Origin of the sequence: Erwinia sp. MYb375 (assembly GCF_037479175.1) — a bacterium.
Lineage (GTDB): Bacteria > Pseudomonadota > Gammaproteobacteria > Enterobacterales > Enterobacteriaceae > Erwinia > Erwinia rhapontici.
The window spans coordinates 635,814-693,484 of the sequence record NZ_JBBGZS010000023.1 but is presented as its reverse complement, the minus strand read 5'-3'; the positions used below and the strand labels follow the sequence as shown (position 1 = coordinate 693,484).

At 53.8% G+C, this 57,671-nt stretch carries 49 protein-coding genes and 1 pseudogene (2 of these 50 cut by a window edge); 29 read left to right on the top strand and 21 right to left on the bottom strand.

Translation table 11 applies throughout. The annotated features are described in order from the left end of the window. The 4 genes from WH279_RS16180 to WH279_RS16165 form a co-directional block, all read left to right on the top strand. Positions 1–25, top strand: the 3' end of a protein-coding gene (locus WH279_RS16180; protein WP_339457705.1) for an ABC transporter permease. It extends 965 nt beyond the left edge of the window; the window shows 25 of its 990 coding nt (coding positions 966–990); its start codon lies beyond the left edge, outside the window; it ends in the stop codon at positions 23–25. Continuing rightward, positions 22–1,371 carry an LLM class flavin-dependent oxidoreductase gene (locus WH279_RS16175; RefSeq protein ID WP_339457704.1) on the top strand — a complete coding sequence of 450 codons (1,350 nt, stop codon included), beginning with the start codon at positions 22–24 and terminating at the stop codon, positions 1,369–1,371. The genes WH279_RS16180 and WH279_RS16175 overlap by 4 nt, the downstream gene beginning before the upstream one ends. A gap of 113 nt (positions 1,372–1,484) precedes the next feature. Then, positions 1,485–3,350: a phospholipase effector Tle1 domain-containing protein gene (locus WH279_RS16170; RefSeq protein ID WP_339457703.1), complete on the top strand. Its 1,866-nt coding sequence runs from the start codon at positions 1,485–1,487 to the stop codon at positions 3,348–3,350. Next, positions 3,341–4,000: a DUF2931 family protein gene (locus tag WH279_RS16165; protein WP_200642001.1), complete on the top strand. Its 660-nt coding sequence runs from the start codon at positions 3,341–3,343 to the stop codon at positions 3,998–4,000. Before WH279_RS16170 ends, WH279_RS16165 begins: the two co-directional genes overlap by 10 nt. A 171-nt stretch (positions 4,001–4,171) precedes the next feature. On the opposite strand, the gene WH279_RS16160 is transcribed toward WH279_RS16165, so the two are convergent. Both WH279_RS16160 and WH279_RS16155 read right to left on the bottom strand, forming a co-directional pair. Next, entirely contained in the window at positions 4,172–5,224 is a 1,053-nt protein-coding gene (locus tag WH279_RS16160) for an ATP-binding protein (RefSeq protein ID WP_339457702.1), read from the bottom strand. A gap of 1 nt (position 5,225) precedes the next feature. After that, positions 5,226–5,921, bottom strand: a complete 696-nt coding sequence (locus WH279_RS16155) for a response regulator (RefSeq protein WP_200642003.1) — start codon at positions 5,919–5,921, stop codon at positions 5,226–5,228. Between the two features lie 136 nt (positions 5,922–6,057). On the opposite strand from WH279_RS16155, the gene WH279_RS16150 reads away from it, so the two are divergent. From WH279_RS16150 to WH279_RS16140, 3 genes are read left to right on the top strand one after another with little or no spacing between them, the layout of a single operon-like run. Further along, positions 6,058–7,161: an efflux RND transporter periplasmic adaptor subunit gene (locus WH279_RS16150; RefSeq protein ID WP_339457701.1), complete on the top strand. Its 1,104-nt coding sequence runs from the start codon at positions 6,058–6,060 to the stop codon at positions 7,159–7,161. Between the two features lie 30 nt (positions 7,162–7,191). After that, positions 7,192–10,308, top strand: a complete 3,117-nt coding sequence (locus tag WH279_RS16145; RefSeq protein ID WP_339457700.1) for an efflux RND transporter permease subunit — start codon at positions 7,192–7,194, stop codon at positions 10,306–10,308. A 1-nt stretch (position 10,309) separates the two neighbouring features. Beyond that, positions 10,310–11,782, top strand: coding sequence for an MFS transporter (locus WH279_RS16140; protein ID WP_339457699.1), 1,473 nt, complete (start codon positions 10,310–10,312; stop codon positions 11,780–11,782). 839 nt (positions 11,783–12,621) lie between these two features. On the opposite strand, the gene WH279_RS16135 is transcribed toward WH279_RS16140, so the two are convergent. Next, a complete protein-coding gene (locus WH279_RS16135; protein ID WP_445235256.1) occupies positions 12,622–13,878 on the bottom strand; it encodes an SfnB family sulfur acquisition oxidoreductase in 1,257 nt (418 codons plus the stop codon). A gap of 916 nt (positions 13,879–14,794) precedes the next feature. Between WH279_RS16135 and WH279_RS16130 the strand changes: the two genes are divergently transcribed. Next, positions 14,795–15,040: a hypothetical protein gene (locus WH279_RS16130; protein WP_339457698.1), complete on the top strand. Its 246-nt coding sequence runs from the start codon at positions 14,795–14,797 to the stop codon at positions 15,038–15,040. Between the two features lie 286 nt (positions 15,041–15,326). Here the strand turns inward: WH279_RS16130 and fhuE are convergent, their stop codons facing one another. After that, positions 15,327–17,477, bottom strand: coding sequence for a ferric-rhodotorulic acid/ferric-coprogen receptor FhuE (gene fhuE / locus WH279_RS16125; protein ID WP_339458749.1), 2,151 nt, complete (start codon positions 17,475–17,477; stop codon positions 15,327–15,329). A 379-nt stretch (positions 17,478–17,856) separates the two neighbouring features. Between fhuE and WH279_RS16120 the strand changes: the two genes are divergently transcribed. After that, positions 17,857–18,633, top strand: coding sequence for an MBL fold metallo-hydrolase (locus tag WH279_RS16120; protein WP_133846582.1), 777 nt, complete (start codon positions 17,857–17,859; stop codon positions 18,631–18,633). A 28-nt stretch (positions 18,634–18,661) separates the two neighbouring features. Continuing rightward, on the top strand, positions 18,662–19,615 hold the full coding sequence (locus WH279_RS16115; protein ID WP_339457697.1) for a GlxA family transcriptional regulator: 954 nt from the start codon (positions 18,662–18,664) through the stop codon (positions 19,613–19,615). Between the two features lie 116 nt (positions 19,616–19,731). Here the strand turns inward: WH279_RS16115 and WH279_RS16110 are convergent, their stop codons facing one another. Next, positions 19,732–20,250, bottom strand: coding sequence for an Lrp/AsnC family transcriptional regulator (locus WH279_RS16110; RefSeq protein WP_133846580.1), 519 nt, complete (start codon positions 20,248–20,250; stop codon positions 19,732–19,734). 128 nt (positions 20,251–20,378) lie between these two features. Here WH279_RS16110 and WH279_RS16105 point away from each other — a divergent pair, with 128 nt between their 5' ends. From WH279_RS16105 to WH279_RS16085, 5 genes are all read left to right on the top strand, one after another. Continuing rightward, entirely contained in the window at positions 20,379–21,314 is a 936-nt protein-coding gene (locus WH279_RS16105) for a DMT family transporter (protein ID WP_339457696.1), read from the top strand. A 168-nt stretch (positions 21,315–21,482) separates the two neighbouring features. Then, entirely contained in the window at positions 21,483–21,965 is a 483-nt protein-coding gene (locus tag WH279_RS16100) for an Hcp family type VI secretion system effector (RefSeq protein ID WP_339457695.1), read from the top strand. 22 nt (positions 21,966–21,987) lie between these two features. After that, positions 21,988–22,602 (top strand): peptidoglycan recognition protein family protein, encoded by a 615-nt coding sequence (locus tag WH279_RS16095; RefSeq protein ID WP_133846577.1) that lies wholly within the window; start codon positions 21,988–21,990, stop codon positions 22,600–22,602. Then, positions 22,599–22,988: a hypothetical protein gene (locus tag WH279_RS16090; RefSeq protein WP_159338130.1), complete on the top strand. Its 390-nt coding sequence runs from the start codon at positions 22,599–22,601 to the stop codon at positions 22,986–22,988. Before WH279_RS16095 ends, WH279_RS16090 begins: the two co-directional genes overlap by 4 nt. A 25-nt stretch (positions 22,989–23,013) precedes the next feature. Further along, on the top strand, positions 23,014–23,397 hold the full coding sequence (locus WH279_RS16085) for a hypothetical protein (protein WP_339457694.1): 384 nt from the start codon (positions 23,014–23,016) through the stop codon (positions 23,395–23,397). Between the two features lie 230 nt (positions 23,398–23,627). On the opposite strand, the gene WH279_RS16080 is transcribed toward WH279_RS16085, so the two are convergent. Continuing rightward, a complete protein-coding gene (locus tag WH279_RS16080; protein WP_212812663.1) occupies positions 23,628–23,888 on the bottom strand; it encodes a hypothetical protein in 261 nt (86 codons plus the stop codon). A gap of 95 nt (positions 23,889–23,983) precedes the next feature. Further along, positions 23,984–25,885: a beta-glucoside-specific PTS transporter subunit IIABC gene (locus tag WH279_RS16075; RefSeq protein WP_339457693.1), complete on the bottom strand. Its 1,902-nt coding sequence runs from the start codon at positions 25,883–25,885 to the stop codon at positions 23,984–23,986. A 426-nt stretch (positions 25,886–26,311) separates the two neighbouring features. On the opposite strand from WH279_RS16075, the gene WH279_RS16070 reads away from it, so the two are divergent. Further along, positions 26,312–26,521, top strand: a complete 210-nt coding sequence (locus WH279_RS16070; protein WP_133846571.1) for a glycine zipper 2TM domain-containing protein — start codon at positions 26,312–26,314, stop codon at positions 26,519–26,521. Between the two features lie 35 nt (positions 26,522–26,556). Here WH279_RS16070 and glgX read toward each other — a convergent pair whose 3' ends face one another. The 3 genes from glgX to treZ form a co-directional block, all read right to left on the bottom strand. Then, complete coding sequence (gene glgX, locus WH279_RS16065; protein WP_339457692.1) at positions 26,557–28,632, bottom strand: glycogen debranching protein GlgX; 2,076 nt, start codon at positions 28,630–28,632, stop codon at positions 26,557–26,559. Positions 28,633–28,695: 63 nt separating this feature from the next. After that, on the bottom strand, positions 28,696–31,230 hold the full coding sequence (gene treY, locus WH279_RS16060; protein WP_339457691.1) for a malto-oligosyltrehalose synthase: 2,535 nt from the start codon (positions 31,228–31,230) through the stop codon (positions 28,696–28,698). Then, the gene (gene treZ / locus WH279_RS16055; RefSeq protein WP_339457690.1) at positions 31,227–33,014 is read right to left on the bottom strand and encodes a malto-oligosyltrehalose trehalohydrolase; all 1,788 of its coding nucleotides are present in this window, start codon (positions 33,012–33,014) and stop codon (positions 31,227–31,229) included. Before treZ ends, treY begins: the two co-directional genes overlap by 4 nt. 173 nt (positions 33,015–33,187) lie before the next feature. Between treZ and WH279_RS16050 the strand changes: the two genes are divergently transcribed. Further along, complete coding sequence (locus WH279_RS16050) at positions 33,188–33,652, top strand: GNAT family N-acetyltransferase (RefSeq protein WP_133846567.1); 465 nt, start codon at positions 33,188–33,190, stop codon at positions 33,650–33,652. 69 nt (positions 33,653–33,721) lie between these two features. On the opposite strand, the gene WH279_RS16045 is transcribed toward WH279_RS16050, so the two are convergent. From WH279_RS16045 to WH279_RS16030, 4 genes are all read right to left on the bottom strand, one after another. After that, positions 33,722–34,081, bottom strand: coding sequence for a cupin domain-containing protein (locus WH279_RS16045; protein ID WP_339457689.1), 360 nt, complete (start codon positions 34,079–34,081; stop codon positions 33,722–33,724). A gap of 237 nt (positions 34,082–34,318) precedes the next feature. After that, positions 34,319–35,644 carry a glycoside hydrolase family 10 protein gene (locus WH279_RS16040; protein WP_339458746.1) on the bottom strand — a complete coding sequence of 442 codons (1,326 nt, stop codon included), beginning with the start codon at positions 35,642–35,644 and terminating at the stop codon, positions 34,319–34,321. 157 nt (positions 35,645–35,801) lie between these two features. After that, positions 35,802–36,803, bottom strand: a complete 1,002-nt coding sequence (locus tag WH279_RS16035; RefSeq protein WP_227536311.1) for a zinc-dependent alcohol dehydrogenase family protein — start codon at positions 36,801–36,803, stop codon at positions 35,802–35,804. 140 nt (positions 36,804–36,943) lie between these two features. Continuing rightward, positions 36,944–37,834, bottom strand: coding sequence for a LysR family transcriptional regulator (locus WH279_RS16030; protein ID WP_234472292.1), 891 nt, complete (start codon positions 37,832–37,834; stop codon positions 36,944–36,946). 179 nt (positions 37,835–38,013) lie between these two features. On the opposite strand from WH279_RS16030, the gene WH279_RS16025 reads away from it, so the two are divergent. The 3 genes from WH279_RS16025 (at position 38,014) to WH279_RS16015 (ending at position 40,861) form a co-directional block, all read left to right on the top strand. Continuing rightward, entirely contained in the window at positions 38,014–38,949 is a 936-nt protein-coding gene (locus WH279_RS16025; RefSeq protein ID WP_167863959.1) for a nucleoside recognition domain-containing protein, read from the top strand. A 23-nt stretch (positions 38,950–38,972) separates the two neighbouring features. Beyond that, positions 38,973–40,367: a M24 family metallopeptidase gene (locus tag WH279_RS16020; RefSeq protein ID WP_339457688.1), complete on the top strand. Its 1,395-nt coding sequence runs from the start codon at positions 38,973–38,975 to the stop codon at positions 40,365–40,367. A gap of 65 nt (positions 40,368–40,432) precedes the next feature. Next, positions 40,433–40,861 carry a hypothetical protein gene (locus WH279_RS16015; RefSeq protein WP_339457687.1) on the top strand — a complete coding sequence of 143 codons (429 nt, stop codon included), beginning with the start codon at positions 40,433–40,435 and terminating at the stop codon, positions 40,859–40,861. 168 nt (positions 40,862–41,029) lie between these two features. Here WH279_RS16015 and WH279_RS16010 read toward each other — a convergent pair whose 3' ends face one another. Then, positions 41,030–42,316, bottom strand: coding sequence for a methyl-accepting chemotaxis protein (locus tag WH279_RS16010; protein WP_339458744.1), 1,287 nt, complete (start codon positions 42,314–42,316; stop codon positions 41,030–41,032). Between the two features lie 619 nt (positions 42,317–42,935). Continuing rightward, positions 42,936–43,469 carry a GrpB family protein gene (locus WH279_RS16005; protein WP_339457686.1) on the bottom strand — a complete coding sequence of 178 codons (534 nt, stop codon included), beginning with the start codon at positions 43,467–43,469 and terminating at the stop codon, positions 42,936–42,938. 148 nt (positions 43,470–43,617) lie between these two features. Between WH279_RS16005 and WH279_RS16000 the strand changes: the two genes are divergently transcribed. Both WH279_RS16000 and WH279_RS15995 read left to right on the top strand, forming a co-directional pair. Continuing rightward, positions 43,618–44,733, top strand: coding sequence for a metallophosphoesterase (locus tag WH279_RS16000; RefSeq protein ID WP_133846559.1), 1,116 nt, complete (start codon positions 43,618–43,620; stop codon positions 44,731–44,733). A 205-nt stretch (positions 44,734–44,938) separates the two neighbouring features. Beyond that, positions 44,939–46,144 carry an MFS transporter gene (locus WH279_RS15995; RefSeq protein WP_339457685.1) on the top strand — a complete coding sequence of 402 codons (1,206 nt, stop codon included), beginning with the start codon at positions 44,939–44,941 and terminating at the stop codon, positions 46,142–46,144. Positions 46,145–46,227: 83 nt separating this feature from the next. Here WH279_RS15995 and WH279_RS15990 read toward each other — a convergent pair whose 3' ends face one another. Both WH279_RS15990 and WH279_RS22775 read right to left on the bottom strand, forming a co-directional pair. Further along, positions 46,228–46,560 (bottom strand): DUF1493 family protein, encoded by a 333-nt coding sequence (locus WH279_RS15990; RefSeq protein WP_339457684.1) that lies wholly within the window; start codon positions 46,558–46,560, stop codon positions 46,228–46,230. Beyond that, positions 46,554–46,667, bottom strand: a pseudogene (locus WH279_RS22775) (STM2901 family protein); the annotation flags it as partial. The pseudogene WH279_RS22775 and the gene WH279_RS15990, both read right to left, overlap by 7 nt. Positions 46,668–46,922: 255 nt before the next feature. On the opposite strand from WH279_RS22775, the gene satP reads away from it, so the two are divergent. Then, the gene (gene satP, locus WH279_RS15985; RefSeq protein ID WP_339457683.1) at positions 46,923–47,489 is read left to right on the top strand and encodes an acetate uptake transporter; all 567 of its coding nucleotides are present in this window, start codon (positions 46,923–46,925) and stop codon (positions 47,487–47,489) included. Between the two features lie 150 nt (positions 47,490–47,639). Next, on the top strand, positions 47,640–49,817 hold the full coding sequence (gene katG, locus WH279_RS15980) for a catalase/peroxidase HPI (protein WP_339457682.1): 2,178 nt from the start codon (positions 47,640–47,642) through the stop codon (positions 49,815–49,817). Positions 49,818–49,869: 52 nt separating this feature from the next. Here katG and WH279_RS15975 read toward each other — a convergent pair whose 3' ends face one another. From WH279_RS15975 to WH279_RS15965, 3 genes are all read right to left on the bottom strand, one after another. Then, complete coding sequence (locus WH279_RS15975) at positions 49,870–50,283, bottom strand: GFA family protein (protein ID WP_339457681.1); 414 nt, start codon at positions 50,281–50,283, stop codon at positions 49,870–49,872. 75 nt (positions 50,284–50,358) lie between these two features. Further along, complete coding sequence (locus WH279_RS15970) at positions 50,359–51,081, bottom strand: GntR family transcriptional regulator (RefSeq protein WP_159338145.1); 723 nt, start codon at positions 51,079–51,081, stop codon at positions 50,359–50,361. A gap of 108 nt (positions 51,082–51,189) precedes the next feature. Next, the gene (locus WH279_RS15965; RefSeq protein ID WP_339458741.1) at positions 51,190–52,227 is read right to left on the bottom strand and encodes a sugar phosphate isomerase/epimerase family protein; all 1,038 of its coding nucleotides are present in this window, start codon (positions 52,225–52,227) and stop codon (positions 51,190–51,192) included. 606 nt (positions 52,228–52,833) lie between these two features. On the opposite strand from WH279_RS15965, the gene WH279_RS15960 reads away from it, so the two are divergent. The 5 genes in view from WH279_RS15960 to WH279_RS15940 are tightly spaced (at most 23 nt apart) and all read left to right on the top strand, a layout consistent with a single transcriptional unit that may run on beyond the window. Then, positions 52,834–53,949 (top strand): ABC transporter ATP-binding protein, encoded by a 1,116-nt coding sequence (locus WH279_RS15960; protein ID WP_339457680.1) that lies wholly within the window; start codon positions 52,834–52,836, stop codon positions 53,947–53,949. Positions 53,950–53,963: 14 nt separating this feature from the next. Further along, the gene (locus WH279_RS15955; RefSeq protein WP_339457679.1) at positions 53,964–55,016 is read left to right on the top strand and encodes an ABC transporter substrate-binding protein; all 1,053 of its coding nucleotides are present in this window, start codon (positions 53,964–53,966) and stop codon (positions 55,014–55,016) included. Positions 55,017–55,025: 9 nt separating this feature from the next. Beyond that, positions 55,026–55,853 (top strand): ABC transporter permease, encoded by an 828-nt coding sequence (locus WH279_RS15950; RefSeq protein WP_339457678.1) that lies wholly within the window; start codon positions 55,026–55,028, stop codon positions 55,851–55,853. Then, positions 55,846–56,670: an ABC transporter permease gene (locus WH279_RS15945; RefSeq protein WP_133846549.1), complete on the top strand. Its 825-nt coding sequence runs from the start codon at positions 55,846–55,848 to the stop codon at positions 56,668–56,670. The genes WH279_RS15950 and WH279_RS15945 overlap by 8 nt, the downstream gene beginning before the upstream one ends. 23 nt (positions 56,671–56,693) lie before the next feature. Next, positions 56,694–57,671, top strand: partial view of a M24 family metallopeptidase gene (locus WH279_RS15940; protein WP_339457677.1) — the 5' portion only. It continues 447 nt past the right edge of the window; only the first 978 of its 1,425 coding nucleotides appear in the window; its start codon is at positions 56,694–56,696; its stop codon lies beyond the right edge, outside the window.

Genomic DNA, 57,671 nt, shown 5'->3' with positions numbered 1-57,671 from the left:
CCGTCGCCAGCGCGGAGGGGCATGATGAGTGCACCGAAGCCGCCGCTGATCCTGTTTGGTTTTATGATGAATGTGGTCGGGCATATCTCTGCCGGGCTGTGGCGTCATCCAGAGGATCAGGCCTCACGCTACACCGATATCCGCTACTGGGTGGAGATCGCGCAGCTGCTGGACGAGGCGGGGTTCGATGCGCTGTTCCTGGCGGATGCGCTGGGGCAGCTGGATGTATATCAACAGCAGCCCGATGCGGCGCTGCGCGGTGCCGCCCAGATGCCGGTCAACGATCCGCTGCTGCTGGTCTCCGCACTGGCGGCCGCCACCCGGCATCTGGGTTTTGGCGTGACCGTTTCCACCACTTACGAACATCCTTATCTGCTGGCGCGGAAATTCACCACCCTGGACCATCTCAGCAACGGGCGGGTGGCGTGGAATATCGTCACCTCAATGCTGGACTCCGCCGCGCGCAATCTCGGCCTGACGCAGCAGATCCCTCATGACGAGCGCTACGATCGTGCGCAGGAGTTTGTCGATGTTGCCTGCAAACTGTGGGAAGGCTCGTGGGAGGAGGAGGCCGTCGTCCGTGACAAGCAGGGCGGGGTTTACAGCCATCCGCATAAAGTTCACCCCATTCGTCACCAGGGTCGTTACTATCAGGTGCCGGATGCGCATCTCAGCGAACCCAGCCCGCAGCGTACCCCGGTGCTGTTTCAGGCGGGTACCTCCGCACGCGGTAGCCTGTTTGCCGCCGCCAACGCCGAGGTGATTTTTATGGCCGGGCTGACGCCGGAGGCCATTCGCCATGATATTGCCACCATTCGCCAGCTGGCGGTGGAGCAGGGGCGGCATCCCGATGCCCTGCGCTTTATTGCCGCCGTCACCGTGGTGACCGGGCCGGATGACACACAGGCCCAGGCACGCTATGCCGATTTTCAGCGTTACATCAGTGAAGAAGCAGCGCTGGCGCTGTTCTCCGCCTGGACGGGGGTGGACTGGGCAGACTACGATCCTGATCGCCCGCTGGAATATATCGAAACTGACGCCTGCCGCTCGGCGCTCGCCAGCCTGACGCGTATTGACGGTGGCCGACAGTGGACACTGCGTGAAGCGGCACACTACATCGGGATTGGGGGACTGCATCCCACGCTGGTGGGCGGCCCGCAGTCGGTGGCCGACCAGTTGGAACAGTTTGCCGCGGCATCGGGCGTGGACGGTTTTAACATCGGCTATGCCATCAGTCCCGGCAGCTTTGAGGATTTTGCCCGCTATGTGATACCGGAGCTAAAAGCCCGCGGACGCGTTGCACCCCGACCTGCGCAGCCACTGACCCTGCGCGAAAGGCTGTTTGGTGCGGGACAGCGTTACAGGCGGTAAATCGTAAAAAAAGACGTTTGTGTTAGCGGTACGCGTATTTTTTCTCAGAATACTTTTGATTAAGTTGTCCTTCGCACATTTTATGTTCAACGTAAAAAGGCTAAGGACAGCATATGGCAAAGGGCTATTTTCTTCGCGTGGGCGATAAAACCACCTGCGGTGGGGAAGTACTGAGCGGTCACTCGACCGTCTTTCTGCGTGGCGCGGAGCTTCCGCGGGAGGGCAGTCTGGTCTCCTGCGGTAAGAACCCGGGTATGACGTACAGCATCATCAGCGGGCCGGGCAAAATAAGGGTGGGCGGGATGCCGCTGGCAGGTACGCTCGACAGCGTCAGTTCCTGCCCCTGCGGGGCGACGTTTATTTCCTCAATTCCTGACGGTTACGGCAAAGAACCCGCCAGCGTAACGCAGCGCAAGCCAGAGCCGATTGAACTCTCCCTGTTCGCCCCCTCTCAGGCAGACGAACCGCTACAACACGCCCAGTCCGCGAAGAAAAAGCGGCGCGAAATCACGCTGACGATCGGGGTGTTTTTTGATGGGACGGGGAATAATGCGGATAACAGTGCTGACCGTCAGAATGCCTGTGCAGGCGAGCATTATGGCATGAGTGACGGGGATGCCGAATCTACGTTATCTCAGTGCGTAAGGCTGAAACGGAGTCATAGCGGTATTGCCGCAGGAAGTTATCTTGGTTATTACACCAATGTGTATTGGCTGAATAGGTTGTATACCACTAGTTTCCCCAATGATGACAAGCATGGCCAGATCAAGATTTATATTGAGGGGATTGGTACAGAGAGCGGCAAGGGCGACAGTGCCTATGGCGTGGGAACGGGCAGGGGCAACACCGGCGTAGTCAGAAAAACGGATAAAGCCGTCGCCGCGCTGGTTGTTGCTATCAAAAATCATTTAGATAAACCCTCCGAATACGGTATCAGCATCGTCAGGGAACTGCAGTTTGATATCTTCGGTTTTAGCCGGGGGGCAGCGGCAGCACGGCATTTTGCCAACAGGGTGTTTGATCAGGACGATGCCATTGTGGCAGCGATTAAAGCCGGATTAGGTGAGGTTAAGTTCAATGGCACGCCCAGCGGTAAAACCCGCTTCCTGGGGATATTCGATACCGTTGCGGGGATCGGTACGCCGGTGAACGGCTTTAATCCGCACAGTGCGGACACCGGGGAGGTGAATATTGTGCTGCGCCCCGGCGTGGCGGAGAAGGTGTTCCATATTACCGCGCAGCATGAGTGCCGCTTTAACTTTGCGCTGAACAGCGTAAAACCCGCGTGGCCGGAGCTGGTGTTGCCCGGGGCGCATTCGGATATTGGCGGCGGGTATAATCCTGACGAGCATGAAGCCTGTTTCCTCACCCGCCCGCAGTTTGAAACGGTTCTGGCTTCTGTTTCTGATAAGGAGACCGCAACGTATCGTCATGCCGGTGCACAGTTTGGGATCATGACGCGTTATCCGGCCATAGCGCCGCTGCTTGAGGGTAACGTGATTAAACTCAGAGCCTGGCATGACGACCGAATGCCCGCTGACCGCTATGGTATGCTGCAAAAACGCAGCGGTGCCGCGCTGATCCTCGAGCGTCCGACACGCAATGACTGGTCAAAAGTGGCGCTGCGGGTAATGATTGATGCGGCGCAGGATGCGGGGGTGGTGTTCGAGCCCATACTGCCTAAAGATGACAACCTTTCATTACCGACCGAACTAAAAGAGTTGTATAAAAAAGCGATTATGATGGGCCGCGCTGTCCGCAATGGTCAATCGGTCAGCGAGTATACCACCGCGGAAATTACTGCGCTGGCAGGAAAATACCTTCACTGTTCGGCCAACTGGAACAGCGTGATGCGGGACAGTCAGGGGAGGATCACCGGGGCAGTGAAGCCCGCGAAGCTGGTGACCTTTACCAACCGACCGGATGAACGCTGGCAACGGACGATTTACGATATGGACGGGAACAGAATATGGAAATAAAACGGATCGCTGTGCTGCTTTCACTACTGACGTTGACGGCCTGCCAGGGGGCAGACCAGGCCAACAAGACGGCTCAAAACACGGAACCAACGGAGTGGAAATTTAACTTTTTCACGCCCATATACTTACCCGCGTTGGTGACGTTTGTTGTGGTACAGGATGCCGCTGGCACCGTGTATCGCTTCAATACCCTGGACAGTACGCAGCCATTACATGATGTGGCGGGTGAGTGGAACGACAGTGCGCGGGCTCTCAATGGTTACTGGAATCATGTTGAAAAACCGCCCAAGCATATTATTTTTTGCTGGGATTCAGTGATTGATAAAAAAGTCTATGAAACCCATCTGACTTTCCCCTGGGATGTGGTGGATAAAATGCGCAAACCCAGCGTACACAAGGACTATCTTGGTAAGGCTGCGTATTACGACAGTGTACAGATGGGGCTGGCCCCTGAAGGAAAGGTGGCCGTCTGGGTAAATGGTATCCGCTTCGAGCATAACTACCGTATAACGCCGTCAGTGCTGAAGACGTTATCCGGGGATAAGTTAGATATTTGTAAAGGGATAACTAATTTTTCAAACGGTTATGAATACGGAGAAAATACAAAAGAATTTATTAAAAACAAAGTGTATCCGTATGGTGTCTGGTAGTTTTTAGAGCAAGGACGGGAACAGAATATGGAAATAAAACGTATCGCTGTGCTGCTTTCACTACTGGATATGACCAGGACATAAAAGATTTTATCAAAGGAAAAAAATACCCTTACGGCAACTGGTAGTCGCTGATTCAGGCCAGGGAAGTGACCCCGTTGGCCTGCATCTCTATTTCCCACTCGCCGGAAGCATAATCTGCATACAGGTGCCGCCAAGCCGACTGCGCAGGCAGCGTGCGGTGCCTCCGTGTGCCCGGGCAATGGCATAAACCACCGCCAGCCCCAGGCCGGAGCCATCCGGCTTTTGCACCCGGTCATTCTCTGCACGGAAAAAGGCGTCAAAAACCGCCCCCTGATCGGCGTCACCAATGCCGGGGCCTTCGTCTTCCACCGTGAGCACAATGGCATTACTGGAGCTGCGGCAGGTGATCATCACCACGCCAGGAAGGGCATATTTACTGACATTGCTGAGTAGCGCGGACAGCACCTGGCGCAGGCGCACTTCATCGACAAAACAGACAATATCTTCGGCTTCAATCACCGGCTCAAGCCCACGTAGCTTAAGCTTGTCACGAAAAGAATCGACAGATGACGTCAGTATTTCTTTAAGATGCAGCGTTTCACGGTAGAGGTAGAGCTGGCCGCTGTCTGACAGGCTGAGTACGCGAAGATCGTCGATCAGCCGAGATAATCCTTCCGTCTGCCGGAGTAAGATATCGAACTGCCGATCGTCTCTGTCGAAAATACCGTCCACCATCCCCTGTATGCGCCCTTGTAACACCGTAACAGGCGTGCGCAGCTCATGGGCGATGGCCGCATTCCACTTTTTCATCTCATGCGACATCACTTCGAGCTTTTCCGCCATGGAATTAAAGTCATCAATCAGCAGTGCGGTTTCGCGTATTTCTGCGGCGCTATGTTCTGCCCGGATGCTCAGATTGCCCTCGGCCACCTGGCGCGCACTGTGGGCAACCGCATTCAGCGGAATAATCACGCGTTTGGCAAAGCCCCAGACAAAATAGAGCGCCACTGCCGACGATAAAATACCCGCGAGCAGCGTCAGTATCCAGTCGTGAGAAGTCGGTATCCAGCTGTACTCATCTTTGCCATCATAAAAGATGCCGATATACACGCTGTACACCACCGACAGCAGCACCAGCGTGCTGACGGCGACTTTTAAGGTGAGGATAAACAGCTGATAGCGGATGCCAGGCGTTGCCATCTTAGTCTCCCAGCCGATAGCCGAAGCCGCGAATGCTCTCAGGCACTGAGGGTAGCCCGGCCTGTTCTATCTTTTTACGCAGCTTGCTGATGTGGCTGTCAACGGTGCGCTCACTGGCTTCACCTTCGGGAAGACAATGCTCCAGCAGCTCCCGGCGGGTGAAAACACGCTTCGGGTAACGAATCAAATGCATCAGGATTTTAAATTCCGTTGAAGTCAGCCTGCTTCCGATCTCGGTACCGCTATTTTTTATTTTCACCAGATGATTAACTGTATCCACATCGATATTTTTACTGCTGTAAATATTCTGGTTTTTATTATGACTGTAAAAGGGCAGGCGACGTAATATCACGTGAATCCTCGCCACCACTTCCGCTGGATTAAAGGGTTTAACGATGTAGTCATCGGCCCCGACTCTTAACGCATGGATTTTGTCCACATCAGCATCCAGTGCTGTCAGCATCATCACGGGGACGTCTGAGTCTTTACGAATATCGTTAAGTACCTGCCAGCCATCAATAAATGGCATTTTAATATCCAGGATGACAAAGTCAGGCCGGTCCTCAAAATAACGCTCCAGTGCTTCACGTCCGTTAGCGGCATGAATAATGGTAAAGCTTTCTTTTTGCAGGTAAGCAAAAAGGATGTCGGCAATATCTTTCTCGTCTTCAGCGAGCAATATTTTAATATTTTTCATCTTCGACCCGATTTTCGTGTCATCTCATTCCTTCTCCACACCATCTCCACATAACCTCCACGCAGCCTCAACGTACGGCCTTTATTATTACGTTAACACATAAGTTAACTTTAAAAATATCAGGAAAGCGGTCGGTATGTTTAACAAAAGCATAGCAAGATTATCATTGATACCGATGTTTTATCTTCTGTCGGGCTGTGATGCGCCGACAGAAACAACGGTCAGCGAAACACCTCCAGTATCGGTGATAGTTGAAACGCTGGTACTGCAGCCCGTTACGCAGGAACAGGTTTTTGCAGGCCGTGTCACCGCATTTCGCACGGCGCAAATCCGCCCGCAGGTCAGCGGCATTATTACGGCGATGCACTTCAGCCAGGGCAGTGAAATCCGTCCCGGTCAGGCACTGTTCCAGATCGACCCGGCGCCGTTCAAAGCTGACGTGAACAGCGCAGCGGCGGCAGTGGAGAAGGCCGAAGCCAGTTATCGCCAGCTGGTGGCGCGTGCTGCCCGGTTACAAAAACTGCACGGCAGCGGGGCCATCAGCCAGCAGGATCATGAAGATGCCGCCTCAAACGCTGCTCAGGCAAAGGCCACGGTGTCTGAAACCCGCGCGATGCTGGCGCGTAAACAGCTTGATTTGTCCTATGCCACCGTCAAGGCACCGATAGGCGGTCGCATCGATGAGAACTTCGTCACAGAAGGGGCGCTGGTCAGCAGCAGCGACAGCCAGCCGATGGCGATGGTGCAGCAAATCGATCGCGTGTACGTCGACGTGCGCCAGCCCGCCTCGGCCATACAGACATTGCCCGCCACCGCGCCCGTTCGGGCGGATATTCTTTCCGCTTCCGGTGAGCCGTTCAGCAACAGTGCACGCATTCTGTTTACAGGCATCAGCGTGGACACCGGAACGGGTGATGTGGTGATGCGCCTTGAAGTGGATAACCCGCAGCACGCGCTGCTGCCGGGCATGTACGTTCAGCAAAAAATTTCACGACAGCTGGCGGCTGAAGGCGTGGTGATCCCGCAGGAAGCCCTGGTGCGCAATGGTGATGTTACGCAGGTCTGGCTGGATAAGGGCGGCAAGGCGAAAGCCGTCACTATCCGGCTTGGTGAAACCCTGAGCGGCCACTATTTTGTGCGCGCCGGGCTTAACGCCGGGGACCGCCTGATAACCCAGGGCGGTGGCAAATTGCAGGAAGGGATGCCGGTGAATGCCGGTGATAAGAAACAACATCCTTAAGGCTGAGCCTCACTTTATCCAGGAACTCCTATGCCACAGTTTTTTATTAATCGCCCGGTTTTTGCCTGGGTTATTGCCGTGTTTATCATCCTGGTTGGGCTGCTGGCGATCCCCAAACTGCCGATCGCACGCTATCCGTCGGTGGCACCACCAAGCGTCAGCATCTATGCCAGTTATCCGGGATCAACCCCGGAGACGATGAACAATAACGTGGTTGCGTTGATTGAGCGTGAACTCTCCTCGGTGAAAAATCTGCTCTATTTTGAGTCATCAGCGGATACCAGCGGCCAGGCGACAATCACCGTGACCTTCCAGCCGGGCACCGATCCAGAGCTGGCGCAGGTGGATGTGCAGAACCGCATTAAAATCGTTGAGCCGCGTCTGCCGCAGGTCGTGCGACAAAACGGGCTTAACGTTGAGGCGGCATCGTCCAGCTTTCTGATGATCGTCGGCCTGACGTCAGAACAGGGGAATATCACTGAAGGCGATCTCAGCGATTACTTCTCGCGCAATATGTCGGAAGAGCTACGCCGAATGGATGGCGTGGGTCGCGTTCAGCTGTTTGGCGCTGAAAAGGCGATGCGCATCTGGCTGGACCCGATAAAACTGACGCAGTACCACCTGACCATTCGGGATATCAGTCAGGCGATCAGCGCTGAGAACGTACAGATATCGCCGGGCCGCATTGGGGATGATCCCGCCGTTACAGGCCAGCGCGTGACGTACCCGATGACGGTACAGGGCCAGCTCGGCACGCCGGAGGAGTTTGGGCGCATTACGTTACGGGCAAATCTGGATGGTTCGCGCGTGGCGCTCTCTGATGTCGCACGGATTGAGCTGGGCCCACAAACCTCCGGTTTCTCCACAAGGGAGAATGGGCGCGTCTCGACCGGAGCGGCGATTCAGCTGGCACCTGGCGCAAACGCCTTGCGCACGGCTGAAGAGGTGAAAGCACGGCTGGAAGAACTGAGTAAAGCCATGCCCGCCGGGATGAAGTACAGCATTCCGTTTGATACCACGCCGTTCGTGAAAGTCTCTATCGAGAAGGTGATTTATACCTTTATCGAAGCGATGGTGCTGGTGTTCCTGGTGATGTATCTGTTCCTGCAAAACGTGCGCTACACCTTTATACCGGCCATTGTTGCGCCCATCGCGTTACTCGGGACGTTTACCGTGATGCTGATGTCGGGGTTCTCGATCAACGTGCTGACCATGTTTGGCATGGTGCTGGCGATCGGCATTATTGTCGATGATGCCATCGTGGTGGTGGAGAACGTGGAACGCATCATGGTCGAGGAGGGGCTACCGCCAAAAGAAGCCACCCAGAAAGCGATGAAGGAAATTACTGGCGCGGTCATTGGTATTACGCTGGTCCTGAGCGCGGTGTTTATCCCGATGGCGATGGCCAGCGGCTCGGTGGGGGCGATATACCGACAGTTCACGCTGTCGATGGCCGTTTCGATCCTGTTCTCAGCGTTCCTGGCGTTAAGCCTGACGCCAGCACTGTGTGCCACGTTACTCAAGCCAGTGAACAAAGGTCATCACGAGAAAAAAGGTTTCTTTGGCTGGTTTAACCGTCGGTTTAACGCCATGACCGACCGCTATGAGAATGGCGTCAGTCGTATGCTTAAGCGGACGGGTCGGAGCCTACTACTGTATGGCGTGCTCTGCGTGGTGCTGTTCTTCGCGATGCGCAGTGTGCCTTCGTCGTTTCTGCCGGAAGAGGATCAGGGCTACTTTCTGACGTCTGTTCAGCTGCCGTCGGATGCCACGAGTGAGCGGACGTTAGAGGTGGTGAAATCCTTTGAAAAAACCGTGCTGGCGCGGCCGGGTATTGATACTAACCTGGCCGTTATGGGCTTCAGCTTTGCCGGTTCTGGCCCGAACTCCGCGCTGGCTTTTACCACGCTCAAGGGCTGGGATAAACGGGAAGGAGCCACAGCCGCTGCCGAAGCCCGTCATGTTCTGGAAACGCTGCACGATATCCCGGAAGGTGAGGTCTACAGTCTGATGCCACCGGCCATCGACGAGCTGGGTAATTCATCGGGCTTCGCCCTGCGTCTGGAAGATCGCGCGGGTAAAGGCTATGCGGCACTGAAGGACGCACAGAACCAACTGCTGGCACTGGCGGCGGGCAGCAAGGTGGTGCAGGGCGTTTATGTCGATGGTCTGCCTGAAGGTCAGGTGATCAATCTGCGTATTGACCGACAGAAAGCCTTCGCGCTGGGTGTTTCGTTTGACGATATCAGCCAGACGATTTCAGGGGCGACAGGTTCGCTGTATGTGAATGACTTCCCGAACGGCGACCGGATGCAGCAGGTGATCATTCAGGCCGATGCCCCGTTCCGCATGGAACTGAACGATATTCTGAAACTGAATGTGCGTAACACCAACAACGGCATGGTGCCGCTGTCGGAATTTGTTCAGGCGAAATGGGAAACCTCACCGCTGCAAATGGTGCGTTATCAGGGTTATCAGGCGGTGAAAATCACCGGCAGCGCCGCCGCGGGTTACTCCAGTGGTGATGCGATGCAGGAGATGGAGCGCCTGGCGGCTGAACTGCCTGAGGGTTTTGCGGTGGAATGGACCGAGCTGTCACTGCAGGAGCAGCAATCCGCCTCTGAAGCGCCGATGCTGATGGCGCTGTCGATGCTGGTGATATTCCTGATACTGGCCGCGCTGTACGAGAGCTGGTCCATTCCCATCTCCGTAATGCTGGTGGTGCCGTTAGGCCTGCTGGGTGCGGTGCTGGCAGTCATATTGCGTGATATGCCGAACGATGTGTTCTTTAAGGTGGGGATGATCACCATCATTGGGCTGTCGGCGAAGAACGCCATTCTTATCGTCGAGTTCGCCAAACAGCTTCATGACAATGGCAAAGGGCTGGCGGAAGCGACGCTGGAAGCGGCCAGAATGCGTTTACGTCCGATCCTGATGACGTCACTGGCGTTCACGCTGGGCGTGGTACCGCTGATGATAGCCAGCGGTGCGAGCGCTGAAACCCAGCATGCCATCGGTACCGGCGTGTTTGGGGGCATGATCAGCGGTACGCTGCTGGCGATATTTTTTGTTCCGCTGTTCTATTTCAGCGTGATGAGCATCGTAGGCAGGTTTAGCCGCCATCGTATAACCCACAAGGAAAGTTGATATGTCTTCCTCATTTCGCTGGGTAATCCTGGCGGTGATCTCCAGCGCGTTATTACTGGTGGTCATTGATATGACCGTGCTCTATACCGCACTACCGCGCCTGACGCACGATCTTCAGGCAACGGCAACGCAGAAGCTGTGGATCGTTAATGCGTATCCGCTGACAATGGCGGGTTTGCTGATCAGTATGGGCGTGCTGAACGACCGCATTGGCGCACGCGGTTTCTTCATTCTCGGGCTGGTCATTTTTGGCATCGCCTCGCTGGCGGCGGCATTTTCCGTTTCCGCTGAGAGGCTGATTGCCTCTCGTGCGCTGCTGGCCGTGGGGGCGGCGATGATGATGCCCGCAACCATGACGATTGTGCGCAGAGCCTTTGACGATCCCGCCGAGCGGTCACTGGCGATTGGCATCTGGGCCGCCGTGGCTTCCGGCGGGGCGGCGCTCGGTCCGGTGATTGGCGGGCTGCTGCTGGAGTATTTCTGGTGGGGATCGGTGTTTCTGATTAACGTGCCAATTGTAGTTCTGGTGCTGCTGTTTTCGCTGAAACTGATCCCACCGATACCGGGCGACCACACCCGGGTATTCAGTCTGACCGCTGCCGTTCAGATTATGGCGGGCCTCACCGGGCTGATCTATGCCATGAAGGAGTTCAGCAAGCCGTCACCGCAGCTCAGCATTGCGGTGATCGCCGGGGTAACCGGGGTGATGATGACGCTGCTGTTTGTCAGGCAGCAGCAGCGCTCAGCCAGTCCGATGCTGGATCTGGCCCTGTTCCGCAATCGGTTCTTTACCGCTGGCGTGATAGCCGCGATGGTGTCAACCGCCTGTGTCATCGGCGTTGAACTGGCCGTGACGCAGCGGCTGCAACTGGTGCTGTCTATGTCGCCTTTACTGGCCGGGCTGTTTATTTTGCCGCTGCCACTCGCCTCCTTTATTGCCGGGCCTGCGGTGGGATGGCTGGTTCCGTATATCGGATCACTCAGGGCGATTCAGTACTCTCTGTTGCTCTCTGCGGCGGGCCTGGCGGTGTACCTGATGGTGTATGACTGTGCCTTGTGGATGACGGTAATAGCCCTGGCGTTGACCGGTGCCGGACTGGGCGGTGCCATGACGGCGGCATCGACCGCCATCATTCTCAATTCACCGGAAAACAGCTCAGGGACGGCGGCATCGATTGAGGGCGTGGCGTTTGAGTTCGGTGGCGCAATCGGCATTACGATTCTCGGCGGCATTTTGGCGGCGGTATATTCATATGATATGTCTGCCATTCCGCATCTGCCTGCGCTGGCGCAGGACAGCATTGATGGTGCGTTAATTGCCGCCGGATCGCTGATACCTGCGGAAGGGCGCGTGTTGCTGAACCTGGCCGAAGCGGCCTTTAGCCGTGGCTTTGTTTCGGTGATCGGTACATCGATTGTTGCATTGCTTCTCACAGGCGGGGTGCTGGCGGTTTATACCCGTAAAAAGGTGTGACAAAGGCTGAAGCCAGTTTGAACACGCAGCATCGGCAATAGGCATGATTTTAAGTGTCGCGTATGATGGCATCCCAGCTGAGACATCTCACAGGGAGTGGTCAACATGATTAATTTCGATTATTTTATCGACCAGGCAAAGCACCTTGCCACATCTGAATTGCGTGTTTTGTCTTGAGGAGGGAATACAGCAACATCTTAACGCCCTGCGCCAGAAACGCGCCGTCTGATCATCAAGCCCGCTGATGCGCTGAGGGATCCCCACAAAACAAGACCTGCATTATTGGCAGCCACCTTCTTTTCCGGTCGGCCAGTGACGCGGGCCTGCACGATGGCCAGGTTCAGGTCAACGTCAAGGGCGTTTCGCTTTCCCGCTGCGCGGGCTGAGCGACCCAGGGCTTTGCGGCAGGCGCTGCGTCCACTGCGTGGATGCCTTCGCAAGCGCGGTTCACCGACGGACTGGTCGTGACGGCACATCCCTGTGCCGGCTCTCCCTCTCACCGCCGTCGTGGCGGTTCGTCCTGGTTCACTGTGCTTCCTCAGCGCTGCTGAATGCCGCCTCAACGTCAAAATCCAGGTCAAAATCCTGATTCAAATCAATCCGCAGAGGCTGTCACAGGGTGGGGGGGGGTAATACCCACAGCGAGCAGACGTTCTGCGGGGATGGGGCCAGTTTGAGGTAAGCCGGACGTCACGCGGCAGGGACGCCGCGTGCCGAGGCCCGCATGGATGCGTCTTTTGCCGATCCGGCGTGCTCAAACTGGCCTCAGACCTGAAGCCGAATGATCAGCCATTCATTTTTGTGGGGATACCTCAGCGCTGATGCGGGTTTTTTCTGCATTAACTCCACGCATGGCGCGGTGGGTTAACGCCGTTCAGATAGTAGTTCCCGACATGGAAATACTTCCAGCGCACTGGATCGTGCAGGGTGTGCGTGCGGGCATTGCGCCAGTGGCGATCAAGCTGATATTCCGCCAGCGTGGAGCGCGTGCCGGCCAGTTCAAACAGCTTGTTACCTGCAAGAATGGCGATCTCGGTGGACAGCACTTTGGCTTCGGCTGTGGCGACGGTAGCGGCGGCTACCGTTTCTTCACTGGGTGTGGTGATAGCAACGTCGATCAGCTCTCCGGCGCGCCACAGCAGCGCTTCGGCGGCATGCAGACGGATTTGCAGGTCGCCGATGGCAGCAATGGTAAAGGGATCATCGCTGGCGCGTTCCTGGCCGCTGTCGATCCACGGGCGTGATTTCTCGCGCACAAAGGCCAGCGTATCGGCCAGCGTGCCGCGTGCAATCCCCGTATCCACCGCCGCCTGAATAATTTGAGAAATCGGGCCAGCGGCAGTTGGGCGTTCAAATGCCTGCCAGACGGGAATCAGTCGTTCCTGCGGTGCATGAACATTGTCCAGCAGCACGGTGCCGGACGCAGTAGTCCGCTGGCCAAAGCTCGACCAGTTGTTGATCACTGTCAGGCCCGCTGCATCGCGATCCAGCACCACCAGATTGGCGCGACCTTCTTCATCTACTGCCACGGTATGCACCAGATGCGCCAGCAACGCGCCCGTGGCGTAGAACTTCTCGCCATTCACCACCAGTTCACCGTTATGCGGACGCACCGTTGTTTTAAAATCGGCCACCGTGGCGGTGCCTTTTTCGGAGAACGCGTTGCCCCAGCGTAATCCCGATAACACGCCGGCCAGCAGCGTCTGCTTCTGGCTTTCCGTTCCGTCCTCCAGCAGATGGGCAACACCCGCCAGATGATTTTGCGGGATCTGCCCCAGCGCCGAGTCCGCAGCGGAGATAATGGCAATCACCTTCGCAACCGTGGCATAGGAAACACCAGCGCCACCGTATTCCTGCGGGATATTGATGCCCCACAGGCCGCTTTGGGAGAACGCGTCCAGCTCGGCCACCGGTAAAATACCGTCACGGTCGCGGCGGGCAGCCCCCGGTGCAAACTGCTGCGCCAGCCGTTCCGCGACAGCAATCGCTTCAGCATCACTGGTAATGATATGCGCAGGCTGTGACGGTCGCGGCAGCGGATCGAAGTGTTCCGGGGAGTTAACATAAAATTCAGTGGCTTCAGCCAGGGATTCGATAGCAGACACAGGCACTCCTTAATGACGGTGACAGGGCGCATTGCGCGGATAACACCATCCTGTCACACTGTGTTCACGTCGGTTATAAGGATTCATCGCATCGATTGTTACCGCGCTGATAAGGCGCGGGTTGGGAAACGGGAATAGCGACCGCAGTTATGAACTTATCAAATATTTAATTATAGAGATAAATCTTTCTTCTCCGCGTAAACCCATTGACTTTATTAATGCCCTGTCTATTTTATCACTCACAAGGAAGTAGAGCATTTCCATGTTGTTTATATATAAAGCATTATACAGGGAAGGTTATAATTCTCTTAATCTTCTCGCGCTCTGTGCGGCCATCTGAAATTTTCAATAAAAACAAGCCGCGGTAACTATGACAAGTGAGTATTTGTTTATTTTAATGCTAATGTCATATTTAAACCCTGCGGAGTTAATGATTAGCATTGACAGACTGCTGGCCATTGCTGTCTTGGTTAGTTTTCCGCTGGAATACCATGCGAGCGCTTTTGTTAGTTTTATATCAAGCGATTTTACCTTATCACTCCCTATGTTTTTAAGTTCTTCGTCGATATACATTTCCATCATGTCTGCAATAATATCTTTTCTTTTGTATATTTCAAAAGCTGACTTGATAAGCCTGGTATCTTCTTTTTTTTAGTTCAGAGCATACATTGGCATATTTATCGAAAAGGCATGAGCTATACCATGAAGCCCTTTCTACTCCACGTTTAACATCCTCTAAGATCACATGACTACTGCGATTTACTCCCTTAACTGCTTTCTCAAGCGCTAATGCAGCATCTCTTTCTGATGTGCTCCGGGATTGTAATGTTGATGATATACTCATTGCTGGTTTTCCTTTACCATGATAAAAATGCTTTAACACTAACTGTATCACGAGGGATTTGTTTTGAGAAAATGGATTTTGAAGGTTATATTATTTTTCGTTTTTTTTGCTATTGTTTCTATGGTTGTATTTGAATTATCATTTAGATTTTCGACTGCCGATTTTTTTATTCGCCTATTAGATGAAGTGGGTTTTTTAGGGTTTAAAACATCTTTTGATTCGTTGGTTATTCTTCTGGTTGTTTTTTCATTTTTTATTTCCCTTTTTGTTTTTTCTGTTTTAATAGCTCGCAAAAAAGGAAATAAATAAAAATGAAAATATTGTTATATTTCTTAAAGGATACGGCATCTGATTTTATCGTGAATATGGTGGTTATTTTCTTGTTTGTTTTTTATTATTTTGTTGTGCCGGATTATTGGTTTTTAAGTAGTCTTTTAACCATCGTTGCAGTCGGTACTGTCAGGATTTTTTTCTCTAAAAAAAACTGATCAACCGCGTCAGCCAATCTCTTCCAGTATCACCACGCAGTTCTCATTTATGCAGTAATCGCCTTTGTCTGTATGATCAGCCCCGTCATCGTGCCGGGGCTTTTTCATCAGAAGGCGTACGACAGGTTGACCGAGTAGCTACGCGGTTCGCCGTAAACCACATAATCGCTGCCCCATGAGTAATAAGAGCGGTCAAAGAGTTTATCGACGTTGGCCTGTACCGCCAATTGTCTGGTGAACTGGTAGCGGGCAAACAGGTTGGCCAGTGGATAGCTGCCCTGGTAGACGCGCTGCACTTCACCATCCGGGCCGGTGGCGTCCTGGAAGGTGCGGTTCTGCCAGTTAAGCCCGCCACCGATGGTCAGGTCCTGCAACATCGGTAAACGGTAGCGGGAGAAGAGTTTAAATGAGGTCTGCGGCATATTGCTGTTGAAGCGGCCGGAGGTATCTCGCGCCACATAGCGCGTTGCCCCGAAGGTCATTTGCAGGTTGTCGGTGACGGCACCGTTCAGCTCAAACTCCGCGCCTTTACTGACCGCGCCTTTAGCCGCCACATACGCCTGCTCGCTGGAGCCATTCACAAACGTGCCGCTGAGTTCCTGACCCACGTTCTCCTGCTCAATACGGAATACCGCAAAGGTGGCGGTCAGACGCCCATCAAACCAGTCAGACTTCAGGCCGGTTTCATAGTTTTTCCCGGTCACTGGCGACAGATAGGCCCCATCAGTGCCACGGTAGGTCTGTGGCTGGAAGATCGAGGTGTAGCTGGCGTAAGCGGACCAGGTGTCATCGATGTCGTACACCAGGCCGCCGTATGGCGTGATGTTATTTTTGTTCATGTTGCCACTGCTGCCAACGGTGCTCCACTGGGTGTAGCGTGCGCCGAGGATCAGCGACAGTGGGTCGGCCAGCGAGAAGCGGGCGGCGGTGTAGGCCGATTTCTGGCGGATCACGTCATCGGCATTCAGATACCAGTCACCCCATTCGGGCTCCTGAACGTTGCCGTTCCAGTTGTTATCAAAACTGCCCATCTGTGCATAATCCAGCGCACCGTCCACGCTGTAGGTCTGGTTATGCTGACGGCTGTAGCTGACGCCGGCCATCAACTCATGGTTACGACCCAGCAGTTCAAACGGACCGCTGGCATAGGTATCAATGGATTCCTGCGTGCGCTTACCGCGATCCAGACTGCCATAGCCGCTGACCCCGGTACCGGTCACCGCATCGGGGAACTCCATCACATACAGCAGCTTGTCAGCAAAGGTCTGCTCAGCGTGCGTGGCATTGACGCGGAAGGTCCAGCCGTTATCAAAGTCATGTTTGATGTTGGCAAAAACCTTACGCGAATCGAGGCTGTAACGCGTCCAGTCGGCCGACGGATTGAGGTTGCGGCTGTAATGGGTGCGCGAACCGTTGCTGTACCAGGTCGGCAATCCACCCCAGGTCGGGTTGCCGGTGTTGCTCTCCTGATAGTCGTAGCCGAGCGACACCGTGGTGTTGTCGGTCACATCGGCATCCAGCACGCCGTAGAGGAAGTTTTTGCTTTTATGGTAGCGATCCAGCCAGCCGTCCTGATCCTGGTAACCCGCGATAACGCGGCCACGTAAGGTGCCTTCTTCGTTCAGCGGGGCAGAGAGGTCGGCCACGTAACGCTGGGTGTTCCAGCGGCCATAGCTGGCGCTGAGATTGCCGGTCACCGTCTTGCTGTCGGCATGTTTGCGTACCATATTGACCGACGCCGACGGGCTGCCCGCACCGCTCATCAGCCCGGTTGCGCCGCGCACGACTTCGATGCGGTCATAGATGGCGGTGTCTTCTCCGGCATCGCCGTAGTTCCAGTTATCTGCCGCCGACGTAGGGATATCATCGAAGGTGTAATTGGTGATCTGGAAACCGCGAGAGAAGTAGGAGGAGCGTTCGCTATCGACCAGTTGGGTGGCGATCCCGGTGGTGTTATCCAGCACCTCACCCACGGTTTGCAGATTCTGGTCCAGCATTCGCTGCTCGGTGACGACGCTTAATGACTGCGGGACATCGCGCGGGGTCATCAGCATTTTGGTGCCGGCGCGGGTGGTTTTGACCGTGTAATCCTGCTTCTCGCTGGCGGCGGTGTCATCTGCCGTGGCATCCACCACCATTTCCTGCGGGGAGGCGGCTTCCTGTGCCATGGCCGGGTTAACCAGCGAATGGATCATCAGCGCAAGCAGTGAAACGGACAACGTCGTTTTTTGGCCCGGCGCGCGCAGAGGCGAGCCCATTCCCCTGGTGTGGGATGAGAAGGTGCGGGAAGACATGGTTTTTCCTTGTGCGAAATAGGGAATAACAAAAAGCGTGGCCATTTTTTTATCGGTCAGTCACGGGCCAGATGGCCGAGAGACAGGGTGGCGCAGCTAAAGTTCAATACTAATGATTATGATAATCATTTTCTTTTATAGAATCATTGTTATTTTTTTGACACCAGCTGAAACCAGGTGTGTGTTTGTTGTTAGATCAGTGGCTTGATAGTGATGTTGACCCGATCCCACCGCAATATGGCCTGAAGGGGGATCGCTGACTGTCCTGATATCATCGATAATGCGTTTCGGGCCAGGTTTAGCACCGGCACTGACAACAGGCATAACATTAAGGTGAATATCGATGAAAATTACTCAGGTGCGCAATGCGACTCAACGGATTGTTTATGCTGGAAAGACGTTTCTAATCGATCCCATGCTATCCAAAAAAGAGGCATGGCCGGGGTTTCCAGGTACTGTCCGCTCAGAAATCCGTAATCCGATGGTTGAGCTGCCCTTCGATGTGCCAGTATTGCTGGACGTTGACGCCATCATTGTCACGCATACGCATCAGGATCATTGGGACGAAGCGGCCGTGGCGCTCATTCCAAAAGAGAAGCTGATTTTTGTGCAAAATGACAGTGATGAACAGCTTCTGCGATCGCAAGGGTTCAGTAACCTGGTGGTGCTGGCTGAAACCAGTCAGTTTGGCGACATATCGCTCATCAAGACCCGCTGCCAGCATGGGTCTGATGAAGCTTATGCCAACCCTCAATTAGCAGAGCGGCTGGGAGAGTCCAGTGGGATTGTGTTTCAGCACCCGGATGAGAAATCACTTTATCTGGTGGGTGACTCCATCTGGATCGATGCCGTTGAGGATAATATGCGTAAATATCTGCCTGGCGTAGTGATAATGAACACGGGCTGGGCGCATGTTCTGGGATATGGTTCGATTATCTTCGGTAAAGAAGATGTCCTGAAAGCCCATCTTGTGCTGCCAGAAGCCCAGATTGTTGCTACCCATATGGAAGCCATCAATCATTGCCTGGTGACTCGCCAGGCGTTGCTGGAGTATGCACGGATTAATCATCTGGAGGATTTTGTCAGCGCACCTGCAGACGGAGAGTCAGTCACGTTCTAATATCCTCAAATCAGTCCGGGAGTGTTGTATGTCTGTGGCATCGGTTGCGATTGTTGTTACTGAAGGGTTCAGCACCTTTCACGTGTCAGTTCCACTGATTCTGTTTGGGGATGCCACGACAGATGACACGCTGTTTACACGCCTTATCTGTACCGAGACGCCGGGACTCATCTGGTCAAAAGAAGCAACCGCAATCCAGGCGGACCACGGGTTTGATGCGCTGGCGCAGGTGGATATTGTTATCGTGCCCTTCTGGAACCAGGTTGAGCAACGCCCGCCGCAGCCGTTGCTTGATGCCCTGGTCAAGGCGAGAGCAGGGGGCAGCCAGATTGTGGGATTATGTCTGGGGACGTTTGTACTGGCTTATGCCGGGCTGCTTGATGGGCACCAGGCCGCGACACACTGGGAATATGAAGCGATTTTCCGCACATTATTCCCGAACGTTCATTTGAATGTGAATGCGCTTTATGTGGAAGACGACGGCCTGATCACTTCTGCAGGGACCGCTGCCGCGTTGGACTGTTGCCTGCACGTTATTCGGCAGCGTTTGGGAAGCCAGATCGCGAATCAGATCGCAAGGAGAATGGTGACGCCTCCGCATCGTGACGGTGGCCAGGCTCAGTTCATTGAACAGTCAATCCCGCACAATACGACAGATAACAGAATGAATATGCTACTCGACTATATGCAAAGGAACCTTCAGTTACCCCACGATCTTGATTCTTTGGCTAACAGGGCGTCAATGAGCCGCAGGACGTTAACCCGGCATTTCAATAAAGCCACCGGCATGTCCGTGGTCGAATGGCTAACCGTGGCGCGACTCTATCGTAGCCAGGAACTCCTTGAAACGCTGGCGATGCCTGTAGAACAGGTGGCCGGGCAGGTAGGATTTCAGTCTGCTGTGACCTTTCGACAATTGTTTCGCGAAAAATTCGGCGTCAGCCCGAGTGAGTGGCGTAAAACATTTCGTCTCACGGAATAAAACAGGACGTTAAAAGGGGCGATTTTCCGCCCCTTTTAACGTCAGTACGAAGAAAATTCGACTTTCTTCGTACTGGGAAACCTCTGACTTATGCGCGACCAGGTTATCAAGCCCCCTTAACGAGAAGACGCCGCCGATCGCCCTGGTGACGTTCTGAGATGCTGCGTTGGCAGGGCGGTGGTGTATTTCACCTGGCTTAAGGCGAAGCTGGAACGAATACTGGATACGCTCTCTATCTGCGTCAGGCAATCCATCATCAGCAACTGATATTTTTGCAGATTTTCCACCACCACCCGCAGCAGAAAATCCGACTCCCCGGTCATCAGATAGCACTCCATGACCTCCGGGCGTTCGCTGATGGCATCGGTGAAATGCCGCAGTGACACTTTGTCCTGCTGCTTCAGCGAGACATGCACAAAGACGTTCACCGCCAGGCCAAGGCTCAGCGGATCGGCCAGCATCACTGCGCCTCTTAAAACGCCTTTTTCCTTCATTTCCGTGACTCTGCGCCAGCAGGGGGAGGTGGACAGGCCCACGCGTTCCGCCAGCTCAGCGTTGCTGATATCCGCATTTTGCTGCAACAGATCCAGTATGCGCAGACTGGTTTCATCCAGTTCAATCGTGTCTTGGGGCATATTTTACCTGTAAATTGTGTTTTTGACGGAAACCGTTTCTTTTTTTAGCGTTATGGCGGGTAATTAGAACAGCTTTTCCTGTAACGGGAAAATAAAATCATCACATTGATGCACAGTGAGTGATGACGATGAGTAACGCGAAAACAGCCGTACAGAATGCCGGGCAGCATTCAATGAAAACCACGGTTTTGTGGCTGCTGGTGATGGTGGTTTTATGGGGGCTGAGCTGGCCTGCCACCAAGATGGCGCTTAACGATGTGCCGCCGTTATGGCTTGCGGCCATCCGTTTCGGCAGCGCCGGAGCCTGTCTGTTTCTGTTTGTCGCGGTTAAAAAAGAGCTGAAACTGCCGGCCAAAAGCGATATGCCCGTGATCCTCAGCATCGGCATTTTCCAGATGGTGGTCTTCACCGGATTAGGGATGATCGCCATGCAATACACTGATACCAGCCATGCAGTACTGCTGGCGTATACCACGCCGCTGTGGGGGATCCTCTCTTCCTGGCTGCTGTTGCGCCATACGCCATCTTTCATTCAGATCATTGCGCTGTTAACCGGGCTGGTGGGTATCGGGCTGATCTGCTCCCCGCTGGAAATGAACTGGTCCGCACCCGGTGCCGTGATGGGCTGTGCGTTTCTGATTACCGGTGCCATCTCGTGGTCACTGGTGATTATCCATGTGAAGCACCATAAGTGGACGGCAACGCCGCTATCACTGGCCCCCTGGCAAATGCTGATTGCCGCCATTCCGTTGATTTTCTTTGCCCGTTTACTTGATGGCCCGGTTGAGGCCATCCATTTCAGCTCCGGCCTTCTCTGGCTGCTGTTCTTTATTGGCCCGGTTGCCACCTCAGTCTGCTTTGTCATCTCGTCTGAACACGGGCGGCGCATCAGCGTATTTGCCATGTCCAGCTTCACGTTGGGCGTGCCATTGGTTGGCGCGCTGGCATCGGTGGTCTTTCTGGGTACCTCGCTATCAGGGCTGTTTATGACGGGTCTGGCTCTGGTGTTCGCCGGGGTGAGTATGACCGCCTTTTCCGCCGGGAAAACCCGACCGCACTCCTGAATGCGATCGCACCAGAACTTCTGATATTCCAGGCAAAACCACGACTGACGTTGCCACAGATAACTGATAGGGTCCCCATTTCGTATGGGGCCTATCAGGTTATGCGCGCAGCACCCAAACAGAGGAAAGATTCACGTTATAACCGGATGCCCACCACAAGGAGGATGTATGGCTCAGGATATGTTTATCAAAGTCAATGGTATTGAGGGCGAATCACTGGATTCTTCTCATAAAGGGGAAATCGAGCTTTTAAGATGGAACTGGTCAGTCACTCAGCCCGCGAATATGCACTCGGGAAGTGGCGGAGGTTCGGGAAAATCGACCGTCCACGATTTATATTTCAAACATTTCATTGATAGATCCTCGACCACGCTCACTGAGTTCTGCCTGACGGGAAAACATATCCCGGAGGCTGTTCTGACCGTCAGAAAAGCCGGTGGAACCCCGTTGGACTTCTTAACAATAACCCTGCAAGAGCTGATTATTACCAGCGTAGAGCCGATGGGTATGAACCACATGCCAATGCCGATAGAAAGAGTCGGCCTCAGTTTTTCAAGAGTGAAATTAGAATACGTACCACAGAGCGCAGAAGGAAATAAACTGGGTGTGGTAGCGATGGGTTATGACATTAAAGCTAACGCGATTATTTAGTGCATTTATAAAGGAGTATAAAATGTATATCGATGAAGATGGTTATATTTATGATGACCGCATTGAGCGAAAAATATTTAAAACGATTGAGCGGGGAAGCCTCGATAGCGTTAATGGTATTGTGGTGCATCAAACTGCCAGTCCGACAGCTCAAAGCACCTTTAACAGTTATGGCAACAAATCGGCTAACGGCGCACATTTTTTGATCGACAAGGATGGCAAGGTTTATCAAACGGCTTCGTTATTCAAAATGACCTGGCATGTTGGTCTGGTGCAGTCCAAATGTTTTTTACAGAAAGTATGCCAACCGACTGAAGTGCGCTTATTGGCATTACATACCCAAAGATTTTGGGAAAGAGAGATTTCTCAAGAAATATCCAATATAGAGAGAGGGAAGAACTTCCCTGACCGGTTCCCAAATAATACTGACAGTATAGGCATTGAAATCGTTGGAATGGCTGTTGGGCCTGAGAATAAAAAAGTTTTCGAATCTGTCACTGATGAACAAAATCGATCCCTTAAATGGCTGGTATCAGAGCTGACTCGTCAATTTCAAGTGCCCATGACTGAGGTTCACCGACATCCTGATATTGGAAGGAAAAACACAACCGAAGCGAGCACAGCAAAATGGGAATGAAAGAAATATTAATTATTTTTTTATGTTCTACTTCACTAGCTGTACAGGGCAGGCAAGTAGAACACATTGAGGTTATTGAAGGGGGGCATTACGATGGCCTTGCTGAAGATAAAGATGGGTATGCTAAGTGGTGTGAATTATTCAACCCTACGACAGAACAACTTATCAATTATTTTTCTAAAGCTGAAGAGACTGATTATAGCGGTGAATGGCTGCATGAATATTACTCCCCGTGTATAGCATCTGGTACCGTTACGTTCAAAGATGGTGCATATGGCACCTGGGGACTACACTCCAGTGGTCTTGGTGGCGTTACTTTTAAAGATAAAGAAAATTACGGAAAAGAAAAATCGTTTCTTTATCTTGATAATGCATGGGAAGACTAATGCTACTGGATATGAGCACAGCTAAATGGGAATAATAAAAGTCATTTTTTTATTTTTATTACTTGTTCCTGTATTTACTCAGGCAAGAGAAGTAAGCCAGATTAACATCGTTAAGACAGGTGCTTACGATAGCGAGGGCAGATATGAGTACGAAAAGGAAGGATGTAAGACATTTAACCCAACCAAGGAGCAGCTTATCCATTACTTCACTAAAGCCGAAGAATCAGATGCTAGTGGTGAGTGGATGAACGAATATTATTCACCTTGTGTGGCATCCGGTACGATCACGTTTAAATATAGTTCTTCTGGTGAGTGGATAATACATTCCAGCGGGCTTGGGTGGGTTGATTTCACCGAGGGGAAAAGAAAGTATTTCTACTACATCGACAACGCTTGGGAGGACGAATGAAAATCGTAAGTATCCTGTCTCAATATCTCGGGATATAAGAACCCACCGCAAGTACATTTTCTGAGGGGATGGGGCCAGTTTGAGGTAAGCCGGACGTCACGCGACAGGACGTCGCGTGCCGAGGCCCGCAGGGATGCGTGTTTTGCCGATCCGGCGTGCTCAAACTGGCCCCGGACCTTACACTAAATAGCCAGCGACTAGAGACTGGAGATATCGCAGACACAAAAACATTACAACCCGGTACTAAAGGTAATCAATCCCAGCAGAATACCGGGGCTGTTGGCAATCACAATCGGCCAGTTTCGCCTCTCACTGAGCAACCCATATGACACCCATAACACGCAGTTAACGGCCGCCGCCAGTGGCTGCATGGGATTGGTTTTCAGGCCATTAAGGTTGTCGATAATCAGGGGGATATAGGAGATGTACATAAAACAGCAAGCGACGGTGGCCAGCCAGCCGATAAGAAAATGCAATTTAACCTGCGACATGATGTTTGCCTGTCTGCCTTAGACGTTATCAGCGGTGGAAGATGAGGTTGAAACCCCGGCGTGCCACTGCGTGGCACGCCGGGGTTTTTATGCCATCAGGAGAGGGTCATCAACGGTGTCAGTGGCTGAATCACACCCTGGGACTGATGTTTATCCAGCTGATAGTCGTCGCTGTTAACCACCAGCACCGGGGTAGTGAGGTCGTAACCCGCCGCTTCGATTTCGGCCTTATCAAATGCCAGCAGCGGCGTCCCGGCCGTGACCCTGTCACCTTCTTTCACCAGCGGGTGGAAGTGCTTGCCCTGCAGGTTAACGGTGTTCAGGCCCACGTGGATCAGCAGCTCGGCACCGTTATCACAGAGAAGCCCGATAGCATGGTGAGAATCAATCAACGTGGCCACCACGGCATCACACGGTGCCACCACCTGGCCTTCACTCGGACTGATGGCGATGCCGTCACCCAGCATTTTTCCGGCAAACGTTTCATCGTTAACACTTTCCAGCGCGATGGCCGTACCCGACAGCGGGCTGAACAGTGCCAGGCTCTGGGCCGGAGCCGGAGCCGCAGTGGCAGTAGTGGCAGTCGCAGCAGGAGCCTGCTGATTTTTTTCACTCAAAAGTTCTTCATCAATCGGATCTTCAAAGCCGACAAACTGCACCATGACAATCGTCAGGATAATGGCCGTGGCGCTGCCCGCCAGTTCACCAATAAACGACATCGGAGCATCGGGGCTGATGGCATTGACGAGGGTAAACAGACCCGGCAATGCAGCATACGCGTAGTAGAGCGAGCCAAACATACTGGCCACGACGGCACCAATGGCACCACCGATACAACCGCAGATAAACGGTTTTTTGAAACGCAGCGTCACACCGTAGATAGCCGGTTCGGTGATGCCGAAAATCGCAGTGACACCGGCTGATAAGGAGGTCGCTTTCAGCGCCCGGTTACGCGTTTTCAGGAACACCCCGAACACGGCGGCCATCTGGCCGATCACCGCAATCGTCTGGTAGGCCTGGAAGGAGTCATAACCCTGTGTATCGAAGTTCGCCATTATCACCGGCGTAATGCCCCAGTGAACGCCGAAGATCACAATAATCTGCCAGACCCCGCCGATCACGGCAGCCGCAACGGCAGGGGCAAAGGCAAACAGGGCGTTATAGCCGCTGGCAATGCCCATCGCCGCCCAGGTGGTGATCGGGCCAATCACAATCAGCGTCAGGGGCACAATCACCACGAAGCAGATCAGCGGCGTGAACAGGGCGCTGATCACCTCCGGCAGGATTTTCTCAACGCGTTTTTCAAGCCAGGAGAGCGCCCAGACCAGGAACAGCGGCGGTAATACCGATGAGGTATACACGGTTTTGGCCAGCGGGATAAACAGGAAGCTGATGGTTTCGCCCCCGGCAATCCGGCCCGCCATGGATGTCCATTCCGGGTTAATCAGGGCGCAACAGCAGAGCACGGCAATAAAAGGATTACATTTGAAGTGTCTGGCCGCGGTAATCGCAATAAACACCGGCAGGAAGGCAAACGGCGTCCACGACATAAAGTTGAAGATGGCAAAGGTGCCGGAGGTTTTAATATCCGCATCAATCAGGCCGACGACAATTAAGATCCCCTGAAGAATACCGGCGGCAGCAAGAATATAAACGATGGGCGCGAACACCGCCGACATGGTACCGATGACGGCATCCAGCACACGCGTTTTCTGTTTAGCGGTGCCGCCGGCGTGCTGCTCGCCAATCAGTGACGAGAGGGCATTGAACACATCGGCCACGTGGGTGCCGATCACCACCTGAAACTGTCCACCGCTCTCAACCACGGCGATCACGCCCGGCAGGCTCTGGACTTTCGCCTTAGCGCCGTCCGGCGTTTCGTTTAGTACCAGACGCAAACGTGTCGCACAGCGCGAGAAGGTATTGATATTATTTTCACCGCCAACCTCGTGAAGAATATCAGTTGCTAACTTATTGTAATCCCTGATAACTGCCATATTGTCAGACCTTTTTATTATGGGTAGCTGGTTATGTAACAGAGGGTGAAACTGATTTGATGCTATCAGTGAAACCGATTTCTGCAACCGGTTTCATATTAGAGCGTGAGCTGTTTCACAGGGTTTCATTTCGGGCTACAGGGCAGGGAATGTGAGAGCTAAACCACGGCGGAAACGCTGAAGGGGGGCTTATGCATCATCACGAATCCAGAGATTAAATCGCGTACAGGTCGCTTGTAGCAGGGGCTGGCGGGGTGTCTTGCGCAGCAAAAAACAGTGCCATTTTATAAGAATTTTTACCTGCCGGACGTCAACAACAAGGCCTATATTCGCAGCATTGGAGCAGCGGTTCTTCCAGGGGATGGAAAAGAACAATAAAACGTTAACTTTTTGCCTTCCATTATGCGTAATGGTAATGAGGTTTTTATGTTGTTAAAACGCAGCGGTACTATCGCCATTGTTTTGCTGGTGACTCTTTCAGTAACGGCCTGTGGCATGTCTCATCGCGGCAGAAACACCGCTATTGGTGCCGGTGTGGGGGCAGTGGGTGGTGCGGTCCTGACCGGAGGCAGCACCTGGGGAACCCTGGGCGGCGCAGCCATCGGTGGTGTGATTGGGCATCAGGTCAGCCGTTAAGCTGACCTGCGCTAACCCGGTAAGAAAGCGTACAGCTAAGGCCTGCGATACAGGGCAATGCTGCGACCTTCCAGCTCGACATTTTTCTCTTTGGTGATCACCTGGCCGGGTTTGGCTCTGTCCGATGTGCAGAGTTCCAGTACCCAGCCACCTTCGCCAAACTGCGGGATCAGGAAGGGCACATTGCCCTCAAACGGGTTAAACAACATCAGCACGTCATGCCAGATGCCCTCCTTCTCCGTCAGGTCTGCCCGGCCAATATAGACCCCGAGCGTTGAACCTTCATCCCACTGTTCCGGCTGCTGAAAACCGCCGCCTGCATTAAACCACTTGATATCCATATTATCGCGCCAGCTTTCACGGCGCAGCAGCGGCTGAGCGGTGCGCAGGGCGATTAGTTGGCGGGTAAATTCACGCAGCATTTCGCCGCTTTCCGGCACATCGTCCCAGTTAATCCATGAGATGTCGTTGTCCTGGCAGTAGCCGTTATTGTTGCCGCGCTGACTGCGACCAAATTCATCACCCGCCAGCAGCATCGGTGTCCCGTGGGAGAACAACAGGGTGGCGAGAAAGTTACGCTTCTGCCGTTCGCGTATCGCGTTGATCGCTTCATCTTCCGTTGGTCCTTCCACACCGTAATGCCAGGAGCGGTTATCATTATGACCATCGTTATTGTCCTCGCCGTTGGCATCATTATGTTTATCGTTGTACGACACCAGGTCATTCAACGTAAAACCGTCGTGGGCGGTGATGAAGTTGACGCTCTCCCAGGGACGACGCCCGCGCTGATCGTAGAGGTCGCCTGAGCCCAGCAGACGAGCCGCGAACTCGGTTGAGACATTGTCTCCCTTCCAGTATTCCCGCACCGTGTCACGGTATTTATCGTTCCATTCCGCCCAGCCGGGTGGAAAAGCGCCAACCTGATAGCCGCCCGGGCCAATATCCCAGGGCTCGCCAATCAGCTTCAGACGTGACAATACCGGGTCCTGCATAATGGCATCGAAGAAACCGCCGCGGGGATCGAAGCCACCCGGTTCACGGCCCAAAATAGTGCCCAGATCGAAGCGAAAACCATCGATATGCATTGATTCCGCCCAGTAGCGCAGGGAATCCATCACCATCTGCAACACCCGGGGATGTGAGGTGTTGACCGTATTGCCGGTGCCGGTGTCGTTGATGTAATAACGGTGCTGATCTGGCAAGGTGCGGTAGTAAGAGAAGTTATCAATGCCTTTAAAGGACAGCGTCGGGCCGAGTTCGTTACCTTCTGCCGTGTGGTTATACACCACATCGAGGATCACCTCGATCCCGGCCTCGTGGAAGGCGCGCACCATATCGCGGAAACCCTGAATGCCGTTAGGGCCAAAGTAGCGCGAAGCCGGAGAGAAGAACGCGAGCGAATTATAGCCCCAGAAGTTTTTCAGCTCTTTGTCCAGCAGGTGCTGATCGTCCGGGAACCAGTGGACTGGCAGCAATTCAACTGACGTCACGCCAAGGCTTTTGATGTAATCCACGACGGCCGGATGGCCCATGCCTTCATAGGTGCCGCGCAGCGCTTCAGGTACCGCACTGTTCAACTGGGTAAAGCCTTTGACATGCGCTTCGTAGATCACGGTGGTTGACCAGGGGACCACCGGGCGATTTTCATCATGCCAGAGGAATTCGTCCGGATCGATGACCCGGCATTTTGGGGTAAACGGGCCGCTGTCCCGGGTATCAAAGGTCAGGTCCTTCTCATCATCATACAAATCGTAAGCAAAGTGCGCCTCATTCCACTCAATATCCCCTGACAGTTCCCTTGCATACGGGTCAATCAGCAGCTTATGCGGGTTAAAACGATGTCCGTTCTCCGGATCATAAGGACCATAAACGCGGTAGCCGTAGAGTGCACCCGGTTGGAGCCCCCGCACATAGCCATGCCACACTTCATGGGTATATTCCGGCAGTTCCAGCCTGGCGATCTCCTGCTGTCCACTGGGGTCATAGAGGCACAGCTCAACGCGCTCAGCGTGCGCGGAGAAGAGGGCGAAATTTACCCCTTCACCATCAAAATTGGCCCCCAGCTGGTGGCTTAACCCGGCTTCGATGACATAAGGTGTTGCGTTCGACATAGCGTTCTTTTCATCCCTTGGCAAATGGTAAGCGGTAGCGTCTGTTATTCACTTTTCTGGGGGCTATTCACTGCTGAGTATCAGCGGTAAACCCGTGTCTGTGGCGGCCAGCGTGATCTGGTCGGTCACAAACATCACTTCTCCACTGAGGATATTACGGTAGCGACGGTGGGAAAGCGGTGCTGTCAGCGCGATAGTGGTCGAGGCAGAAGGCGCCCTCTGATCAGATTCTCCGGCGTTATCCGGCAGCTTCAGCGCCAGACGCGGGGCAATCACCATCAGCGCATGGGTACTGTCCAGCCGGGCGAACAGGATCAGATGATCTTCGCGCGGCCCTTGTGCGCTCAGCGGCAGATAATCGCCATGACGAAACAGTGCCGGACGGGCCTGACGCAGTTGTAGCAGGCTGGCGATTACGTGCTGGTTGAGCTGGCCGCTCAGCCAGTGCGCCGGGTCGCTATCCAGCGGCGTTTTGTGTGCCGTCAGCATCTGTTGCAGTGCGGGAAAGTCCGGCTCCCTGCGGTTATCGGGATCGATCAGACTGAAATCGAGCGTTTCACTGCCCTGGTAAATATCCGGAACGCCTGGCGCAGTCAGTTTCACCACCGTCTGGGTGAGACTGTTCACCAGCCCGGCCTGGATAAACGGTTGCAGCGAGGCGGTGAAATCATGCAAAAAGTCGGTATTAGCCGGCGAGAGCAGGTGACGCGCATAGTCGAGCACCGCATTCTCGTAGTCATCGTTCACGGCAGTCCAGTTGGTACGCTGCTTCGCTTCGCGCAGTGCTTTTTGCACATAGGCGAGAAAACGCTCTTCCAGCGCCGCCAGCCCGGCGTGATCCCGGGGCTGAAGCGTCGCAGGCCAGACACCGGCCAGCGCCTGGTAGAGCATCCACTCGACAGAGGGTTTTGGCGCCCGGCCATCGTCAAGCGTCACCACGCAGCTGCGGTTCATCTCGCACCAGCGCGCCACGCACGCAGCCCAGTGCGCCGGGGCTTCGGAGAGCGTATAAAGCCGCGCCCGGGCATCTTCGCCGCGTTTGGTATCGTGCGTGGTGGTGCCGGAAAGGGCATCCGGCTGTCGCTCAAGGCGCACTTTCATCTCTGCGTGAAAGCGGTCAAGCGAGAAGGCACGCGGCAGCGGTTCCGCGCCAACCTCATTCAGCGCCAGCGACATATGCTGGCGGAAGAACAGGGTATCTTCGACCGATTTCGCCATCAGCGGGCCAGTCAGTTGCTGGAAACGGATGCGGAACGTGGTGGCCTGCTGACGCGTGTGTGCCGGGATCTCGCCCGTGAGAATACGCAGGATCAGGTTAAGGGCCGCCGGGTCAGGGGCATCGGTACGGTTTTTAACGTGGTTTGCCACCTGTTGCAATAATTCGCTATCGGCCGCAGGCAATCCGTTTTCCGTGCCATAGGTGCGGTACACCGGGAAGGCAATCAGCAGTTCACGCAGCGCCTGGCGCAGGTTGCTTTCCGGCAACAGTGCACTTTCCTCTGCGGCAATATCACCGACGAGGGTCAGCAGGGTGCTGAACTCACCGGCAAAGTTCTTATCCACCATCAGCCGCTTGGCTTCTCGCAGTTCGGCGGCCATATTCACTGGCTTATCCAGCACATCATTGTAGATTTTGCGCAGGGCGCTGATTTGACTGCCATCGACCAGCGCATCGGAGAGCGCTGCCATAAACTCATAGCCGGTGGTGCCGGAAACCGGCCAGTCGCTCGGCAGCTGTTCATCTTTGCCAAGGATTTTCTCTACGGTGATATAGCAGTCCGGGCCTGCCTGCTGGCGCAGGCGCGTCAGATACGCCTGTGGGTTGGCCAGCCCGTCAACATGGTCAACCCGCAGCCCGTCAACGGCACCGGAATGCACCAGTTCGAGGATCAGACGGTGGGTATCATCAAATACGCCGCGATCCACAACCCGCATACCCACCAGTCCGGTTATTTCAAACACACGGCGGTAGGAGAGCTCATTGGCCGCATCACGCCAGCACATCAACCGCCAAGGCTGACGCTGGTGGAGTGCCGCCATCTCCGACCGATCGGTGAGTGCCAGCACATCGGCTTCACATTCCTGCCAGGTTTCCGGTTTCAGCGGGTAGAAGGTGTCGTAATACGCCAGCGCGGGTTTGCCGCTGTCGGGATCGGCTTGCACCGTGATCTCATTGTTATCCAGCGCCGTCTCAAAGGCATCGCCCAGGAACGGCAGCGTCAGACGGCGGGACCAGTCGATATCAAAATGTCGCGCGTAGCGGCTTGCCTCACCGTGTTCAACCACATCGCGCCACCAGGCATTTTCCAGCGAGGCCGCCATATGGTTCGGCACAATATCGAGGATCAGTCCCAGCCCGGCATTTTTCAGCGCGCTGACCAGACGGTCAAACCCTGCGCGGCCGCCAATCGACGGGTCGATCTCATTGGCATCCGTGACGTCATAGCCGTGAGTCGACCCGGTGGTCGCCGTAAAAATCGGGGAAGCATAGAGATGGCTGATGCCCAGCTGTTTCAGGTAGGGCACGAGGCTGGCAGCGCGATCAAACGTCATGCCGTTACGAAACTGAATACGCCATGTGGCGGTTGGAATGGTCATTTTTCCTCTCCTGGCAGAAGACGAACCACGATGGCGTGCTGTGGCAGATCCTGCGTATCAGCCGGCCAGGCGAAAATCGTTTTGCCGGGCAGCGCGGGCAGTGGCTGCGTTGAGTCACCGATGTTCAGAGCAATGGATAACTGGCCCCGGGGGAAGGTCCAGCTGACGGCCACAAACCCCGGTGCGGTCTTCAGCACCTGGCCTGCATGACCGCCCGCAGTCCCCAGCAGCGGCACGATAACGTTTTGACGCAGCGTCAGCAGCTGTCGGGTCAGCGCCAGCCAGGCTTTACCCTCTGCGCTGTCAGGCTTATGCCAGTCGAGCTTAGAACGGGTAAAGGTGGTTTCCGCGTTCGGATCGGGGACGACTTCCCCTTCATGCCCCGCGTGGCCTTCGAACTCTCTGGCTCGCCCTTCGCGTACGGCCCGCGCCAGATCGCCATGAAAATCAGTAAAGAACAGGAACGGGTTGGTCTCGCCATACTCTTCGCCCATCAGCAGCAGCGGGATATGCGGTGAGAGCAGCAGTGTGGCCAGCAGCACTTTGTTACGGTCGGCCCCGGTCAGGGTGATCAGCCTGTCGCCTTGCGCGCGGTTGCCCACCTGATCATGATTCTGGATAAAATCAACAAACGCCGCAGGGGGCTGACCGCGACTGTCGACGCCGCGCGCTTCGCCAGACTGAACGGCAACCTCACCCTGATAGACAAAGCCCTCCGTCAGCGCCCGTGCCACGCCTTTTTCTGGGCGGTCGGCAAAGTCCTGGTAATAGGCATGGGTTTCCCCGGTGGCGAACACATGGATCGCATTATGGAAGTCATCATTCCATTCACCGTTAAACCGCGGGGCGTTGCCGTCAGCGTCGCGTGGATGCAGGAAAATCACGTTACGGCAGTCTTCGGTCGTCAGATGGATCGGCCGCTCAGGCAGCTCAGCGCGGATGCGTTGGGCAATCTCAATCAGGATATGGGGGTCGGTGGTGTCTTCAATCTGGTCGATGGCATCGAAACGCAGGCCATCGAGGTTAAACTCCCGCAACCAGTAAAGCGGTGCTTCTGCAATATACTGACGCACGGCCTCGACATCATGGGCGATACCCGCTCCCCAGGGCGTCATCCGCTCCGGGTGGAAGAAGTCGGGGGACAGCAGCGGCAGATAATTCCCCTGCGGACCAAAATGATTTAGCACGATATCCAGCACCACCGAGATGCCGTAACCGTGCGCCGCATCGATAAAGGCTTTAAAATCATCCGGTGTGCCGTAGGCGGCATGGGGGGCATACAGCAGAACGCCGTCATAACCCCAACCACGACGGCCACCAAACTGCGCCACCGGCAGCACTTCGATCATCGTGATGCCCAGTTCTGCCAGGTAAGGGAGTTTTTCTGCCGCCGCCTGGAATGTGCCCTGTGGCGTAAAGGTACCGATATGCAGCTCATAGACCACGGTTTCTTCCCAGCGCCGTCCTGACCACCGGGTGTTCTGCCAGACGTAAGCGGTGGGGTCGATCACCAGCGAAGGGCCATCGACATCATCACGCTGGGCGCGGGAAGCGGGGTCCGGCACCGTCATGCCATTGGCAAGTACAAACTGATACTCCGCACCGGGGAACACACCGCTGATCTGCTGCTCAAACCAGCCGTTGCCCGTGGGTTGCATGTCCGTTTCTTTGCCAGAAAGCCGGAGTTTGACCTTGTTCTGGCCCGTGGCCCAGAGGCGAAAACGAACGGTATCGGTGGCCACATACTCGGCGCCCCAATGTTTTAAATATGATCGGGTTTCCATTCACTGTCCTCGTTTTATCCAGCGCTCGGGGATCGCTGGCAACACAACGGCGCTCCGCTACTCTGAGCGTTAGTCGGAAAAGGTGTTATCGGGATCGGGATAGCTGTCAGGCCATAACAATCATAGACTAAGATGTAGGGACAAGTGATCACCCCAGGCAAGATGGAGAACCGATGAGCATCACTATCAGAGCATTCCAGGCCAGCGATCTTGATGCTGCTATTACGCTGTTTCAGGGCGCAGTGCGTCAGATAGCCTCACAGGATTACAATCCGGAACAGATTGACGCCTGGGTACAGGTAGACAGGACGGCCTGGGAGAAACGATTCAAAGAAAGTCAGTGCTGGCTAGCGATCCGCAATGGGGAGCTCGCCGGGTTTGGCAACGTGGAGTATGACGGACATCTGGATATGTTATTTACCGATCCCAGGCATCAGCGCTGCGGTGTGGCAACCGCGCTGCTAAAGTGGCTGGAGCTGGCGGTAGTGAAGATGGACATCCCGGTTATCTATACCGAGGCGAGCATTACCGCGAAACCCTTCTTTATCCGACACGGCTTCCAGTTGGTTGAAGCCCAGCAGGTGTCGGTGCGTGGCCAGAGTTTTATCAATTATCGCTTGCGTAAAATATTGATGTAAAAGGGCACTTATGGGTTTAACACCCGATCCCCGCAGGACTAAACAGGGGATCAGGTAGGGCTGAGTTACTCAGACTTCTGCATCAAAAATCACATACAGCTTACGCATCTCGGTTTCCACCACCCAGGTGCCTTCGGTGTTGGCTTCGAAAAAGAAGGAATCACCCGCTTTGAAAGTTAACGTCTCTTCACCGTCGGGTGTAAATGACCCGGAGCCGCCGAGGAAATGCATAATCTCAGCCTGTTTAACCGAGCGACGATAGCTGCCCGTGCCACACTGAAAAATCCCGGTATCAATATCTTCCTTCCCCGGAATCACTTTTTGCAGGCCGGAGAGCTTGATGGCAGAGGTGCCCGGCAGGCCTTCAACGGTTCCCCATGACTCCAGCGATTCGATGGCGGCGGGCTGTTCTATTTTCTGCACTTTCATCAATATGATTCCTCAGGTGACGGTGTTACGGCGGCTATCAAGGATTAAAAAACACATAAGGGTGTTATCCCGGTTCGTTATCCAGATTAAGGGGTTTGCCGAACAGATTGCGGAATTTATCTGCCGTTAATTAACAGATTTGCGTGTAAAGCGGGCTGAGATTGGTAGAAACGTTTGCGGGGAGACAAGCGGGATAAAGCAGGACCGGCAGGGCGCTACCCTGCTGATCCTGTTAGCTTATTTGGCTGCGGCCTGACCCCAGCGGCTTTTCAGGTAATTTACCGCATCCTGAGTCTGTGGCTGATTGAGGTAGTTTTCTCTGAACAGGATGGTGCCATCAATATTCGGTAGCGACTCATTCAAGTCGAGCTGTTTTTTCAGCTCCGGCACGCCTCCCTGTACCGTCCAGTCTGGCTCATTCTTCGACGGTTCCCCGACTTTATACAGCGCAATGCCGATATACAGCCGCGTGCTGGTGGGTTTCACCACCTCTGCCCACCATTTTGCCAGCACATCGTAGCGTGCCGCCTGCCGTGCGAAAGGCCAGTACACCTGCGGGGCAATATAGTCCAGCAGGCCTTGTTGCACCCAGCGGCGGGTATCGGCGAAGGATTCATCATAGGCTGCTGCACCGCGCGTATCGGAGCCTGCCGGATCGTGTGACAGATTGCGCCATACGCCAGCCGGGCTGACGCCGAATTCGACATCCGGTTTTAACTGTTTGATGGTACGCGACACCTGCTCGATCAGCTGCTGCGTGTTGTGCCGCCGCCAGTCTGCCTTACTGCTAAATCCCTGACCGTATTGCCGGAACGTCTGGCTGTCATTGAGGGCAGAACCTGGGGATTCCGTATAGAAATAGTCATCGAACTGCACGCCATCGACAGGATAGTGCGCCACCACTTCAGCGACGATGCTGGTGATCCAGTCGCGCACTGCCGGGATGCCGGGGTCAAGCACAAAACGATCCCCCGAGGTGCGGATCCAGTCGCGATGCAGTACATAGACGCTGGCAGGTTGCTGCGACAGCGTTCGATTCAGCTCGACCGTGGTGGAGGCTTTGGTGTTAACAGAGACACGATAAGGGTTTAGCCAGGCATGCACCTTCATGCCGCGTTTATGCGCTTCGTCGAGCATAAACTGCAACGGATCGTAGCCCGGATCCTCGCCAATGTTCCCGGTCACCATATCTGACCACGGCAGGATTTTTGACGACCACAGCGCCGTACCATCGGGTTTTACCTGGAAGAACACGGTATTGATGCCGAGACTTTTCAGTTTATCCAGCTTATCGGTCAGCGCTTTTTGCTGCAGGCTGATACGCAGCGCCGCGCTACTGACATTGACCGAAGCGATCGGCGGCCAGTCCAGGCGCGAAACGGTCGCCAGCCAGACGCCACGCATCGGTTCCTTCGCCAGCTCAGGCCGTGTTGGCAGCGGCTGTTTTGCCACCGGCGGGAGCGGGGTGACCAGCGATTTCGGCGGTTCGGAAGAACAACTGAACAGTAACAACGCGGCGATAGCCAGTGCGGCCGACCTTTTAAGGGCGATGACGGCGGGAATACGGCGAGAACGGGTGATGGTATGCTCCGGTTCTTTCTGGTGGTCGAGTGATAAGAAGATTCTCTTATTTCAGGCCGTAAAGTCAATGGATTAGGGGGCAGGGAAGCGTACAGAGCCTCATCTGCCTGTCGACAGATGAGGTGAAAAAGAAAGGCGATCAGACGGCAGACTGAACGGTCACGACAATTTTACCCACCTGTCCATTGGCTTCCATATAGCGCTGAGCCTCTGCAATATCATCGAGCGGGAAGGTTTTATCAATCACCGGTTTGAGTTTCCCCGACCGCAGCCCCTCACTCACAAACGCTTTAGCGCGCACCAGTTTATCGGCATCGGTGGTGATTTCGAACAGTTCATAACCGCGCACAGTCAGATGCTTACCGAGTATATCGAAGACAGGAATGACCATATCGCGGCTGTCGAGCGCACCGTACTGGAAGAACATGCCCTGAGGTGCCATCACCTGGATCAGCTTTGCCACATCCGGACCACCAACGGGATCAAAAACGATATGCGCACCTTCACCGCCGCTGACGCACGTGATTTCCGCCACCATGTCCTGTTCGGCGGTAGCGATCACCGCAACAGCCCCAGCTTTCAACAGCATGTCTCGTTTTTCACTGGTGCGCGTCAGCGCGATCGGTTTCGCGCCCAGCATGTTAGCAATCTGAATTGCCGCCAGCCCGACACTGCTGGATGCGGCACGGATCACCACGTTCTGGCCTGCCTGCAGGTTGCCATACTCGACCAGCGCGCCATAAGCGGTGACGTACATCATCCAGCTGGCGGCCGCTTCTGCAAACGACAGGTTCTCAGGGTGTTTAACCACAGCATGAACCGGGGCATTGACCACTTCGCCGTACATGCCATATTGCGTAAAGGTAAATGAAGGAATAACGCTAACTTTATCGCCTGGCATGAATCCGACAACGTCTGCACCAACGGCGTCAACCACGCCCGCAGCTTCATACCCCAGCCGGGCCGGAAATACAGGTTCGATCACATACTCGCCATTGCGGTACATGATTTCTGCACGATTGAGGCCGATTGCCTGTACGCGGATTTGAACTTCATTCGCCGCAGGGGCAGGTACGTCAACATCAATAACCTCCAGCACTTCCGGGCCACCGGTACGGTTAAACGTCACCACTTTAGACATATTCAAACCTCATCAGTTAACGGCATACCCTGGAGCGGGTATGCACGGTTTATCTGCGAGTAATTTACGGGGTTAGACTCAAGGTAAAAACAGGCGTGGCGGAACATCACTATTACTGATTCAGTAACAATCGCCTGGTTTCAGCAGCGCTGTCGGGCAAAAATCTCGCTAAACCAGTCGATAAAAACACGCACTTTGGACGACAGATGACGTCTGTCCGGATACATCACGGAAACGGGTTTTGGGACGGAAGGATACTGAGTCAGTATTTCTTCCAACGCACCGGAAGCAATATGGGGAGCCAGAGCATGGCAGGTTGCCTGAATAATCCCCAGCCCGGCCAGGCCGCAGGAGAGTAAAATATCGGAGTTATCTACAAGCAGGCTACTGGCGGGACGTTTTGCAACAACCTCAGCGTTTTCAATGAATTTCCACGCCATAACATCGCGACTATGATCACTAAAGAAATGAATGGCCTGATGCGCGTCCAAATCCGCCAGTGTCTGGGGGTAACCGTATTTGCGCAGATAGGAAGGGGCCGCGCAGGTGACCATGCGGATATCGCCCAGCCGTCTGGAGATAAAACTGCAATCCGTCAACTCTCCCAGGCGCACAACGCAGTCGACGCCTTCGCTAATTAAATCGGTTTTCTTATCCGAGGAGACCAGAACGACCTCAATATCAGGGTACAGCGCTTTAAACTGCGCCAGATGAGGGATCAGAATGCTATGCGCCAGCGCCAGCGGCATATCCAGCGTAAGACGCCCACGCGGAGGGAGCGTGGGTGAGAAGTTTGCCATCATATCGTTCACTTCAGCCAAGAGATGCTTTGAACGCTGATAGAAGTCGTCGCCTTCTGCGGTGACACTCAGCTTGCGGGTGGTACGGTGGATCAGTTTCACCCCGAGATCATCCTCAAGCTGCTGAATCGCTTTGCTCACGGCAGGGCGATGAAGTTGCAGAACATCGGCCGCCTTAGTAAAGCTACCCTGTTCAACAACCTGCAAAAATATATTAATATATTCAATCATTTTAGCGTGCATACATTGCTCTGATCAGGCTTGAATCGCGACAGTTTGCGCCAATGGGGATAACGATGAAAGCCTTTCTTGACTTGAAAGAGTTGAAGTAGAGCGGGATTTTATATCTTATTCCGTTGCTAACGAATAGTGGGCAGTCGGCTCTTCTTATACCCTTGTGGAACCCGTTAATGGATATCATTGGCATTATTATGTCGGCAGGGCGAACCTCTGTTGATGTTGCGCTTTACACCCTGATCCCGGTGATGGTAGTCATGCTGATTATCATGAGATACCTGGAACAGAAGGGCGTGCTTGACGCGATTGTGCGTGTGATGACGCCGATATTCAGGCCATTTGGCATCACCGGGCTGGCTATTTTTGCGCTGATCCAGCTGAACTTTGTTAGTTTCGCCGCACCGCTGGCGGCGCTGGCGATTATGGAGAAACGCGGCACTTCCGACCGTCACCTCGCGGCAGCCCTGGCGATGCTTTTTGCCATGGGCCAGGGGAACGTCTTTTATCCCCTTATCCCTTTTGGCCTGCACTGGGGCGAAGCCGTGATCATTTCAATCGTCGGGGGGCTGGCTGCGGCGGCGTTCACCTATCACCTTAGCGGGCGAAGGCTGTCGACGGATTCCCTGCCGCTGGCGGAAAAAGAGAGACTGGAGGGCAACGCACCTCAGGGGCTGATCGCCGTCATTAACGGTGCCGGTTCAGACGCAATCCGCCTGGCGTTGGGGTCCGTTCCCATGCTTCTCCTGTCGCTGACGGTGGTGGGCATACTGAAAGCGGCCGGGGCGATTGAAGGGCTGACCGCACTGCTTGCCCCGCTGCTCGGCATGTTCAATATCCCGGATATCTTTGTTATGCCGGCACTGACCAAAATGCTGGCAGGGGGCACCGCATATTACGGCGTGATGACGGAGCTGATACAGAAAGGGCTGATCACACCTCAGCAGATTAACGCCTCTGCTGGCTTAATGATTCAGACCTTTGATCTGCCTGGCATCGGTATTTTTCTGGGTATTGCCAGTCGCTTTGTCAGGCTGTTTCGTTACGTCATTCCCGGTGTTTTGCTGGGTATCCTGCTACGCACAGTGATCCATCTGCTACTTAACCATTAATTCGTAACCTGAGGGAGTGCATCATGGTTTCCACAACAATAAAGTTAGGACCGACCGTCGCCCCGGTGAAATTTACCCAGGTCGAGCCTGTTCTCCTGACAGATGAAACGATTCTGGCGCGAAAAGAAAAAATCCTGAATGGGATGAAGAACGAAGGCTTCGATGCTCTTGTGATATACGCAGACAAAGAGCATGGCGCTAACTTCGCCTATCTGACGGGATTTATTCCGCGTTTTGAAGAAGGCCTGCTAATTCTGGAAACCAGTGGCAAATGTACGCTGGTGCTGGGCAATGAAAACCTGAAGCTTGCGCGCTTTTCACGCGTGCCGGTTACGCTGGCACACAGCCCGTACTTCTCTCTGCCAAATCAGCCAATGGATAACGAAGCGCCGCTGGAAAGTCTCTTCACCGCAGCCGGGCTTAACAATAAAAGTAAGGTAGGGCTGGTGGGCTGGAAGATGTTCACTCCGGCGGCCGGGAACGGCAAAACGTTCTTTGATCTGCCGTATTTTATTGTTGAGGCGGTCAGACGCATCCTGAAAGCCAGTGCAGAGCTGGAGAATGCCGCTCACCTCTTTATTAGTGGCAAATCGGGGGCGCGTGCGACCTGTAATGCGAACGAAATTGCTCACTATGAATACGGTGCTAACCTCGCATCAAACTGTATTCTTGATGCAATGAATGCGATTGAGGTTGGTGTCCGTGAAGTTGGTCTGGGTGCACTGCTGGCCGCGGAAGGCCAGGACAACACGGTGGTATCCATTGCCGCCACCGGTAGCCGCTTCGATAAAGCCAATATATACCCGAGTTATAAGAAAGTGCAGAAGGGTGATCCGTTATCATTGACCACTGGCTTTAAAGGCGGATTGTCCAGCAGAACCGGTTTTGTTATTGCCGATGAGAGTGAATTGCCTGCCGGGCAGGAAGAGTGGTTGCAGCGTATGGCTAAACCGTATTTCGCTGCGGTTGTTGCCTGGCTGGAAAATATTCACTGTGGCATGACCGGCGACGAGCTTTACCAGCTGGTGGAACGTGTATTACCGAAAGAACGCTATGGCTGGCACCTGAATCCGGGTCACCTCGTTTCAGATGAAGAGTGGATGTCTTCCCCGGTCTATGAGGGGTCGGATGAACCGCTGAAAAGCGGCATGATCATGCAGATTGATATCATCCCTTCGGTCGCGGGTTACACAGGCGTTAGCGCGGAAGAGTGCGTGGTACTTGCGGATATCACGCTTCAGGCAGAGATCAGCAAACACTATCCGGCGTTATGGAATCGTATTGAGACGAGACGGCGTTATCTGCGTGAGGAAATTGGCATCAACCTGAGTGCGGAAATACTGCCATTGTCCAATACCGTGGCTTATCTGAGGCCTTTCTATCTGGCAAAGAATCAGTCACTGTTTGTTGAGCGCTAACTGCTCCGGATTTATTGTTTCGCATAGAACATCGTCATTTTATTGAAGCATCTTGAAGAGTATGAATGAAAATTTTAATTGCTGGTTTATTTTTTCTGTCATTTACGTCTTATGCACAGTCTCATCTCGGCACATGGGGAACGACCTGTGATGACGAGGGTTTTTCAATTCAGCTAAGTAAAATCCCCAGTCCGTTTATTGTGAATGACAATCAAATCATCATCTCAATCCATTCAAAAGAGATCTCCGCTAATCAGGTTGCTGTGTATTTTGATAAGCCGCTTGATCTTGGTACAGGTGGAATGAACCTTGCGTGGGATAGTTACAGCACAACGAAATCGGTGGCTGAAATGACCATTAAGGGCAGCTCAGGGTTGTTCAGATGGCATGGTTTCTTTGATAAAAGTAAGAAAAAATATGTTTGGGTTGATGGCCCAGACTTTGTGCAAGATCATACGAAAAATGGTCTGATTAAACTTAAGAGATGCGATTAATATACTATTTTAACATGGGAGATAGGGCACTTCTTCATTGATGTCCGCCGGGTCCGGACGTGGTGCAAAGCCAGCAGCACAGGGCTGCTGGCCAGATAAGCTTGTTGCCGTATTCGCTCATCATTGCTCTTTCACCGGCATCTAAACCCGTCGACTGAACAGGGTGGATTACACATCCAGCCGATGGATGACGCTGACAAACTGGTGCACGCCGCGATTAATTTCCTTCAGGCTCCGCGAGAGGTCGCTGATTTTATCCTGTTCGGTGACCACGAATTGTTTTACCGCATCCAACTGTTGATACATCTGCTGGATCAAATCAGCATTCACTTCTACGACGGACGTTATTTTTTGCGTGGCGCTGGCGGTCGATGCAGCCAGTCGGCGGACTTCCGCAGCGACGACACTAAATCCGCGTCCGGCTTCGCCAGCCCGCGCTGACTCAATGGCGGCATTCAGTGCCAGAATATTGGTTTGTGCGGCAATAACGTTAATTGTATCAACGACTTCAGTAATGCTTTTGGCCGAAGCATTGAGCTTTGCACCAATCTCGGTTGCGGCATTTACCTGAACAGCAACCAGCCCGGAGTTACGCACCGTTTCTTCCAGCACCTCATTGGCATTATGCGTGATTTGCGAGGTTTCTTCTGAGGTGGTAACGGCGATATCGGCCACCCGTTTTGCGGCTTCGACACGGGTAGTGATATCAGATGCGATCTTAATCACCTTACAAACATGGCCATCAGCGTCATAGACGGGATTGTAACTGGCTTCTAGCCAAATGCGCTCACCGCTGGCCGTTTTACGTTCAAAGCGCCCAACAAAGTGCTGACCTTTGCCAATTTTTTTCCAGAAATCGGGGTTTTCATGATAAAAACTTTCATAGCAAAAGATGCGATGATGCTGGCCGACAATATCAGACAAGTTAAAGCCCATATGGGTAAGAAAGTTGCTATTAGCCGTAAGAATCTGACCATCAGGCGTGAATTCGATCACCGCCATGGACAGGTCCAGTGCAGTGATCACCGCTTCTTTTTGCTCTAACTCATGATGGCGGGCGGTGATATCGGAGGCGACCTTAATCACTTTATAAACAATGCCGTTATCATCGGTAACCGGGAAATAGGTGGCGCTGAGATAAAAGCGCTGATGCTGTTTGCTGAAACGTTCAAAGATACCCGTTACCGATTCGCCTGTTGCGAGTGTCTGCCAAAAGGCACTGTAGCTTGCTGAACGGCAGTAATCCGGTTTGCAAAAAATCCGGTGATGTTTTCCCTGAATCTCACTCAGTGAGTAACCAGTGACATCGAGAAATTGTTGATTGGCGTTGAGAATCTCTCCATCAGGCGAAAACTCAATCCATGCCACATGCTGTTTTATTGCATTGATGTCCCGGGTGATGCCGTTACTTTTGGACGAGGGCAGCGAAAAGCTCGATTTTTTCATACCAAACATAGAACACCTCAGGAAGTTATCAACATCTCGATGAACCAGATACGCGCAGGCCGGTTTGTGGCATAGCCATCGCAACTGAATTCTTCTCGGCAAGCCCATAGTGGGCAGAATGTTTTTTCCAGGCGGGACACTTGGTCATCAGTCAGTCACGAAAGATGGTATCTCTTTACACCCAAGGGGGTGCTTGCCGGGATGATAGTCTGTGCATTCCTGGTGTTCTAACAGGTATGGTGGCGGACACGTAAGTGGCTGTCCTTAACGGGTATCGGCAAATGCGTGGAAAGATTCAGGGAAAAATGAAAATAATTGCACGGCATTGCAGAGTTGGCGTCGCTACGCGAATTCTACGAAAAGAGAAGGGGAGTTATCCCCAACTTTTCACGTAGCGACACATTGGCGGACCGTTGGTACGGAGAGATGAGTAGATGTAGATTCAGTCAGGAAAAGAAGGCGAGCCGGTTGCAACCAGCGGGAGTGTTCCCTGATATCTAATTTAACATAATATACATTATGCGTACCAAGGTGGCGCTACGTGAAAACGATGACTTATCCGCGGTTTGAATCCTCTGCCGTTCACTGATGGCGTCTGAAGCTCTCTCTCCACCGATAAAACGTAGCGTTAAGGCTTGGTGTGACTGGCTAAACACGCTGCGCCAGTAAGTGCCAACCGAAGATGGTGTTCAATAAACGCCGTCTTGAAAGCACTGTAACGATGAACATCGTTGTCACTTGCCAGCACCGCAGCACGTTTTATTTCGGCATACTGTTCTGCTGCGTTCTTGTTGTTGATCAGATAATCCCGGAACGCCAGATGCTTTATGATTTGGCTGTCGCCTACAGCAAAAGCATGAACCTGATGACTGCGCTGATCGCCACCTTTAGTGAAATATCGACGATTGGGGATGCCATTTTCACCACGGGCTGTGTAGCCATTGAGCTTCATTGCAGCATTGGCGTTATCCAGTTCTGTCAGCCCATTAACCTCTAACAATATGTCTATGACGGGTTTTGCTGCCAGCTCGGGTACTGACGTGCTGCCAATGTGGTGAATGCGGAAAATAATATTGCCCAGGGTGGCCAGTAACAGCGCGCTTTCCGCCTCGAATAAACCGGGCCACCGCTTGTCGTAAGCGGTCACAGTCACGGTCCGCATGAGTGCCCTCCTCCTTTTGCTCTGTGTAATGACCTTAGCACTTAGATTAATACGGGATCTATGCTACAACTTTTCAGATTGTTCAGTGACCGATGCTTTTCACTTCATCTTTGCATTATCGTGCACCACTTTTTAAGGGAATATTGACATGTTTCACCTTATCTTCAGCATACCGAGTTGGTATGTTATCGCCCGTTTTCTTATCCCGCTTTCCATGCCCATTGCTCTAAAAATCCTGTTATCGCTGCTGGTGCTGCTGGCGTCTCAGTATCTGCTGGTTAGCCGGTTCACCTCTGGCAGCATTTTTGCCCCTGAAATGCCGCGCATGGTGATTATTCTCTTTAACTGGGCGTTCAGTGCGGTGCTGTTCCTCGCGCTCACGCAGTTGGTGATTGATGTGGTCGCACTGATTTCACTGATTGTCAGGCATCCGCTGGAGATTGCGCCAGGCATTCGTTACCTGGCTGCACTGTTTGCCATGGGTCTGGCTACGTACGGCGTTCAACAGGCCACCCGCGTTCCCGCGCTGAAAGATGTCACTCTTGAGGTCGCCAATTTGCCGCAGGCGTTTGAAGGTTATCAACTGCTCCAGCTCACCGATTTGCACATCACCCGGCTTTTCAATGCCAGCTGGACGGCATCCATGGTGAAGCAGGCAATGTCGCTGAATGTGGACCTGATCGTCATCACCGGTGATGTTATTGATGGCACCCTGGAAAACCGCCGTAACGATGTTGAACCGCTGCGCGGTTTGCATGCCCCGGATGGCGTACTGGCCATCACCGGCAACCACGAATACTTCTTCGAACAACAGGCGTGGACGGAGCATCTGGCTTCCTTAGGGTTAGATCCCCTGCTCAACCGCCACAAGGTGATCGCCCGCGGAGAGGCAAAACTGGTGATCGCCGGCCTGACCGATGCATCAGCCACCGCGCGAGGTGCTGATGGTCCTGATCTCACCCAGGCATTAGCAGGCGCACCGGAAAACGCACCGATTGTGTTACTCGATCATCAGCCCAAAAATGCGCGTGAAAATGCCACACAGGGCGTCGATATCCAGCTTTCAGGGCATACGCACGGCGGCTTAATCTGGGGATTCGATCGGCTATTTGCCAAACCTAATAATGGCTTTGTTTCAGGCCGTTATGATGTGGATGGCATGCAGCTGTACGTGAATAACGGTACCGGTCTTTGGCCCGGTATGGCGGTGAGGGTCGGTCGCCCATCGGAACTGACCCGTATCACCTTGACGCGTAAGAAGTAATACCGGCACCCCGCTCACGCCCTGAAAAAGGGAGAGCGGGAACGCCTGACGTCAGCGCAGTATTCCCCACTGGAATAAGATATTTCTATAGTTTTTTCTCCAGTTAACACCTTGAAACATTATGGTTTTACGACACAAAAAATGCCTGATAACAGAGTAGAGTAACAGGTCTGGTTGTTAATAAATTGATGGATGAATGTAATAAATGAAAGGAATGCCGCCAATTATTCTTGCCCTGCTTGCTGGCTCACTGGTGCTGACAATTGGCCGTGGGGTCACGCTGCCCTTTCTGACCATTTACCTGACCGAGCACTATCATCTGCTGCCCAAAAGTGTCGGCATCATTATGGGGGCAAGCCTTGCTATCGGTATTTTCAGCAGTCTCTACGGCGGCTATCTGGTCGATAAATTCAGCCACCGCCTGTTGATTGGTGTCTCTATCAGTCTGTTCGCCCTCAGTTTTTTCCTGTTGCCGCTTCTGCCAGAGGTCGGCAGTGTGGTCGTTGTGATCGCCCTGCTCAACGCATCCTATGCGCTACTGAGCATCACTATCAAAGCCTGCATTGCCGCGTGGCTTCCCGTCGAGAAACGCGTTAAAGCATTCTCGATGAACTACACGTTGATCAATGTGGGTTGGGCCGTTGGCTCTTCATTAGGTGTCTGGCTGGCGGGGTTTGACCCAACGCTACCGTTTATGATTTCGGGCACTCTGGCGCTGGTCACGGTTATTGCGCTGATGGTGGGATTACGCAATATCCCCAACAGCCCTGCGCGTAACGATGTTGAGCTAAAGCCGCTGGAAAAACCCGACTTACGCCAGACCTTCGCTATTATGATGCGTGACCGCTGTCTGATCTATTTCACGCTGGGCAGCACCTTCGGTGCGATTGTTTTTGGGCAGTTCACCGGATATCTGTCGCAGTACCTGATTATTATCGCGGATGCCGCTTACGCCTATAAAGTGATTGGCGCCATTATGATCACCAACGCGGTGATTGTTATTGCCTTTCAGTACGTGATGAGCAGCCGCATGAAACAGGACAACCTGCTGAGATGGTTATTTTTCGGCACGTTATTCTTTATCCTCGGTCTGGCCGGCTTTATGCTCGCGGGGCCATCGATACTGCTGTGGATGATAGCGATGGTGATTTTCAGTTTCGGCGAGCTGATTGTAATCCCCGTGGAATATATGTTCATCGATTTCATCGCGCCCGATAATATGAAAGGCAGTTACTACGGTGTACAGAACCTGAGCAATATCGGCGGTGCCGTTAACCCCGTACTGTGTGGATTTTTACTCAGCTATACACCACCGCCGGTCATGTTTATTGCTCTGATCGGTTTCTCCGCAGCCGGGTTGCTGTTCTTCCGCCATGGGCATCGGTTGGCGATTAAAAGAACGGCGGCCTGAGTCTCAATCAGAAACAGCTTTCCTGAGAGGGAAAGCTGTTTCGGGGCACTGATTACCCTTAAAAAATAGTCTTCGGCTTTGAATCAGTCATATAACCAGCGGCCAGCTCTGGCGGATTCGATCAGCATATTGATAGTGAAATCTGGCACTTGAGGAATATGGCTTTTACGAAATGGATTAAGTCGCTCACTTAAGGGTGGTTCTGGTGGATAGTAGGTTGTGATAGAAAAATTCCCACGCTCAACACTAAACCTGGAGAAAAAATCATCCATAAGTGCTAATGCTTCATCATCTTCCAGTCGCAGATCCGAATCAAAATCCGTTGTTGGTGCCAGTTCCATCTTCTTAAAAAGGGAAAATCCGTCATGGGCTCTGACAAGTTCATAGATTCGCTGTTCGAGAGTGGTGTTTACCATATTTTGTCTTTCGCCCTGGCAATAAGGTTGTAATCTCTGACCGTACAATATGTAATTTTCGAAACGTCTGAGGCCAAAATAATCCAGCCAACAACAGGAAATGTTTTTCAATTGTTACATAAAAAAATCGGCCACAACGAATGCGCGAGAATTTTACAACATTTCTTTTACGCGTTCTATTTTATACGCACCGATTGCACAGACTGAGAAACTCACCAGGTCCTAAGAATATAAATAATGAGTTTCACCCTCTTTAGATCAAAGACGCTTTGATGGGCTCTGATTATGATCTCGCGCCCTGCCAGGGAGTGCTGGCGAGGGGTGAAGCCTTTTAACATTTTAATCAATATTTCTGGGGATTTATGGGCACCGTTAAGTTAGCTAATCCGGCTCCGTTGGGCCTGATGGGTTTTGGCATGACCACCATTCTACTGAACCTGCATAATATAGGTTTTTTCCCAATGGATGGTATTATCCTGGCAATGGGTATCTTTTATGGCGGCATCGCACAAATATTCGCGGGTCTGCTGGAATATAAAAAAGGCAACACCTTCGGTTTAACTGCGTTTACCTCTTACGGTTGCTTCTGGCTGACGCTGGTCGCTATTTTATTGATGCCGAAAATGGGCCTGACAGACGCAGTAAACGGGCATTTCCTCGGGGCGTATCTGGGTCTGTGGGGCGTGTTTACGTTATTCATGTTCTTCGGCACCCTGGCAGGCAACCGCGCACTTCAATGTGTGTTCTTCAGCCTGACCGTGCTGTTCGCCCTGCTGGCGATTGGCCATCTGGTGGATAACCCGGCGATCATTCACATTGCTGGCTGGATGGGGGTGGTCTGCGGAGGCAGCGCGTTTTATCTGGCAATGGCTGAAGTGCTGAACGAGCAATTTGGTCGCAGTATCCTGCCAGTGGGTGACAAACACTAACTTACTCATGTGGCCATCGGCAACGTGGCCACTCAACTCCCTTTGTTAGCCACCTCCTTATTCTCTATCACATTAATAGGGTTATCCAGATGTACCGCACGCTCAGAATGCACTATTTTAAAACCACACAATAAAAAGGTGGATAGAGAAATGAGCCAATCGTCGGAAAACCCAAATGCTTCAGCCGCGCAGTGTCCTTTCCACGCGGGAGCCGCCAAACCCATTGCTGGCAGTGGCACCAGTAGCAATGACTGGTGGCCAAAACAGCTAAGAGTCGATCTTCTGAGCCAGCATTCCAACCGTTCCAATCCCCTCGGCGTTGATTTTAACTATCGTGAAGAATTCAAGAAGCTTGATTACCCTGCCCTTAAAGCCGACCTCAAAGCATTACTGACCGATTCTCAGCCGTGGTGGCCCGCTGACTGGGGTAACTATGCCGGGCTGTTTATTCGTATGGCCTGGCACAGTGCTGGCACCTACCGCATGGTGGATGGCCGTGGCGGTGCCGGGCGCGGTCAGCAGCGTTTCGCCCCGCTCAACTCCTGGCCGGATAACGTCAGCCTGGATAAAGCGCGACGTCTGCTGTGGCCGGTGAAGCAAAAATACGGTCAACAGATCTCCTGGGCTGACCTGATTATTCTGGCGGGGAATGTGGCACTGGAAAACTCCGGTTTCCAGACGATTGGCTTTGCGGCGGGCCGCCAGGATGTCTGGGAACCCGATCTGGACGTGAACTGGGGCGATGAAAAAGAATGGCTGACGCACCGTCACCCGGAAAGTCTCGCCAGCAATCCTCTGTCAGCCACTGAAATGGGGCTGATCTACGTTAACCCTGAAGGCCCGAATGCCAGCGGCGACCCGGCATCAGCAGCGGCGGCCATCCGGGCAACCTTCGGCAATATGGCGATGGATGACGAAGAGATCGTTGCGCTGATTGCCGGTGGCCATACGCTGGGTAAAACCCACGGCGCGGGCGAAGCGACCCACGTTGGCGCTGAACCTGAAGCGGCATCGCTTGAACAGCAGGGACTTGGCTGGGCCAGCACTCACGGTTCGGGCATCGGCGCGGACAGCATCACCTCAGGCCTGGAAGTGATCTGGAGCCAGACGCCGATGCACTGGAGCCATTACTTTTTCGAGAACCTGTTCAAATATGAGTGGGTGCAGACCCGCAGCCCGGCGGGCGCGATCCAGTTTGAAGCTAAAGACGCAGAAGACCTGATCCCCGATCCGTTTGATGCAACGAAAAAACGTAAACCGACGATGCTGGTAACCGACCTGACGTTACGTTTTGACCCGGAATTCGAGAAAATCTCACGTCGTTTCCTGAACGATCACAATGCCTTCAATGCCGCCTTTGCCCGCGCCTGGTTCAAACTGACCCACCGCGATCTGGGGCCGAAAAGTATCTATCTGGGGCCTGAAATCCCGGCGGAAGATTTTATCTGGCAGGATCCGTTGCCAGCCGCCGTTCACCACCCGGTGCCTGCGGATATCGCCGCGGTGAAAAAGCGGATTGCGGACTCATCGCTGTCCGTTAGTGAGTTAGTCTCAGTGGCGTGGGCCTCTGCCTCCACTTTCCGTGGTGGCGATAAACGCGGTGGTGCCAACGGTGCGCGTCTGGCCCTTGAGCCGCAACGTCACTGGGAAGTTAACCGTATCGCCAGTGGTGTGCTACCTCAGCTTGAGGCGATTCAACAGCAGTCAGGGAAACTCTCCCTCGCCGATACGATTGTTCTGGCAGGCACCGTGGGCGTTGAAAAAGCGGCCGCAGCCGCGGGCGTCCTGATCGATGTGCCCTTCTTACCTGGCCGTGTGGATGCGCGCATTGAGCAAACGGATGTGGCTTCCTTTGCGGTACTTGAACCGGTTGCTGACGGTTTCCGTAACTACAAAAGTGGCAGAAGCAGTGCATCGACAGAAAATATGCTGATCGACAAAGCGCAGCAACTTACGCTGACCGCACCTGAATTGACGGTGTTAATCGGTGGGCTGCGTGTGATCGGGGCGAACGTCGATAACACGCCGCACGGTGTGTTTACCGACCGTGTGGGTGTGCTCAGCAATGATTTCTTTGTCAATCTGTTAGATATGGGCACCGTCTGGCGCGCCAGTGATGACACTAAAGAATATTATGAAGGGCACGATCGTACCACTGGTCAACTGAAATACACCGCAACACGTGCAGATCTGGTGTTTGGTTCCAACGCGATACTGCGTTCACTGGCGGAAGTGTATGCCAGTGACAGTTACCAGCATCAGTTTGTGCTCGATTTCGTCGCTGCCTGGACGAAAGTCATGAATCTCGACCGTTTCGACGTTCAGTAACCCCTGTGGGTAAGCGGATCCATGCCGCTTACCCTTTTTCTCAACGCCTGCGTTATTTCCTCTCGCTGGGGACGTACGATAATACTCCCGCCACCCCGCCTGCACCGCCATCCTTCGGATGATTTACTCCGTCAGTGACATTCAAAGCGTTAAAATCAAACGGCGATACGCCTTCCAGGCAGGCCGCATTGACCCCGTACTGATGAGGATTAGAGCGGCTCTGGTGAAAGGTATAGATGCCGCAGACAGAACAGAAATGGTGCGCCACTTCGCGGCTGTTAAACCGATACTCCGTCAGGGCTTCTTTGCCCTTTATCACATCGATTGCTGACGCAAACACCACCACGGCGCCCCGCATCCGGCAAAAAGTGCAGTTGCAGCGCCGCGCGCTATTCAGGCCATCGATAAGCGTCACGTTAAAGGCCACTGCGCCGCAGTGGCACTGAGCAGAAATGTTCTCCGTCATCGTTATAATCCCGTTATCAGTTGAGGAGCCAGTTAACATTATCTGCGCTCCTGGTGACAATACTGTGATGTCGGCTCAGGAAAAGTTTTCCAACATCGACATAAAGGAATGCCGGTCACCATGGCCTTCCGTCAGCCGCACCCGCCCCTCAATATCGGCAAGATGGTGGTCCATCAACGCCCGGGCCTTACCTAAATCTTTCGCTTTGAGCGCCGCGACAATCTGGCGATGGTGGTCAGCACCGCAATCATCTTTGCGATCCTCCTCATACAGCGACATCACCAGCGACAGCCGCGCAACAATCTTCGTCAGCATCTCGGTCAACACCGGATTACCGGCCAGCTCTGCCAGAACGATATGGAACTTGCCGGACAACACTGTTTTCGATTTCTCGTCGCCATGATGATGGATCTGTTCTTCTTCATCTGCCAGCTTTTCCAGGCTATCCAGCTGCTCTGGGGTGGCCCGATCCACCACGAACGCCAGCAGGATACCCTCCAACTGACGCCGGGCTTCAAACAAGTGCCTGGCCTGCTCAACGCTCGGTTCGGCAACAAAAGTGCCGCGATTTCTTTTGCGCTCCAGCAGATGATCGCTTTCCAGCACGCCCAGCGCGCCCCGCACCACCGTCCGGCTCACGCCGAAATGTTCGGCGATAGCTTCCTCAAGAATTTTACTGCCGGGCTTTAGCGCCCCTTCACCAATTGCCGCCGCCAGCGTGACGCGAATCCGCTCGGATACGTCATCATGACTGTCGGCGCTAGCAACCGGTGTCGCCCTGGCACGCGTTTTTTTCATTAGCTTGTTCATCCTCTGTCTGAACCCTGACCGCATGCTGAGTACGTTACCGCAACACAACGGTGACTGCCTTCTATATCGTGATAATCATATTGATACGTAACCGGGTTATAACACGATGCCCTGAGCGCGACAGATGGCCCGGATATGTGCTGCCGATTGCTGAATAAAACGAATCGCTTCATTAAAGCCGTAAGACTGATGCTCGTAGCTTGGGTAACCGTAACGGGTACGTTCATAACTCTCCCAGTCTTCAACCTCGCCAGCGGCAACGCGCTGAGCACAGGCATCAATGGTGGCAAAATACGCCTCCAGCTCGCTGGCCGTCAGGTCGGGATGCCCGGCGCGCCAGAGCGGATCGTCAATCTGAATACACTGACGCGGATGAGGACGGCGTCGATTATCGTCGGTCGATTGGGCGATTTCCAGCGACAGATTCAGCTGTGGGTTGACCTGTGCCAGAATCGACAGAATAGCAGCAAAATCCACCACGCCGCTGCCACATGGGCGCGGCTGAAAATCCAGTCCCCCCGGAGCGCGTCCAATGTACGCATCTTTAATATGGGTCTGACGCACCCAGGGGGCCAGGCGTTGAGTGGCCAGCACCGGGTCTTCGCCGCGTTGCAGCATATTGGCAGTATCCAGCACCACCCCCGCGCACTCTTCCCCTACGGCCTCAATCATCCGCAGTATTTCGAAAGAGGTGATCTCATCGTGAGTCTCGATATTCATATGCACGCCGTGAGCGCGGGCAACCGGGGCCAGCTTGCGCATGACATTTGCCATGCCTGCCAGCTGCTCTTCCCATGTGACATCGGTACGGAAACGGTCGGCCGCCAGACGGCCAGGATAGGCAGGTTTAAAATTACCCGGTGAAACCCACATTTCCCGGCAGCCAATCGCTGCGCTGGCTTCAATCATGCGGGTCAGCCCTGCAATAATATCGCCATTGCCGATGGCCCGCAGTTCTGGTGCTTCTGCGCTGCAATAAGGGTTGATTTTTCCGAGGCCGCTTTCCAGATACAGACCCAGTTCATCGGCTTTTGCGCGGATATCCCGCAGTAAACCGCTGTCCAGATCGGGGCTCATATCCAGCACCGTGCTGAAGAAGATGCCCTGAAGCCCGAGAGATTTAACATGATCCAGGCTGGCCAGCGGGCCGCGGTTTTTTAATTAAGGTAGTTTCAACCCATCGATGCCTAACTTCATTGACGATTCCTTTAAGGTTAACAAATCACTGAGTGATAGCTCAGGATGTTGCAAGCCTTATGCCACCGACCCTTTTTCGTCATGACATTTAACGTATCTCATTGATAATTAATTGCTATATTTTTTATTTTATTTTGTATAACAAACTTTCGCATAAATATTCATATGACATCATCGTAATTGTACTGCCAGTACGTCAGAAACCTGACAGAACGGGCTTTCCGTCATCTTTATGGGCGGTCATTTTGCGAAAAAAGGGGATTTTATCGTCTGTTTCTGCGCGCTGCTGGTGATTATTTGCACCAAAATAATGCCCTTTCTGCACCACAATCGTCATTTCAAGTAAGGAATTTTCTTTCGAATTATAAGGTGTAATTTAATTCGCACAGAGTTGCGAATGTTATATTTAATTTAATAATTGTTTTATTTCAATGTATTAGATTATCTCTCGCACCACTTCCCAACACTCTGGCATACGGCTTGCAGTTTCCTTGTCATCAACCCATTCGTCTTATGACAGCGACTCATCACCAGGGAAGCCCTATGCAAGATAAGCAACATACCCTTGAACGTAAGCGCCTGAGCGTGCAGGGACTGACCCACAGTTACGGTGGCAACAACGCGGTGAGTGATGTGTCATTTACCATTGAGCCGGGTGAAATTGTGGCGCTGCTCGGGCCAAGTGGTTGTGGTAAATCCACCGTGCTGCGAGCCATCGCCGGGCTAATCCAGCCGAAGACAGGCAAGATTGTTCTGGGGGATCAGGAGCTCGCCAACGTGTCAGCCAGGGCGCGCGGCATTGGCATGGTATTTCAAAACTATGCGTTGTTCCCCCATCTCACCGTGGCAGAGAACATTGCTTATCCGCTGGCCTGTCAGCAGATATCCCGCGCGGAACGTAAGCAGCGCGTGGAGGAGATGCTCTCCCTCGTCAGATTGAACGAGTTTGGTCATCGCCTGCCGCGCGAGCTATCCGGTGGCCAGCAGCAGCGTGTTGCCGTGGCCCGCGCCATTGCCGGCCGCCCTTCACTGCTGCTGCTTGATGAACCTTTTGGCGCACTGGATCGGGCGCTGCGTTTCGATCTGCAGGTTGAATTGCTGCACCTGCAAAAAACCCTGGGCATTACCACGCTCATCGTTACTCACGACCAGGAAGAAGCGCAGAGTCTCGCCAGTCGTCTGGTGCTGATGAACAAAGGGAACGTTGAACAGATTGATACACCGATGGCGGTGTATGACCAACCGAAAACACTGTTCGTGAATACGTTTATCGGTCAGACCAATCAGCTGCAAGGTACCGTGCTGCGTTTCGATAACGACACCACATTGATCGGCCTGCCCGACCAGAGCACCGTGCGCCTGCCGCGCCGTCTGAACTTCACTACCGGTTCAAAAGTGACGCTGACTTTCCGTCCTGAAGAGGTGCGGCTTTGTTTGCAGCCAGGGGAAAACACCCAGCCCGTACGCATGACAGTATCGGTGCCGCTCGGGCCAACGCTGCTGCATGACCTGGCACTGGAAGACGGCACCCGTCTGAAAGCGTCAGAGGTACGCGGACCATCAACGTTTATCCCCGAACCCGGATCACAACTTTTTGCTGAGATTGACACTGCCCGCTGTCATGCCTTCCCGGCTGAACCGCTTCCCATGAATCAATAACCCAGGTGAACACTATGAAAAATGTAGAAATCAGTCGTCGTCGGTTTGGTCAGTTAATGGCGGGTGTCGCCGCTTCCGCCATGCTGCCGTTTTCACTGCGTGCGCTTGCCGCCGCAGGCAGTGGAACCGCCGTCGCCGCGACGTTCCCGGGGAACTGGGAAGATGCGTATCGCACTATCCTGACGCCGATATTGAAAAAAGAGGGTTTTGACCTGACGGTGTCCCCTGCGATGGCCCAGGACCAGCTGGCAAAAGTGCTGGCCAGCCCCGGAAAACCGCCTTACGACACGCTGTTGATGTCGCCTGGACAGATGACAGTCGCTATTGAAAAGGATCTGATCCAGAAAATTGATCCGTCACGCCTGAAAAACTGGAACCTGCTCGATCCGGCATTCCAGGGCGAATATGGCCCGACGGTCACCGTTGAGGTTAACGGCATCGCCTACAATCCCGATTTGGTGCCGCGCCCTAAAGGCTACCGCGACCTGTTCGAGAACCCGGCATACAAAGGCCTGGTGTCCTGGACCGGATTTGCCTCGAACACCGCCGTCATGGCGTATACCGAGCTGGCAAAAATTTACGGGACAGGCCCGGATGACATGGCCGCGGTCTTTAAACTGTTTAAGGAACACCCGGAGCAGCTGACGAGCATCGTTGACAGTACCAACCATCAGATGACGCTGTTCCAGCAGGGTGAAATTGCCGTGTTTATGTGCAGTACCGGCAATGTGGCGCGACTGAAAAGCCTGGGGTTAAACGCGGAGTTCGTGCACCCGGAGAGTGGCTCACCGGCCGCCCCGGTGAATATTCATCTCACCAAAGGCAGTAAAAATCTCGATGCGGCCTATGCCTATATGGATGCCGCCATCTCTCAGGCGGCACAAACCGCACTGATGCAACCCCCCGTCGAGATGTTCCCGACCAATAAAAACGTCGCCCTGACACCGGCAATTGCTGCCTATGTCACGCGTGAGCAGCTGAAATCGTTGGTCTACCCGGACTGGGCTGCGATTAACAAAAACCGTGATAACTGGATACGCCAGTTTGATTCCCTGGTTGCCGGTTAAGGTGATGTGATGAAACAGAGCGGCTTTCCTTATGTTGTCCCCATGTTATTGCTTTCACTGGTGTTCTTTGCCACACCGCTGGCGGTTCTGGTTGGTTTCAGCTTCACGTCCGGTGACGGTGTCACGTTAAGCCACTACGCGCGTTTCTTTGGTGATAGCTTTAACTTCCGTGTGCTGATGAACACCGCCAGGCTGGGGATTGAAACGGTCATAGGAACGACACTGCTGGGCGTGCCGATTGCCCTGCTTTACTGGCACAGCGGGCGTCACTTACGTCAGGTGCTGATCTTCCTGACGCTGATCCCGATGCTGACCAGTAACGTGGTACGCACCTTTGCCTGGATTGTCATCCTTGGCCGCCAGGGGCCGATCAGCGAGGCGCTGATGGCCATGGGGATAACGGGAATGCCGACCAGTCTGATGTTTACCGAAACCGGACTGGTGATGGCGATGTGCCAGATTGATCTCCCGCTGATCATCCTGCCGCTGATCGCCATTCTGTCGCGCACACCTTATCAACTGACCGAAGCCGCTCAGGTGTCCGGAGCGGGCGCATGGCGAATTTTGATCACCGTGCTGCTGCCGTTGATGCTACCCGGCCTGCTGGCAGGCTGGATACTGGTGTTTGCCAGTACCAGCAGTTCATTTGTTACCCAGGCGGTGATTGGCGGCGCGCGTAATGTGTATGTCCCTCAGCTGATTTACCGCGAAGTGGGTACGCTGTTCGACTGGCCGCTGGCTTCCGCTATTGCCGTGGTGCTCCTGGTGTCCACCGGGTGCCTGCTGGTCGCACTCACGATGATTTCACGCCACCGGAGACTGAACGGTCATGCTTAATCGACGCGAAAACCCTGTTCCCGGCCTGCTGTATAAGCTCTTTGTCTACGGATTTGGCTCGCTTTGCGTGATCTATCTGGTGGCCCCGATAGTGATTGCACTGATGATGTCATTCACCTCCGGGCAGACCCTGAAATACCCGCCGCAGGGTTTCTCTCTGCGCTGGTACGAGGCCTTGTTAGATCCGGTCCGATCAGCCACGGAGCACGTTGCCGCCGGAAATTCGTTAAAAATTGCCGCTCTGGCCGTACTGGGTGCGCTGATCTTCGCCGTGCCTGCCACCATCGGTATGACGCGGATGAAACGCAGAAATGTCAGCACCATCGAACCGTTGCTGCTGGCACCGCTGGTGCTGCCAAGCCTGGTCTACGGGCTGGCTGCGCTGATTGTTGCCAATTTTATCGGCTTCCCGCCGTCATTGTGGCTGACCATTCTTGGCCATGTGGTGGTGTTTGGCCCCCTGATGTATCGCGCCGTGTCGGTGGTGGCGCAGGGGATGAACCCTTCGCTCGCGGAAGCCTCGGCCACGATGGGGGCCAGCTGGTTTATGACGCTGCGCCGCGTCACCTTACCGCTGCTGATGCCGGGCATTATGGCAGGGGCGTTTCTGGTGTTTATTCAGTCTCTGGATAATGTCTCGGTTTCGCTGTTCCTTGCCGATGCCCGCACCACCGTCTTGCCGCTGCGTATGTTCGCACTGATCGAGGAGTCGCTCGACGTTCGTGTTGCGGCCATCTCCGGGATTTTAATCGCGATCACCCTGCTTGGTCTGCTGGTCGCCCGGCGCGTGCTGGCACCGCGACCACAGCAACCCTGATTTTTTGACGACAAGGAAAGACTATGAATACTCATGCGACTCAGGCCGCTGGCTATCGCATTGGCGCGCTGCTGGCCGATTTCCAGCCGGATTTTGAATTTTCAGCGCCGCTGCCGTTACCGTTAGAAGAGTTCGAAGAACGTCTGCGTAAAGTGCGTCGTCAGGCGGTGGAGGCAGGACATGACGCGATTATCGTCCATGCCGGGAGTGTTGGCTGGTTCCATGCCTCTAACCCCTGGCTGCGCTATCTCTGTGACTGGATGCGTGAAGGTGTGCTGATTATCCCGACCGACAGCGACAAACCGCTGGTACTGCTCTCCTTTTTCACGCAGTCGGTATTGCTTCCCCCCGGTGGTGAGCCGCTGCTGGTTCATGAAATCTGGCAAATTGGCCCGATTGGCCGCGAATACGCTGACCGCCCCGGCGATTCGGTGGTCAAAACGGCAGAAAAATGTGCCGAGGTGCTGGCCCGTTTCGGGCTGTCAAAAGCGCAGGTCGGTAAAATCGGTGATCGGACCTCGTTAACCTTCTGGGCGGCGCTGGCATCGCTGACACCCGCCGCGAAATATGTTGAGGAGAGTGCCATCCTTGAGCGTTTGCAGAAGGTCCGCTCGCCGCGTGAAGTTGAGATGTTCCGCGCTGCCGCACAGCTCATCAGCATTGGCACCCAGGCGGCCTACCATGTAACGAAACCGGGCGTCACCGATCATGAAATCTATGCGGCCTTCAGCTGTGCGCAGCTGGCGTTCGGCGGCGAAACGGGTGATGGCTATCAGATTGGCATTAACGAGTTCGGCACCCACTGCGGCAAACCTTATGGTCACGTTGTGCGGCCGGGCGATCTGATCAATCTGTACATTTCCAACGTGACCTGGCGCGGCTATACCGCACAGACCGCGCGGATGATTGCGGTGGGTGAGATAACTGAACGTCAGGAGCGCGTGCTGGCTGCCTGCACCGCTGGCGTGAAGCAGGCCGAAAAGCTGATTAAACCGGGGGCG

Excerpts from the sequence above, each read along its gene's own strand:
- WH279_RS16175 (WP_339457704.1), top strand. The coding sequence starts at position 22 with ATGATGAGTGCACCGAAGCCGCCGCTGATCCTGTTTGGTTTTATGATG.
- WH279_RS16170 (WP_339457703.1), top strand. The coding sequence starts at position 1,485 with ATGGCAAAGGGCTATTTTCTTCGCGTGGGCGATAAAACCACCTGCGGT.
- WH279_RS16165 (WP_200642001.1), top strand. The coding sequence starts at position 3,341 with ATGGAAATAAAACGGATCGCTGTGCTGCTTTCACTACTGACGTTGACG.
- WH279_RS16160 (WP_339457702.1), bottom strand. The coding sequence starts at position 5,224 with ATGGCAACGCCTGGCATCCGCTATCAGCTGTTTATCCTCACCTTAAAA.
- WH279_RS16155 (WP_200642003.1), bottom strand. The coding sequence starts at position 5,921 with ATGAAAAATATTAAAATATTGCTCGCTGAAGACGAGAAAGATATTGCC.
- WH279_RS16150 (WP_339457701.1), top strand. The coding sequence starts at position 6,058 with ATGTTTAACAAAAGCATAGCAAGATTATCATTGATACCGATGTTTTAT.
- WH279_RS16145 (WP_339457700.1), top strand. The coding sequence starts at position 7,192 with ATGCCACAGTTTTTTATTAATCGCCCGGTTTTTGCCTGGGTTATTGCC.
- WH279_RS16140 (WP_339457699.1), top strand. The coding sequence starts at position 10,310 with ATGTCTTCCTCATTTCGCTGGGTAATCCTGGCGGTGATCTCCAGCGCG.
- fhuE (WP_339458749.1), bottom strand. The coding sequence starts at position 17,477 with ATGGGCTCGCCTCTGCGCGCGCCGGGCCAAAAAACGACGTTGTCCGTT.
- WH279_RS16120 (WP_133846582.1), top strand. The coding sequence starts at position 17,857 with ATGAAAATTACTCAGGTGCGCAATGCGACTCAACGGATTGTTTATGCT.
- WH279_RS16115 (WP_339457697.1), top strand. The coding sequence starts at position 18,662 with ATGTCTGTGGCATCGGTTGCGATTGTTGTTACTGAAGGGTTCAGCACC.
- WH279_RS16110 (WP_133846580.1), bottom strand. The coding sequence starts at position 20,250 with ATGCCCCAAGACACGATTGAACTGGATGAAACCAGTCTGCGCATACTG.
- WH279_RS16105 (WP_339457696.1), top strand. The coding sequence starts at position 20,379 with ATGAGTAACGCGAAAACAGCCGTACAGAATGCCGGGCAGCATTCAATG.
- WH279_RS16100 (WP_339457695.1), top strand. The coding sequence starts at position 21,483 with ATGGCTCAGGATATGTTTATCAAAGTCAATGGTATTGAGGGCGAATCA.
- WH279_RS16095 (WP_133846577.1), top strand. The coding sequence starts at position 21,988 with ATGTATATCGATGAAGATGGTTATATTTATGATGACCGCATTGAGCGA.
- WH279_RS16090 (WP_159338130.1), top strand. The coding sequence starts at position 22,599 with ATGAAAGAAATATTAATTATTTTTTTATGTTCTACTTCACTAGCTGTA.
- WH279_RS16085 (WP_339457694.1), top strand. The coding sequence starts at position 23,014 with ATGGGAATAATAAAAGTCATTTTTTTATTTTTATTACTTGTTCCTGTA.
- WH279_RS16080 (WP_212812663.1), bottom strand. The coding sequence starts at position 23,888 with ATGTCGCAGGTTAAATTGCATTTTCTTATCGGCTGGCTGGCCACCGTC.
- WH279_RS16075 (WP_339457693.1), bottom strand. The coding sequence starts at position 25,885 with ATGGCAGTTATCAGGGATTACAATAAGTTAGCAACTGATATTCTTCAC.
- WH279_RS16070 (WP_133846571.1), top strand. The coding sequence starts at position 26,312 with ATGTTGTTAAAACGCAGCGGTACTATCGCCATTGTTTTGCTGGTGACT.
- glgX (WP_339457692.1), bottom strand. The coding sequence starts at position 28,632 with ATGTCGAACGCAACACCTTATGTCATCGAAGCCGGGTTAAGCCACCAG.
- treY (WP_339457691.1), bottom strand. The coding sequence starts at position 31,230 with ATGACCATTCCAACCGCCACATGGCGTATTCAGTTTCGTAACGGCATG.
- treZ (WP_339457690.1), bottom strand. The coding sequence starts at position 33,014 with ATGGAAACCCGATCATATTTAAAACATTGGGGCGCCGAGTATGTGGCC.
- WH279_RS16050 (WP_133846567.1), top strand. The coding sequence starts at position 33,188 with ATGAGCATCACTATCAGAGCATTCCAGGCCAGCGATCTTGATGCTGCT.
- WH279_RS16045 (WP_339457689.1), bottom strand. The coding sequence starts at position 34,081 with ATGAAAGTGCAGAAAATAGAACAGCCCGCCGCCATCGAATCGCTGGAG.
- WH279_RS16035 (WP_227536311.1), bottom strand. The coding sequence starts at position 36,803 with ATGTCTAAAGTGGTGACGTTTAACCGTACCGGTGGCCCGGAAGTGCTG.
- WH279_RS16030 (WP_234472292.1), bottom strand. The coding sequence starts at position 37,834 with ATGATTGAATATATTAATATATTTTTGCAGGTTGTTGAACAGGGTAGC.
- WH279_RS16025 (WP_167863959.1), top strand. The coding sequence starts at position 38,014 with ATGGATATCATTGGCATTATTATGTCGGCAGGGCGAACCTCTGTTGAT.
- WH279_RS16020 (WP_339457688.1), top strand. The coding sequence starts at position 38,973 with ATGGTTTCCACAACAATAAAGTTAGGACCGACCGTCGCCCCGGTGAAA.
- WH279_RS16015 (WP_339457687.1), top strand. The coding sequence starts at position 40,433 with ATGAAAATTTTAATTGCTGGTTTATTTTTTCTGTCATTTACGTCTTAT.
- WH279_RS16010 (WP_339458744.1), bottom strand. The coding sequence starts at position 42,316 with ATGTTTGGTATGAAAAAATCGAGCTTTTCGCTGCCCTCGTCCAAAAGT.
- WH279_RS16005 (WP_339457686.1), bottom strand. The coding sequence starts at position 43,469 with ATGCGGACCGTGACTGTGACCGCTTACGACAAGCGGTGGCCCGGTTTA.
- WH279_RS16000 (WP_133846559.1), top strand. The coding sequence starts at position 43,618 with ATGTTTCACCTTATCTTCAGCATACCGAGTTGGTATGTTATCGCCCGT.
- WH279_RS15995 (WP_339457685.1), top strand. The coding sequence starts at position 44,939 with ATGAAAGGAATGCCGCCAATTATTCTTGCCCTGCTTGCTGGCTCACTG.
- WH279_RS15990 (WP_339457684.1), bottom strand. The coding sequence starts at position 46,560 with ATGGTAAACACCACTCTCGAACAGCGAATCTATGAACTTGTCAGAGCC.
- satP (WP_339457683.1), top strand. The coding sequence starts at position 46,923 with ATGGGCACCGTTAAGTTAGCTAATCCGGCTCCGTTGGGCCTGATGGGT.
- katG (WP_339457682.1), top strand. The coding sequence starts at position 47,640 with ATGAGCCAATCGTCGGAAAACCCAAATGCTTCAGCCGCGCAGTGTCCT.
- WH279_RS15975 (WP_339457681.1), bottom strand. The coding sequence starts at position 50,283 with ATGACGGAGAACATTTCTGCTCAGTGCCACTGCGGCGCAGTGGCCTTT.
- WH279_RS15970 (WP_159338145.1), bottom strand. The coding sequence starts at position 51,081 with ATGAAAAAAACGCGTGCCAGGGCGACACCGGTTGCTAGCGCCGACAGT.
- WH279_RS15960 (WP_339457680.1), top strand. The coding sequence starts at position 52,834 with ATGCAAGATAAGCAACATACCCTTGAACGTAAGCGCCTGAGCGTGCAG.
- WH279_RS15955 (WP_339457679.1), top strand. The coding sequence starts at position 53,964 with ATGAAAAATGTAGAAATCAGTCGTCGTCGGTTTGGTCAGTTAATGGCG.
- WH279_RS15950 (WP_339457678.1), top strand. The coding sequence starts at position 55,026 with ATGAAACAGAGCGGCTTTCCTTATGTTGTCCCCATGTTATTGCTTTCA.
- WH279_RS15945 (WP_133846549.1), top strand. The coding sequence starts at position 55,846 with ATGCTTAATCGACGCGAAAACCCTGTTCCCGGCCTGCTGTATAAGCTC.